49 protein-coding genes, 2 pseudogenes, 1 CRISPR repeat array and 1 riboswitch (1 of these 53 running past the window's edge) are annotated in these 57,671 nt (G+C 43.3%); of the genes and pseudogenes, 26 read left to right on the top strand and 25 right to left on the bottom strand.

Going from position 1 to position 57,671, the window contains the following annotated elements:
* The 7 genes from sat to AT864_RS03785 form a co-directional block, all read left to right on the top strand.
* Positions 1-1,098: the 3' portion of a sulfate adenylyltransferase gene (gene sat, locus AT864_RS03815; protein WP_066146672.1), read on the top strand. Its footprint begins 51 nt before the window's first position; only the last 1,098 of its 1,149 coding nucleotides appear in the window; its start codon lies off the left edge, out of view; it ends in the stop codon at positions 1,096-1,098.
* Positions 1,099-1,115: 17 nt separating this feature from the next.
* Positions 1,116-1,721 (top strand): adenylyl-sulfate kinase, encoded by a 606-nt coding sequence (gene cysC, locus AT864_RS03810; RefSeq protein WP_066146670.1) that lies wholly within the window; start codon positions 1,116-1,118, stop codon positions 1,719-1,721.
* Between the two features lie 2 nt (positions 1,722-1,723).
* On the top strand, positions 1,724-3,349 hold the full coding sequence (locus AT864_RS03805; RefSeq protein WP_066146667.1) for a nitrite/sulfite reductase: 1,626 nt from the start codon (positions 1,724-1,726) through the stop codon (positions 3,347-3,349).
* An 11-nt stretch (positions 3,350-3,360) separates the two neighbouring features.
* A complete protein-coding gene (locus tag AT864_RS03800) occupies positions 3,361-3,579 on the top strand; it encodes a DUF3906 family protein (protein WP_066146664.1) in 219 nt (72 codons plus the stop codon).
* Positions 3,580-3,822: 243 nt separating this feature from the next.
* Entirely contained in the window at positions 3,823-4,602 is a 780-nt protein-coding gene (gene cobA / locus AT864_RS03795) for a uroporphyrinogen-III C-methyltransferase (protein WP_066146820.1), read from the top strand.
* A gap of 10 nt (positions 4,603-4,612) precedes the next feature.
* Entirely contained in the window at positions 4,613-5,359 is a 747-nt protein-coding gene (locus AT864_RS03790; RefSeq protein WP_066146661.1) for a sirohydrochlorin chelatase, read from the top strand.
* A gap of 251 nt (positions 5,360-5,610) precedes the next feature.
* A complete protein-coding gene (locus AT864_RS03785; protein ID WP_044743864.1) occupies positions 5,611-5,883 on the top strand; it encodes an acylphosphatase in 273 nt (90 codons plus the stop codon).
* A 46-nt stretch (positions 5,884-5,929) separates the two neighbouring features.
* Here the strand turns inward: AT864_RS03785 and AT864_RS03780 are convergent, their stop codons facing one another.
* Entirely contained in the window at positions 5,930-6,694 is a 765-nt protein-coding gene (locus AT864_RS03780; RefSeq protein WP_066146658.1) for an arginase family protein, read from the bottom strand.
* Between the two features lie 413 nt (positions 6,695-7,107).
* Between AT864_RS03780 and AT864_RS03775 the strand changes: the two genes are divergently transcribed.
* Both AT864_RS03775 and bshB2 read left to right on the top strand, forming a co-directional pair.
* On the top strand, positions 7,108-7,452 hold the full coding sequence (locus tag AT864_RS03775; protein ID WP_044743866.1) for a YojF family protein: 345 nt from the start codon (positions 7,108-7,110) through the stop codon (positions 7,450-7,452).
* A gap of 12 nt (positions 7,453-7,464) precedes the next feature.
* Complete coding sequence (gene bshB2 / locus AT864_RS03770; protein WP_044743867.1) at positions 7,465-8,118, top strand: bacillithiol biosynthesis deacetylase BshB2; 654 nt, start codon at positions 7,465-7,467, stop codon at positions 8,116-8,118.
* A gap of 696 nt (positions 8,119-8,814) precedes the next feature.
* On the opposite strand, the gene AT864_RS03765 is transcribed toward bshB2, so the two are convergent.
* The 4 genes from AT864_RS03765 to AT864_RS03750 all read right to left on the bottom strand — a co-directional run bounded on the left by AT864_RS03765 (position 8,815) and on the right by AT864_RS03750 (position 13,338).
* Positions 8,815-9,426: an NAD(P)-binding protein gene (locus AT864_RS03765; RefSeq protein ID WP_066146656.1), complete on the bottom strand. Its 612-nt coding sequence runs from the start codon at positions 9,424-9,426 to the stop codon at positions 8,815-8,817.
* A 348-nt stretch (positions 9,427-9,774) separates the two neighbouring features.
* A complete protein-coding gene (locus AT864_RS03760) occupies positions 9,775-10,347 on the bottom strand; it encodes a hypothetical protein (protein WP_066146817.1) in 573 nt (190 codons plus the stop codon).
* Between the two features lie 141 nt (positions 10,348-10,488).
* Entirely contained in the window at positions 10,489-10,860 is a 372-nt protein-coding gene (locus tag AT864_RS03755) for a DnaJ family domain-containing protein (protein ID WP_066146652.1), read from the bottom strand.
* An 18-nt stretch (positions 10,861-10,878) separates the two neighbouring features.
* Complete coding sequence (locus tag AT864_RS03750) at positions 10,879-13,338, bottom strand: bifunctional diguanylate cyclase/phosphodiesterase (RefSeq protein WP_066146649.1); 2,460 nt, start codon at positions 13,336-13,338, stop codon at positions 10,879-10,881.
* A 400-nt stretch (positions 13,339-13,738) separates the two neighbouring features.
* Between AT864_RS03750 and AT864_RS03745 the strand changes: the two genes are divergently transcribed.
* Positions 13,739-14,188 (top strand): C40 family peptidase, encoded by a 450-nt coding sequence (locus tag AT864_RS03745; RefSeq protein ID WP_044743871.1) that lies wholly within the window; start codon positions 13,739-13,741, stop codon positions 14,186-14,188.
* A 143-nt stretch (positions 14,189-14,331) separates the two neighbouring features.
* On the opposite strand, the gene AT864_RS03740 is transcribed toward AT864_RS03745, so the two are convergent.
* The 3 genes from AT864_RS03740 to AT864_RS03730 form a co-directional block, all read right to left on the bottom strand.
* Positions 14,332-15,684 (bottom strand): (Fe-S)-binding protein, encoded by a 1,353-nt coding sequence (locus AT864_RS03740; RefSeq protein WP_066146643.1) that lies wholly within the window; start codon positions 15,682-15,684, stop codon positions 14,332-14,334.
* Positions 15,681-17,093, bottom strand: coding sequence for a glycolate oxidase subunit GlcD (gene glcD / locus AT864_RS03735; protein ID WP_066146641.1), 1,413 nt, complete (start codon positions 17,091-17,093; stop codon positions 15,681-15,683). Before glcD ends, AT864_RS03740 begins: the two co-directional genes overlap by 4 nt.
* Before the next feature lie 327 nt (positions 17,094-17,420).
* Entirely contained in the window at positions 17,421-19,094 is a 1,674-nt protein-coding gene (locus tag AT864_RS03730; protein ID WP_066146638.1) for an L-lactate permease, read from the bottom strand.
* Between the two features lie 225 nt (positions 19,095-19,319).
* Here AT864_RS03730 and AT864_RS03725 point away from each other — a divergent pair, with 225 nt between their 5' ends.
* The 4 genes from AT864_RS03725 to AT864_RS03710 all read left to right on the top strand — a co-directional run bounded on the left by AT864_RS03725 (position 19,320) and on the right by AT864_RS03710 (position 23,177).
* Positions 19,320-20,045: a FadR/GntR family transcriptional regulator gene (locus tag AT864_RS03725; RefSeq protein ID WP_066146636.1), complete on the top strand. Its 726-nt coding sequence runs from the start codon at positions 19,320-19,322 to the stop codon at positions 20,043-20,045.
* 248 nt (positions 20,046-20,293) lie between these two features.
* Positions 20,294-21,013: a (Fe-S)-binding protein gene (locus tag AT864_RS03720; protein ID WP_066146632.1), complete on the top strand. Its 720-nt coding sequence runs from the start codon at positions 20,294-20,296 to the stop codon at positions 21,011-21,013.
* A gap of 14 nt (positions 21,014-21,027) precedes the next feature.
* Positions 21,028-22,458 (top strand): LutB/LldF family L-lactate oxidation iron-sulfur protein, encoded by a 1,431-nt coding sequence (locus AT864_RS03715; RefSeq protein ID WP_066146630.1) that lies wholly within the window; start codon positions 21,028-21,030, stop codon positions 22,456-22,458.
* On the top strand, positions 22,455-23,177 hold the full coding sequence (locus AT864_RS03710) for a lactate utilization protein C (RefSeq protein WP_066146627.1): 723 nt from the start codon (positions 22,455-22,457) through the stop codon (positions 23,175-23,177). Before AT864_RS03715 ends, AT864_RS03710 begins: the two co-directional genes overlap by 4 nt.
* A gap of 365 nt (positions 23,178-23,542) precedes the next feature.
* Here AT864_RS03710 and AT864_RS03705 read toward each other — a convergent pair whose 3' ends face one another.
* The 6 genes from AT864_RS03705 to AT864_RS03680 form a co-directional block, all read right to left on the bottom strand.
* Positions 23,543-24,241, bottom strand: coding sequence for a TerC family protein (locus AT864_RS03705; RefSeq protein ID WP_044743879.1), 699 nt, complete (start codon positions 24,239-24,241; stop codon positions 23,543-23,545).
* A 425-nt stretch (positions 24,242-24,666) separates the two neighbouring features.
* Positions 24,667-25,956, bottom strand: coding sequence for an imidazolonepropionase (hutI, locus tag AT864_RS03700; protein ID WP_066146624.1), 1,290 nt, complete (start codon positions 25,954-25,956; stop codon positions 24,667-24,669).
* Entirely contained in the window at positions 25,953-27,617 is a 1,665-nt protein-coding gene (gene hutU / locus AT864_RS03695; protein ID WP_197430993.1) for a urocanate hydratase, read from the bottom strand. Before hutU ends, hutI begins: the two co-directional genes overlap by 4 nt.
* Positions 27,618-27,641: 24 nt before the next feature.
* Entirely contained in the window at positions 27,642-29,168 is a 1,527-nt protein-coding gene (gene hutH, locus AT864_RS03690) for a histidine ammonia-lyase (RefSeq protein WP_066146619.1), read from the bottom strand.
* 258 nt (positions 29,169-29,426) lie between these two features.
* Entirely contained in the window at positions 29,427-29,876 is a 450-nt protein-coding gene (hutP, locus tag AT864_RS03685) for a hut operon transcriptional regulator HutP (protein WP_044743883.1), read from the bottom strand.
* Between the two features lie 545 nt (positions 29,877-30,421).
* Positions 30,422-31,780, bottom strand: coding sequence for a D-serine ammonia-lyase (locus tag AT864_RS03680; protein ID WP_066146814.1), 1,359 nt, complete (start codon positions 31,778-31,780; stop codon positions 30,422-30,424).
* Positions 31,781-31,928: 148 nt separating this feature from the next.
* On the opposite strand from AT864_RS03680, the gene AT864_RS03675 reads away from it, so the two are divergent.
* From AT864_RS03675 to AT864_RS03640, 7 genes are all read left to right on the top strand, one after another.
* Positions 31,929-32,771, top strand: a complete 843-nt coding sequence (locus AT864_RS03675) for an SPFH domain-containing protein (RefSeq protein WP_044743885.1) — start codon at positions 31,929-31,931, stop codon at positions 32,769-32,771.
* 14 nt (positions 32,772-32,785) lie between these two features.
* On the top strand, positions 32,786-32,959 hold the full coding sequence (locus AT864_RS03670) for a hypothetical protein (protein WP_044743904.1): 174 nt from the start codon (positions 32,786-32,788) through the stop codon (positions 32,957-32,959).
* A 636-nt stretch (positions 32,960-33,595) separates the two neighbouring features.
* Positions 33,596-34,639: an XdhC family protein gene (locus AT864_RS03660; protein ID WP_066146811.1), complete on the top strand. Its 1,044-nt coding sequence runs from the start codon at positions 33,596-33,598 to the stop codon at positions 34,637-34,639.
* Positions 34,636-35,304: an NTP transferase domain-containing protein gene (locus AT864_RS03655; protein ID WP_066146616.1), complete on the top strand. Its 669-nt coding sequence runs from the start codon at positions 34,636-34,638 to the stop codon at positions 35,302-35,304. The genes AT864_RS03660 and AT864_RS03655 overlap by 4 nt, the downstream gene beginning before the upstream one ends.
* Positions 35,261-37,573 carry a xanthine dehydrogenase family protein molybdopterin-binding subunit gene (locus tag AT864_RS03650; RefSeq protein WP_066146809.1) on the top strand — a complete coding sequence of 771 codons (2,313 nt, stop codon included), beginning with the start codon at positions 35,261-35,263 and terminating at the stop codon, positions 37,571-37,573. Before AT864_RS03655 ends, AT864_RS03650 begins: the two co-directional genes overlap by 44 nt.
* A 1-nt stretch (position 37,574) precedes the next feature.
* Positions 37,575-38,414, top strand: coding sequence for a xanthine dehydrogenase family protein subunit M (locus AT864_RS03645; protein ID WP_044743888.1), 840 nt, complete (start codon positions 37,575-37,577; stop codon positions 38,412-38,414).
* Positions 38,411-38,890, top strand: coding sequence for a (2Fe-2S)-binding protein (locus AT864_RS03640; RefSeq protein WP_044743889.1), 480 nt, complete (start codon positions 38,411-38,413; stop codon positions 38,888-38,890). The genes AT864_RS03645 and AT864_RS03640 overlap by 4 nt, the downstream gene beginning before the upstream one ends.
* 124 nt (positions 38,891-39,014) lie before the next feature.
* Here AT864_RS03640 and thiC read toward each other — a convergent pair whose 3' ends face one another.
* Positions 39,015-40,736 carry a phosphomethylpyrimidine synthase ThiC gene (thiC, locus tag AT864_RS03635; protein WP_066146614.1) on the bottom strand — a complete coding sequence of 574 codons (1,722 nt, stop codon included), beginning with the start codon at positions 40,734-40,736 and terminating at the stop codon, positions 39,015-39,017.
* A 149-nt stretch (positions 40,737-40,885) separates the two neighbouring features.
* A riboswitch (TPP riboswitch) is annotated at positions 40,886-41,000 on the bottom strand.
* Between the two features lie 65 nt (positions 41,001-41,065).
* Positions 41,066-42,319: a methyl-accepting chemotaxis protein gene (locus AT864_RS03630; RefSeq protein ID WP_066146611.1), complete on the bottom strand. Its 1,254-nt coding sequence runs from the start codon at positions 42,317-42,319 to the stop codon at positions 41,066-41,068.
* Positions 42,320-42,910: 591 nt separating this feature from the next.
* Between AT864_RS03630 and AT864_RS03625 the strand changes: the two genes are divergently transcribed.
* Entirely contained in the window at positions 42,911-43,792 is an 882-nt protein-coding gene (locus AT864_RS03625) for an NAD(P)-dependent oxidoreductase (RefSeq protein ID WP_066146606.1), read from the top strand.
* A 41-nt stretch (positions 43,793-43,833) separates the two neighbouring features.
* Here the strand turns inward: AT864_RS03625 and AT864_RS03620 are convergent, their stop codons facing one another.
* From AT864_RS03620 to AT864_RS03600, 5 genes are all read right to left on the bottom strand, one after another.
* Positions 43,834-44,949: a nitric oxide synthase oxygenase gene (locus AT864_RS03620; protein ID WP_066146806.1), complete on the bottom strand. Its 1,116-nt coding sequence runs from the start codon at positions 44,947-44,949 to the stop codon at positions 43,834-43,836.
* Positions 44,950-45,011: 62 nt separating this feature from the next.
* The gene (locus AT864_RS03615) at positions 45,012-46,424 is read right to left on the bottom strand and encodes an amino acid permease (protein WP_066146602.1); all 1,413 of its coding nucleotides are present in this window, start codon (positions 46,422-46,424) and stop codon (positions 45,012-45,014) included.
* A 658-nt stretch (positions 46,425-47,082) separates the two neighbouring features.
* Entirely contained in the window at positions 47,083-48,288 is a 1,206-nt protein-coding gene (locus AT864_RS03610) for a S1C family serine protease (RefSeq protein ID WP_066146600.1), read from the bottom strand.
* A gap of 502 nt (positions 48,289-48,790) precedes the next feature.
* Positions 48,791-49,486, bottom strand: coding sequence for a hypothetical protein (locus AT864_RS03605; protein ID WP_066146598.1), 696 nt, complete (start codon positions 49,484-49,486; stop codon positions 48,791-48,793).
* 255 nt (positions 49,487-49,741) lie between these two features.
* Positions 49,742-49,993, bottom strand: a complete 252-nt coding sequence (locus tag AT864_RS03600; RefSeq protein WP_156450491.1) for a hypothetical protein — start codon at positions 49,991-49,993, stop codon at positions 49,742-49,744.
* Between the two features lie 362 nt (positions 49,994-50,355).
* On the opposite strand from AT864_RS03600, the gene AT864_RS03595 reads away from it, so the two are divergent.
* Together AT864_RS03595 and AT864_RS03590 are read left to right on the top strand one after the other, a co-directional pair.
* Positions 50,356-50,724 carry a VOC family protein gene (locus AT864_RS03595; RefSeq protein WP_066146803.1) on the top strand — a complete coding sequence of 123 codons (369 nt, stop codon included), beginning with the start codon at positions 50,356-50,358 and terminating at the stop codon, positions 50,722-50,724.
* An 87-nt stretch (positions 50,725-50,811) separates the two neighbouring features.
* Positions 50,812-51,689 (top strand): annotated as a pseudogene (locus AT864_RS03590) (acetyl-CoA hydrolase/transferase C-terminal domain-containing protein); the annotation flags it as partial.
* 421 nt (positions 51,690-52,110) lie between these two features.
* Here the strand turns inward: AT864_RS03590 and AT864_RS03585 are convergent.
* The 4 genes from AT864_RS03585 to AT864_RS03570 form a co-directional block, all read right to left on the bottom strand.
* Entirely contained in the window at positions 52,111-52,560 is a 450-nt protein-coding gene (locus tag AT864_RS03585) for a hypothetical protein (RefSeq protein ID WP_066146593.1), read from the bottom strand.
* Positions 52,557-53,165, bottom strand: coding sequence for an ATP-binding cassette domain-containing protein (locus AT864_RS03580; protein WP_044743899.1), 609 nt, complete (start codon positions 53,163-53,165; stop codon positions 52,557-52,559). The genes AT864_RS03585 and AT864_RS03580 overlap by 4 nt, the downstream gene beginning before the upstream one ends.
* Positions 53,162-55,135, bottom strand: coding sequence for a hypothetical protein (locus AT864_RS03575; protein ID WP_066146590.1), 1,974 nt, complete (start codon positions 55,133-55,135; stop codon positions 53,162-53,164). The genes AT864_RS03580 and AT864_RS03575 overlap by 4 nt, the downstream gene beginning before the upstream one ends.
* 624 nt (positions 55,136-55,759) lie before the next feature.
* Positions 55,760-56,095, bottom strand: coding sequence for a hypothetical protein (locus AT864_RS03570; protein WP_066146588.1), 336 nt, complete (start codon positions 56,093-56,095; stop codon positions 55,760-55,762).
* Positions 56,096-56,333: 238 nt separating this feature from the next.
* Between AT864_RS03570 and AT864_RS18625 the strand changes: the two are divergent.
* Together AT864_RS18625 and AT864_RS03560 are read left to right on the top strand one after the other, a co-directional pair.
* Positions 56,334-56,627: pseudogene (locus AT864_RS18625) on the top strand (transposase); the annotation flags it as partial.
* A 24-nt stretch (positions 56,628-56,651) separates the two neighbouring features.
* A CRISPR array of direct repeats spans positions 56,652-57,480; the repeat unit is 30 nt; unit sequence GTTTCAATCCCTCATAGTTAAGATAAAAAC.
* An 85-nt stretch (positions 57,481-57,565) separates the two neighbouring features.
* Positions 57,566-57,671 (top strand): transposase (locus AT864_RS03560; RefSeq protein WP_156450490.1); only part of this gene is annotated, 106 nt, incomplete at its 3' end.

Raw genomic sequence — 57,671 nt, 5'->3', positions numbered from 1 at the left:
GAATATCCATTCCACTCTGTGACGAAAAAAATTGAGCTGTCCAATGCAGAATTAAGCGATCTTGAACTTATCGGTACCGGCGCATACAGCCCGCTAACAGGATTTTTAGGAAAGGAAGACTACGAATCTGTTGTGAAAACGATGCGCCTTGCTAATGGCATCGTTTGGAGCATTCCGATTACGCTTGCTGTGAGTGAACAAAAAGCAGCTGAGCTTTCCGTCGGCGAAACGGTAAAGCTTGTCCACAACGGCCACGTATACGGCGTGATGGAAGTTCAAGAGCTATACGTGCCCGATAAACAAAAGGAAGCCCTTCTTGTCTATCAAACAGAGGACTGGGATCATCCCGGAGTCAAAAAATTATTCGAAAGACCAAATGTCTACGTCGGGGGACCGATCACCCTTGTTAATCGAACAAACAAAGGACGATTTGCTTCCTTTTATTTCGATCCAGCCGAGACACGCCAACGCTTTGCTGAATTGGGTTGGAACACCGTTGTTGGCTTTCAGACGCGAAATCCTGTGCATCGCGCTCACGAATATATTCAAAAATGCGCACTTGAAATCGTCGATGGACTATTTTTAAATCCGCTTGTCGGCGAAACAAAGGACGACGATATTCCAGCTGATATTCGCATGGAAAGCTATCAAGTACTTTTGGAAAACTACTATCCGAAGGATCGAGTGTTCCTTGGCGTCTTTCAAGCAGCCATGCGCTATGCAGGGCCACGGGAAGCCATTTTCCATGCGATGGTGCGCAAAAACTTCGGCTGCACGCACTTTATTGTCGGACGCGATCACGCTGGCGTTGGAAATTATTATGGCACATATGATGCCCAAAAGATTTTCTTAAACTTTTCTCCAGAAGATCTCGGCATTACCCCATTATTTTTTGAACATAGCTTTTATTGTACAAAATGCGAGGGAATGGCCTCAACGAAAACATGTCCGCATAGCAGCGAACATCACGTGGTATTATCGGGAACAAAAGTACGAGAAATGTTGAGAAGCGGCCAAGTACCGCCCAGCACATTCAGCCGTCCAGAAGTGGTGCAAGTGCTTATTAAGGGTTTGGCAGTCCCTCATTCCGCTCGCTAACAAAGGAGGAAATCGCATTGAACACTAACGTTGTTTGGCATCAGGCGGCCGTGACAAAGGAGGAACGCCGCCAGCGCAACGGCCATCATAGCTGTATTTTATGGTTCACTGGGCTGTCTGGCTCCGGAAAATCGACAGTGGCTAACTCCGTTTCTAAAAAGCTATTTGATCTCGGCATTCAAAATTATGTGCTTGATGGAGATAACGTTCGCCATGGATTAAACAAGGACTTGGGATTCTCTGCTGAAGACCGTACTGAAAACATCCGCCGCATTGGCGAAGTGGCCAAATTGTTTGTCGACAGCGGGCAATTTGTGTTAACAGCGTTTATCTCCCCTTTCGCTCAAGACCGTACGCTAGTGCGTGAGCTGGTGGAAAGCGATGAATTTATCGAAATCTACGTAAAATGCCCGCTTGAGGAATGCGAAAAACGCGATCCAAAAGGGCTATATCAAAAAGCTAGAAACGGAGAAATTCGCAACTTTACCGGCATTGATTCGCCATACGAAGCTCCGGAAGCACCAGAACTCATCATTGACACCCACCTTCATTCCATTCATCAATGTGCCGATCAAGTGATTGCTTATTTACGCGATCGACACTTTATTAAGGAGGATTTATAAAGATGGCGTACGAAAAAACATGGGCTGCTAATCCAAAACTGAACAAAACCGAATTAAAAAAGCTAGAAAAAGACGGTTTAAAAATTTTTGATGAGATCCCGCGTTATGCAAAAGAAGGGTTTGCCGCGATTCCTCAAGAAGACTGGGATTATTTTAAATGGGCTGGATTATATTTACAACGTCCCAAAGAAGCCGGCTATTTTATGATGCGCGTCTGCGTTCCTTCCGGCATTTTAAATAATGAACAGCTTGAAGCATTAGCAGGGATTGCCCGCGATTACGGGCGTGGCCTATTTGATATCACGACACGGCAGGCCGTTCAATTCCATTGGCTGCAAATCGAACAAATTCCCGATATTTTCGAACGATTAAAGCGTGTCGGACTATCGACAGCCGGCGCATGCGGTGACATCACTCGCAACATTGTCGGCAATCCCCTAGCTGGCATCGACCCAGACGAGTTATTTGACACAACGCATATTGTTCGCGAAATCTATGAATTTTTCCAGCACAATGAAGATTTTTCTAATTTACCACGCAAATATAAAATGTCGATAAGTGCCAACGTATACAATGCAGCCAATGCTGAAATTCACTGTGTTTCCTTTATACCGGCCAAAAAAGTCATCGACGGTCAAGAAGTATTAGGTTTCCATGTAAAAGTCGGAGGCGGGTTGTCGTCGGCTCCGCATCTTGCCCAATTGCTTGATATATTTGTAGAACAAGAACGCGTAAAAGAGGTCGCCATTGCTATTACAACTATTTTCCGTGATTATGGCTATCGCGAAAAACGTCATCGTTCGCGTCTTAAATTCCTTGTCGCTGATTGGGGAGTGGAAAAATTTAAAGAAAAGCTTTTAGAATATACAGGTCTGCTGCCATCCAAAGGCGAAACGGTGCAAAAAGGCTGGAATGCCGGCTATTTTTACGGTGTACACCGCCAAAAGCAGGAAGGGCTGAACTATATCGGCTTTAACGTACCGGTTGGGCGTCTCAGCGCCGATGAAGTATTTGAGATTGCCAGAATAGCTCGCCAATATGGAAATGGCGAGGTTCGTTTTTGCAACTCACAAAATCTTGTCATTCCCAACATTCCAGATTCATATGTAGAGTCGGTACTTCAAGAAAAAATATTTGAGCGGATTACCGTGCGGCCAAAAACGTTCATTGGATACTCCGTTTCCTGCACAGGCATAGAGTTTTGCAATCTCGCATTGGTTGAAACAAAAGAGCGGATGCGTCATGTCGCAGAATACTTAGATAGCCGTTTACAACTTGACGTTCCCGTGCGCATCCATATGGTCGGCTGTCCAAACTCTTGCGGTCAAAGACAAATTGGCGATATCGGGCTTCAAGGGATCAAAATGAAAACAAAAGACAAAGGCATGGTTGAGGCGTTTGAAATTTATGTAGGCGGTACGCTGCAAAACGACGGAAAATTTAACGAAAAATTAAAAGGCAAGATCCCGGCAGAACAAATCGAAGAAGTGCTTGTATTGCTGTTCTCCTATTTTCAAGAAACAAAGCTGCCTGGCGAGACATTTCTTGATTACTTTAATCGCGTCGGCATTGAAGCGTTGCAGGCAGAATTGGATCGCATTTTAACGAATTTCAGCACAGTTGCATGAAGGTGGCGCCGATGTATTTATATCGCTTTGAAGTAACAACGCAAACAAACACCATCTATCTCGTCATTGCTGCCAGCAGTGACGAGCAAGCGTTTCGTCTTGTCGAAGTAGAGCTTGAAAAACATTTTCTGAAGGTTCCTGATTTTATCGATATTTCGCTGCATGAGAAAAAACTCATTCGCCGAGGCGGGGGGTTCGTTGTTTACAATGAACCTCGCCACCCAAGCTAGCCGTACGACGAGTGATACAAAATCACTCACTAACACACCTGTGTTAGAAAGATCAGATGAAGCAAGTTTAACGCTCATCTTTATCATGCCAATACTTTAAAACTTGGCGCTAACTTGTCCATTCATTCAATAATAGACAAATGAAGCAGCCAATATGTTTGCAGGCGTTTTGGCCAATTGACAAAGACGAAATTCATGTGCAGCAATAGAAGAATGCTTAAACAGAAAGGGCTGAACGGAAGGATGGGAAAAGTGTATTTGGTCGGAGCAGGTCCCGGCGATCCAGAACTAATTACCGTCAAAGGATTAATGTGCATCCAAAAAGCAGATGTGATTTTATATGATCGCCTTATTAATGAAGAACTGCTGACATATGCCAAAAAAGAAGCAGAATTGATTTTTTGTGGAAAACTCCCCGGCTATCATACTATGCAGCAGGAAACCATCAATCATTTCCTTGTGCGCCATGCGAAGAAAGGAAAAATCGTTGTACGATTAAAAGGTGGAGATCCATTCGTATTCGGCCGCGGCGGCGAAGAAGCCGAGATGCTGGCCAAGCATGGCATTGACTTTGAAATCGTTCCTGGTATTACGTCCGGTATCGCTGCAGCCGCTTATGCCGGCATTCCTGTGACCCATCGCGACTTCAGCTCAAGCGTCGCCTTTATTACAGGCCATCAGCGTGCCGATAGCCAAGAAGAAATCAAATGGGAAAGTCTTGCCAAAGGAATTGACACGATCGCTATTTATATGGGCATCAGCAATCTTCCATATATTCGCGATCAGTTAATCAAATACGGAAAAGCGCCATCCACTCCTGCAGCCGTGATCCAATGGGGCACGCTGTACGAACAAAAAACCGTGACAGCCACTCTTGAAACAATTGTCGAAGCTGTTCAACAAAAACAAATCGAAAATCCAAGCATGATTATCATAGGCGAGGTTGTCGCCCTGCGAGAAAAAATTCAATGGTTCGAGCAATTAAGATTCCAAGCATCATCGTTTGCTAACGAAGCATTTTAAGGAGGCGCTTATGCAGGCTGTTTTATATGTTTGTCATGGAAGCCGTCTAGCGAAAGCTTGCGAAGAAGCGATCGCTTTTGTTGAACAGTGCAAAATGTCGACCGATTTCCCGATTCAAGAAATTTGTTTTATTGAATTGGCAGACCCTGATATCGCAACAGGAATCGAAATTTGCGTAAAAAAAGGGGCAACAAGCATCATTGTCATTCCTATTTTGCTACTTGCCGCTGGACATGTGAAGCAAGATATTCCAGAGGCCATCCAAAAAGCAAGACAGCGCTACCCTTTTTTGCAAATTTTATTAGATGAACCGTTCGGCATCCATGAAAAAATGGTTTCCATCATCATCGAACGAATGATGGAGAGCGCTGTTTCGCTTCATGAGCGTGCCATGATTCTTCTTGTTGCCCGTGGAAGCAGCGATCCCGACACAAAAAGTGCGATGAAAACAATCGCCGGCATGTTGCAGCAAAAAACAAACGTCTCCCGTGTTGACGTATGCTTTCTTGCTGCAGCCGCACCATCGCTGGAGGATGCCTTACAAGCAGCTAAGCAATCCTCTTATCAAACGATTTTCGTCGTCCCTTATTTACTGTTTACCGGAGTGTTAATGAAAAAAATCGAACAGCGGCTGCGCTCTCTTACTTCTTCCGACCAGCAATGGGTCTTATGCGGCTATTTAGGGTATCATCCTTTTCTTAAGGAGCTTATTAAAGAAAAGCTACAAAAATATTCTCGGTTAACGATCGGAGTTTGAAAAGTTCCTTTCCAATCCGATTGATATATAAACGAAGGTCCTATCAAAAAAGGACGGTCGTAAACAAGTCGAACAGCAGCAAGTTTCATCGATGTGGAAAATGCTTCATTCCTCCATATCAATAAAGGCGTATTTTTCTTCTTTCAATTAAAGAAAAATTTTTTGGTCTGGACATTTATATGAGTATGGAAAATCCCTCTTCTCGTGTATGATGATAGATAGGGGACATACAAGGAGGGGGAGCAATAGGAATGAAGCGATTGCATGTGATCGTTCATGGCCGCGTCCAAGGCGTCGGCTTTCGCTATTATGCACAACATGAAGCATTAAAATGGGATTTAACCGGATGGGTAAAAAATAATGAGGATGGAACGGTAGAACTGGAAGCGCAAGGACATGAAGAGCGAATTCATCTATTTATTGATAAAATTCGCCAGGGCTCTCCGTTTTCGAAAGTGACCCATTTAGATATTCAATCCATCGATCCTATTCCAAACGAAAAAACATTTCGCATTATTTATTAAAAACAGCCCGGTTGTTTCCCAGCACCGGGCGCTATTGTATTACCATTTATTGGATAATAAAAGTTGTAGGCTGCGGATCGTACAAACAGTTATGAGCAATGCACATGTTCGCATGCTCATTTTTGCGAACCGCCTCCCGACTCACTGGATCGAATGGATAAATGGAAGCTTGCGGATACTCGCCGCATATATCGATCCCTACCACATTTTTATGAACAAACAACTCTTGCAGACAGCCAATCAAAGCGGAAAGCGGCATCGTTCCGTGATCCCAATTGGTCATGGCATCCTCCTCGCGAAGAACATCTTTATCAATGCTAATGTATACATTCTCTGTTTGAATATGGGATAAAAGAAGATTCGGAGAAACGATATTGTTTGACAAGACAATGGTCTCAGAAGAAAAAAGAGAAGACTGCCACCGTGTAGGTCCGACAATCACGGCTCTTTGCAGTAAAGGAAGCTCCAGAGCATAAGAAACCCACGAACCGCAGGAGATGATTTGTTCATGATCCGTCCCATTCCCTATATCGGTATGATTGTCAAACAAAATGAGCGTAAACGGTTCTTGGATTCTTTTCATCAGTAAATATGAGATATAGTGGTAATTACCGCTGCCAATAAACACAAGGTTTCTGCATGTTTGGATGCGCCTTTCCAACTCGCATAAAGAGGCTTGCTCACAATATAGGTTGGTATGTGCCACGTCCATTAAATCAATCCATTCGTGCGGCAGCCGACGAAGGCATGGCTGCGAAACATATGCACCATCAATGTTTAAAAACGTTACACCATTTCCTTGAAAACTCATCCAAATCACCTCTCCTATCACTCAATTGGTGCAAGTTTCTAAACCTATGAAGCCATATTTTTCGCATTTTCTCTATTTTTAGATATTATACAACAAAAAACCCAAACAAGCACGTAAATGGAACGACACCTTCTCTCGCTGCAGCCTCAAAATTACAAATTGATCCCTAGTCTTTCCTCATAGGTTTGCTGGAATCAAAGCATCCATCAATCATCATCTATGAATCTCTCTCACCTATACACTTCGTTTAGAAGTGGGAGGCTTCTCGGTGGATGATATGAAATGGGCACGCTCTTTATCGATATGGTCTATTTTTTCACCGCTTCCTTGCAAACGTCTTGCGGACGAAATATTTTCTTTTATGTCTAGCTTTCATGTACAATAATAAAAACGATGTTCGAGGAGGGATTTTTTTGCAGCCGATTCGTATTGAAGAGGTACAAACCGTCTTGAATCAGTTCAAAGGTCAAGACGTGTACTTGCATTTAGAAACAACAAACGGGGCATACGCTGCCCATCATAACGAAGGATTTTTCTCAGCAGGTGCATACATCCGCAACGGACGAATCCGTTTCAGCCATGGAAAAATCGTTGGCAAAGGACCTTACCGTATCGGATTAAAGCTGGAGTTGGGCTGGATATATGCAGAAGGGTTAACAGATTGGGAGATGACTGACAAAGGGCAGCTTTTGCTTGCCGGCCATGATTATGAAGGGAAGCTCGCAGTTGCTCTACAATTGAGCCATGAACCTTTTTAAGGAGGGATGAAAATGGAAAGACATGTACTTGTTGTATTTCCCCATCCAGATGATGAAGCATTTGGTGTTTCCGGCACACTGGCCATGCATGCAGAAAAAGGCACTCCGATCACATATGCTTGCCTTACTCTTGGAGAAATGGGACGCAACATGGGAACTCCTCCCTTTGCTAACCGTGAGACGTTGCCGCTCATTCGCAAACAAGAGTTAAAAGCGGCATGCGAAGCGATTGGCATTGACGATTTGCGCTTGCTCGGCTTCCGTGACAAAACGATTGAATTTGAAGATGAAGAACTGATCGCTGATCGCATTAGCGCTATTATAGCAGAAACGAATCCATCTTTAATCATCACGTTTTACCCTGGCTATAGCGTTCATCCTGACCATGACGCATGCGGGGCAGCTGTCATTCACGCCGTCCAGCGAATTCCAAAAGAAGAGCGGCCAATTGTCCATTGTGTCGCATTTGCTAAAAATTGCGAACAAGACTTGGGAAAACCTGATATCGTCCGTGATGTCAGCGCAGTCATTGATAAAAAAATCGCCGCCATTCAAGCACACCGTTCCCAAACAGAAGGATTGATGAGCGCTGCTTCTAAACGCGGCGGTGACGCGTTAGAATGGCTGAAAACGGAGCGGTTTTGGACGTACAAATGGGAAAATTAGAAAAGAAAAGCAGGTCCGCCTTTCTGAAAGACGGCCTGCGTGAACTTACCCACCACCTACGCTTCGCTTAGAAGAGGGAGTTTCAAGCGACTTGCGCGTGTCCGCTGAACGGTAAGCCACACACAATCCCCCCCTACGCTTTCCTTCGTTCCGAAGGGGTCCGTTTGAACGATAGAGGATCCTATCGATTGGCGATCACCGACATTCATCTCCCCTGCTCACTGGGCTGTCGCCCTTCCCGCTCCTTGAAGATAGGAGACTTGGGAAAGCTGGTGAACTACTCACCACTTAGCTAAAGCTTGAAGTGGGAGCTTCTCAGTTCCACGACGAAAGCCGCCTTTCGTCTCCCTGAGCGTGACTTCGGGTCGTTCCAACCCTAGATGTCCGACAATTCGGAGTTCTTTTGTACCTTGGATATTTTACGCATGGAAGGATCCGCTTGGTTTTCGCATTTTATTTTCTCCATGCAACCTCCTATATCCAGTTATGAAAGAACGACATAGGTTTATTTTACCACAGGGTCAGACAATTGAACAGGCAAAAGCCTGTCCTTGTCCGAAGTCGATTCATCTCCCACTTTCATCAAGCTTCGCAAGATTTAGAAGTGGGAGATGAATCGACTGAAGAATGTTAAAAAACTTATCCCTCTTTCACTTTTTTCGAAGATTTATTCATTCAAACAGGTTTTCTTCTCATTTATAAGGTCATTTCTAAAAGTCGGTGGAACTCTTCTTCCCAATTTCCCTTCTTGCGGAACGATTCCTGGGCAATCGCCTTAAACAATTTTTTTCGTATTCGCTCATCGCTTACATTCCGCAAAATAAATTGGCGGCACTCGTAAAGAAACTCGATATACCGTCCACAATCTTCATCATATTGTTCCGCAAGCTGACGGCGGATTTGCTGGGCGACAGTCGGGCTCGCTCCTCCTGTTGAAACAGCGATCGTCAATCGGCCACGCCTTACCACCGCCGGAACATGAAAATTAGACCGCTCTGGATCATCGGCAATGTTAATCAGTTGATAAGGCTCCGCTGCGGCGGCCACCGCTTCATTTACTTCTCGATTATTCGTGGCCGCAATCACCATCCACGCTTCTTTAATATCGTCAGGAGAAAATGTTTTTCGGCGCCAAACGAGTGCTCCGGCTGCCGCTAACTGTTGAATCCCCCCTGTAGCAGAAGGAGCGACAACCGTAATTTTTGCTTCCGCCTCCAGCAAACCTTTTATTTTCCGTTCGGCCACCCTCCCCCCACCAATGACAACAACGTGTTGATTGGCGATATGCAGCATCACCGGATATCCCATACGAATTTCTCCTTTGCCAAAAACGGCCGCATAGAAACTCTTGGCCTTTTTTCTCCATTATAGTATCTATATCGGTGTCGAGACCAGCCCAACAATACCAAACAAATCGAGTAAACACGAATTTCTTTTTTATTAAGAAGCGAAAAGACCGTTTCAATTATTTCTTCATTTGCATCCTAGTTATTTTTTCCGTATTTTTGATATTTACAACCGCTGTTTTGCTTGTCTCCTTGCCAAATAAAAATGCTCTTGCGCAGGAATCCTCCTTATGAAAGGCGCAGGCGCGCTTTTATTGAGGAAGATTTTCCTTGCAAGAGCTAGCTTAGATGTCACTACAAATGGCCTATATTATTTTTGTGTCGCTTCTTGAATCCATTTAGCCAAACGCTCATTTTCTTTCTTCATATGCTCCAACCATTGTGGAAGCAAGGAAGAAAGGGCCTGTTGATCATTTTTCTTCATTGCCTCATGCGTTTGATGATGAAGCTTATACAATTTTTGCCTTTCTGCTTTTGTCATCCATCTCTTATGTTTATGTAACTTCTTCCATTCTTTTTTGAACTGCTGTTTGGTTATTTCTTTATTGGCAAGACGGTCAATTAATTGGTCAAACTCCGCTTCTCTTTTCTTTTTCATCTCTGCATGTTTTGCTTGCAGGGCCTTTTGCACTTCTTCGCTTTGCAGTTGCTTTCTTAGTTCTTTTCGTTCATTAAGAATCTTTTGCCATTCTGCAGCTTGATTCGGTGTATATTTTTTTACAATTTCCAGCCATTTTTGTTCATCCAGTTCTCCATGTTTGAACATATGCCCTGCAAATGCTCGGGCTCCTGCCGCCATGCCAGGCTCTCTTTGTTCCGCTAACGCTCCTGTTGGAAGCATAAGCATGAGCGCTAACACCCAAAAAATCCATCTCATTTTCATCATGTTTCACTCTCCTTTGAAATTCAAAATAATGGAGTCAAACAAAATAGCAAACCTAATGATATCTTCCCCACTTTGCAAGAAACTTTGCATGCAAAATAAAAAAGCTTGCCGATAAACCGCAGCAAGCTTTTCTATTGATTATCGAAACTTTTCATCAATCCGTTGCTGATAGTCGCGCAAGGCTTGAGAGTTCGTTTTATTGCGCTTTTTCATCAGCGAATTCCAACGGAGGAGTTTTTCATTCAGTTTTTTCCTGAGTTTCTCTTTTTCTGTTTCATCATCACAACAACGCAATAGGTCTTCGATGGTCATTACATCCTTTTTTAATTCGACTTCCTCAGAGACATATCCGGCATTTTTCAACAGCAGATAGCCGATTCGCAAGTCTTCAGGAATATGCGACAAATCTTCCAACTCCAGCGGTTTGCCCAATCCAGGAAGATGATCAAATTCCCCATTTTTCAAGGCTTCCCGAATTCTTTCCTCCGCAATTTTTGAAATAATATCCATTTGATCTCACATCCATCTTTAGCTTATGATGGCACTTGCTTGCTGTTTATGCTGATCAAGAAATTGTACCAATTCGCCGTACGGAAGCGGCCTTGTATAATAATAGCCTTGCACTTCGTCGCATTGTTTTTCTTTTAAATAGGCAGCCTCCAGCTCTGTCTCTACCCCTTCCGCAAGCACCTTTACACCTATATTATGCCCTAAAGTGATAATCGCTGGCAAAATAGCTTCTTCTTCTTTTTGGACATTTTGCACAAATGAACGGTCAATTTTCAAGCGATCAATCGGCAGTTTTTTCAAATAGCTTAACGAGCTGTACCCTGTCCCAAAGTCATCAATACTGACATTGACACCTACATTTTTCAGCTCTTTTAAAATCGGAATGGCTTTTTCCGTATCCATCGTCATGCGTTCAGTAATTTCGATATCTAGGCAATGGGGCGGAAAATCGGTTTTTTCAAGGATTTTCGCAAGCTTATAAATAAGCTTTCTGCTTTCAAACTCACAAGGCGACAAATTAATAGAAACGGATAAGGAAGGATATTGATGAAGCAACAGCTTTGTTTGCCGGCATGCTGTTTCCATAACCCATTCGTTAATCGAAATGATGAAACCCGTCTCTTCGGCAATCGGAATAAATGCGTTTGGCGAGATCATTCCTTTTTCCCTATGCTTCCATCTGATAAGTGCTTCGATTCCGATCACTTTTCCTGTTTGCAGTTGAATTTGCGGCTGATAGTGAAGCTCAAATTCCTCCGCTTCCAGCGCCTTGCGCAATTCTCTTTCCATATGAATTTTTTCATAAATGGTTCGATTCATTTGTTTCTCAAAAAAGCGAAATTGGCCAATGGCCTGTTTTGACAATTCATGTCTAGCTATATCAGCTCTGCGAATTAATGTGTGACCATTATCTCCATCTTTCGGATAACAACTAATGCCGATTTTTAGCGTCAAGCGAAATTCCTGTTTGTTCACGATCAACGGCTCTTCCATTGCTTCGATTAAACGCTGGCATAATTCGCTTACTTGTTCGTCTCTGTCCACTTGCGGCAAAATGACGATGAATTCGTTCCCGCCCCATCTGCCAAAAATGTCGGTTTCACCGACTAGATTTTTTATCTTCGCCACGGATGCTAGAAGCACTTGATCCCCAACCGTATAGCCATACAAATCATTTACCGCTTTTATTCCCTTCACTTCCATAAACATAACTGCTGTTTTTCTTTTGAGATTTTGTGCATCCGTTAGCTTTTCGCTTAACATCTGATAGAGCATTTCTTTATTAGGCAAACCTGTTAAATCGTCATAAAACGCAATATAGTTCATTCGATCTTCATGTTTTTTTCGTTCTGTAATATCTCGGACGGCTACTACATCGACCATTCGGGATCGGGAATAATCATCATATTTGCGCTTCAAAACCTCTGCAGGGAAAGTCGTGCCGTCTTTTTTACGCAAATGCACTTCATATGTCGTATCTTCAACCAAAGATTGCGTCCAATCTGGCAATGGAGGGGAAGCGACAAGCGCTTCCATCGGTGTCCGCATCAGCTCGTTCTCTGTATAACCGAATAACCGGCATGCAGCATGATTCACTTCCAAAATCGTTTGCCCCGAATAAATAATAATTCCTTCCATAGATATTTCAGAAAGACGTTTAAGACGATGCTGAATCCTTTGCACTTCTTCGCTATATTTTTTAAAAGATAGTTTGTCTAAGCGGACATAGAGCAGCAATAAATAAAAAATATAAGAAATAAAAAATAGTAAAAAGATCCTTCCCATTCCTTTGTGTAGTTGATGGTGCATTTTCTTCATATAGTGTGCTCCATCATAGCGAATGATTAAAACGGCATCCACCTTGCCTTGCTGTGTTAGGATTGGACAAAATATAACAAAGTTTTTTGGCAAATCCCCCTCATTTTTAATGCTGATCTTTCCTTGAAATGCTTGCGCCAGCTCTGACATATGCGCCTGATAGGCCGCCCCGCTCGGCAAATCCTGAACCTGTTGTCCATCATGCTTTCCATCATCTGCTTTGACGGAAAGCATGACATAATTCTGACCATCTGCTCGTTGTTTTAATGTATAAATTTGGCGTATATTGGGATGATCATGCTGCCAGCGATTCAACGTACGCAAAAGACCGAGGTAGGTTTTATCATTTGCATTGGTTGTGTCTGTTACCTGCTGGTGATTCATTTGCGAGAGTTCAGCGGCGAAACTTGCCGCCAAACGTGACAAATTTCGTTCATATTTTTGGCGTTCCTGATGTTCAAGCCCGTTCACATACCAAATGCCAGTGGCTAGCAGTAAAAAAACAAAAACATAAAAAAGCATTGTCGATCGTTGCGCTATATAAAAAATAGACACCTTGAGCTTTCTATGAATCAATCGATTCATTTGTTGCTGTCCGAATAAAATCACGATTAAAATGCCAACAGTAAATAACATATATTCACTCATTTTCGATAGCATAAACGCTCACCATGCACTTTTATTTATTATTATAAATGGAAAATATAGAGGTTTCTCCCTTCATCCTTCCTATTTTTTCGACATTTTCTGACATTCTCTAGTTATATATGTATATCCTTTAAATACGCTCTATCGGTAAACAAAAGCAGCCGATTGATCGGCGAATGTGAAGACATGAAGCCGAACGCTTTCTGTTCCTCGCATAAACAAAGCGCAAACGCTGAAAGTGTAGTCACATAAAGCTTTATATATAGTACCAGGTCTTAAATCTTCGTCATCAAATTTTGTAATTTGTCTGTAATATTATTTAATTTAAATGTAACAACATTTCGACAATATTTTTGCTATACTGAAACCTGTGAGAAAGAAACGGAAACTCGTTGTCGGAGGTTTAAGGAAAATGAATAGAACGTTTACAGTCACTCTACTATCATTCATGATTGTATTTAGTTCTCTTTTTGGTAACGCTTTCAAAGCGGAAGCGGCTGTAAATACACAAAAAGTCGTCACAGAAGCAAAAAAAATGATCGGCACTCCTTACAAATTCGGCGGTACAACTCCAAAAGGCTTTGATTGTTCCGGCTTTGTCTACTATACATATAAAAAGGTCGGTAAAACATTACCGCGATCCGCAGCATCTATGTACCAAAAAGGAACAAGCGTACATACATCAAAATTAAAGCCTGGTGATCTCGTATTTTTCAGTACATATAAAAAAGGTGCTTCCCACGTTGCGATTTACATTGGCAACAACTCCATCATTCATGCTACATCAAGCGGTGTAAAAATCGATCGTTTAAATAACTCTTACTGGAAACCAAAATTTATCGGCGCTAAAAGAGTAGCATAACTCAAAAAAAGGTCCCTCCATAAAAATGAAGGGACTTTTATATATTCACAGGGGATCGGGGGAATACTTGGAAAACTCTACACCCCTATTATGTCCAGCTAGCAAGTCACTTATACGTAGATCCCCTAAAATTTTTATCCTGCTTACCCGTCTTTACTTTCTTCAAACAAGCCGCTTTCCTTAACCGCTTCAAATAATACTTCCACAATATGCACAGCACGAACTTTTTCTCCCAGCCCTTTCCTCTCAATTCCTAGTTTCATTTGCAGCAAACAGCCAGGATTAGCCGTCACAATGGTAGTCGCTCCCGTTTGTTCTGCATACACCATTTTATGATCTAAAATTTGCATGGCCATTTCCGGTTCAACAATATTGTAGATCCCTGCAGAACCGCAGCAGCGATCAGACTCTCTCATTTCGCGAAATTCTACACCAGCAATCGATTGAAGCAGTTGCCGCGGCGCAGATGATGTTCTCATGACATTTCGCAAATGGCACGAATCCTGATAAGTAACAATTTGCGGCGGCAGCTTCAGTCCTTTATGCTGAAACCCTAATTCTATTAAAATAGCAGAAATGTCACGAATTTTCTCCACAAAAGCTTTAGCGCGGTCAACCCAATCAGGATCATCTTTCAACAAATGATCATACTCCATTAAAAACGCTCCACAACCGCCTGCATTTGTAATAACGGCATCTGCCTGACATTGCTCAAACGCCTCAATGTTTCGCTTGGCTAACCATTTAGCCTGCTCTTTTTCTCCGCTGTGTCCATGCAAAGCGCCGCAGCATGTTTGCAAAGATGGAATGACAATTTCACATCCAGCTAGCTGCAATAGCTTCATCGTTGCATCATTCGTTTCGATAAACAGCGTATCCATTAAGCAGCCGGAGAAAAAAGCGACTCTTCGTTTCGCCTCTCCTTGTGCCGGCAAATGCTTTGGCCGCTTTTTCATTTTTTTTAGCGTTGGAGCACTTGGCAAAACCTTTTCCATTTCCCTTAAATGGGCAGGCAAAACATGAGACAATCTCGTTCTCTGTAAAAACGTTTGCAGTCCTGAGCGCTGATAAAATCCAAGGGAGGCTGTTGCTACGCGCACACGATTAGGATAAGGAAACAATTCTTTAAACACCAGCTTACGCAGCACGCGAACAGGCCATGAATGTTTTTTATTTTGCTGAATAATATCGCGCGCTTCTTCCAATAAATGTCCATAACGGACGCCTGAAGGACAAACCGGCTCACAAGCTCGGCATCCCAAACACATATTCAGTGTACGTTCAACGTCCTCATCCGGTTCAATCAAACCATCGACTACCGCCTTCATGATGGCAATGCGTCCTCTTGGCGAATGCAGCTCCTGTGATCCCGATTCTATATACGTGGGACATGACGGCAAGCAAAAACCGCAACGCATACAGTTCATAAGCTCATCTTCGTTCATCCGTTCACGAAACTGATCTTGGATCGCTTTTTGCTCCTTTGACGAAGTCATTTTGTTACCACCACACGTTTCCTCGTACTTTTCGCAAACACTTTTCCTGGATTCATAATATTGTAGGGATCAAGCGCACGCTTGATCGCTTGCATCACCTCTACCCCTTCCTTGCCAAGCTTCCATTCTAAATATGGCGCCTTCATGGCTCCCACTCCATGTTCCCCGGTAATCGTACCCCCAAGCTCAATCGCCTTGGCAAAAATTTCGGCAAACGCTGCTTCCACTCGCTCCATCTCTTCATCATCACGTGCATCCGTCGGACATGTTGGATGCAAATTGCCATCGCCGGCATGCCCAAATGTACAAATCATGACGCGATATTTCTCGGCAATTTCATTGATGGCTGTTACCATTTTTGCTATCTCTGAACGCGGTACAGTGGCATCCTCCAAAATCGTTGTCGGCCGTAGGCGAGCAAGGGCGGATAATGCCGAACGCCGCGCTGTGCGCAAAGCATCGGCTTCTTGTTCAGAACGGGCCAATTGTACAGACACCGCCTGTTCCTCTTTACAAATTCTTTCTATTTGCCGCATCTCTCTTTCCACCACTTCACGTGCACCGTCTTGCTCGATAAGAAGAACGGCCTTTACATCTGTCGGCAAGCCAATTTGTGCATAATCTTCTACAACTCTAAGCGTTGGCTGATCTAAAAATTCCAATGTCGCAGGGATGATTTTGCTTGCAATAATTTTGGACACAGATCGGGCAGCCGCCTCTAAATCTTGATAAAGAGCTAGCATCGTTTTCTTTGCCTCCGGCATCGGCACAAGCTTCAGCGTAGCCTCTGTGATAATTCCAAGCGTTCCTTCCGATCCAACCAATAATCTTGTTAAATCATAACCAGCCACATCTTTGGCCAATTTTCCTCCTGTGCGAATAACGTCTCCATTGGCCAACACCGCCTCAAGCCCAAGGACATAATCACGAGTGACTCCATATTTCAGCCCGCGCAGACCACCGGAATTTTCATTAATATTTCCTCCAATCGTTGAAATTTTCATCGAGCTTGGATCAGGTGGATAAAACAACCCTTTTTCTTCTACTGATTTAATCAAATCGAGCGTAATCACCCCCGGTTGAACCGTTGCTGTTAAGTTGTCTTCATCAATTTCAAGAATGCGATTCATATGCTTAAAAAGCAGGACAATTCCACCTTCTATCGGACATGTTCCGGCACACAGATTCGTACCGGAACCGCGTGGAACAATCGGAATGCGGTACTCGGCGCAAACTTTCACAATCTCGGAAACTTCCTTCGTATTTCGCGGCGCCATCACCGCCTCAGGAATCGCTTGAAATTGCGGAGTGGCATCATAGGAATAAACAAGCCTCCCCGCTTTGGAATCGTCATAGTTTTCCCGGCCAACGATTTGAATAAATAATTGTTTAGCTGCTTCAGAAATCAATGATTCTCACCCTCTCTAAAAACGTGATATACAGGCAGCTTGAAGATAGAGCGCATGATGCCGATTTTGGCATCGCCTTCTTATCTATAAGAAGAAGCCATGGCTTTCATCATTTTTTAGTCGACTTCAATGCTTGTTTATGACTTGATAAACTAAGGCAACGAGCCTTTAGACAATCGAAGGCAAGTCAATGGAATTGATAGAATTCGCACCGCTAAATATAGAAAAATGAAAGGGAAGCCCCGTTCTATATAACTTAAGAAAAAAGGAGCCTTTTCACAGAGAAGGTGGTCTCCCCCTGTGCTGGCTTCCTTTTTTCAGCAAGCACTATGGAATCATCCATGAAAAAATAGTAGACTGTAAAAATGTCATAATCCCAATTAAAATAATGAAAAAGATGCTATGCTTGACTGTAAAGCGGAATAAATCGGATTCTTTGCCGGCTAAACCTACCGCAGCACAGGCAACCGCAATCGACTGCGGTGAAATCATTTTCCCTGTCACACCTCCTGATGAGTTAGCGGCCAGTGCAAGAACAGGATCCATTCCGATCGAAGCAGCGGTAATCTTCTGTAAATTTCCAAAAAGTAAATTAGATGATGTATCTGAGCCTGTGATAAACACCCCTAACCATCCGAGAAACGGAGAGAAGAAGGAGAACAGTGAACCTGTTTTAGCCATCGCCATTCCCAATGTCGTACTCATTCCAGACGCATTGGTCACATAGGCGAAACCAACTACGGCTGTGATCGTAATAATCGGAAACTTTAATTCTTGCAACGTCTCGGCAAAAGTCTCGGCCCATTGCTTCCAAGAAATGCGGACAATAAACTTGGTCACAATAGCCGCTAAGAAGATGGCTGTTCCTGCTGCTCCTAGCAGTTCTAATTTATAGACAGCTGCAATCGGCTCACCATTGGCATCAATAATTTTATTGCTTAATCCGGGAACCTCCGGCATCCATGTCAAATAATGCCCTATTGTATTAAGCGCTTTCAACATCACATTTGTTCCTTCATAATGCCCCGTGAGCGCTGCCTTCATCTGTGGAATTCCCCAGATCGAAATAAACAAGGTTAATACTAAAAACGGGGACCATGCTTTGAATACTTCACCGCTTGTATAGCGCTTTTGTGTTTGAATGGTCGCTGCCGCTTCCAACTCCGAATCAAAACGATAAATGGTTTTCGGTTTCCAAAATCTCAAAAAAACCGTCAAAGTAACAAGCGACACTAACGCTGATAAAATATCTGGCAATTCCGGCCCCAAGAAGTTTGAGCTAACATATTGAGTAACGGCAAATGAAATTCCTGATATCAAAATCGGCGGCAGCACTTCGATCGTTTTTCTCCATCCAGCCATAATGAGTACAAGGTAAAACGGAATAAAGAAGGATAAAAATGGAAGTTGCCGACCCACCATTTTTGAAATTTCCATTGCCGGAATGCCTGTCGGCCCTTCTAACGCAGTAATAGGAATACCGATGGCCCCAAAAGCGACAGGGGCTGTATTAGCAATTAAACAAATGCCGGCCGCATATAATGGATGAAATCCAAGTCCTACGAGCAAAGCAGCAGAAATCGCCACCGGCGCTCCAAATCCGGCCGCCCCTTCTAAAAAGGCTCCAAATGAAAATGCGATAAGCAGCGCTTGCAACCGTCTATCTTCTGTAATAGACAATACCGAATTGCGAATAATATCGAACTTTCCTGTTTTTACTGTTAATTTATACAAAAATACCGAAGTGATAATAATCCATCCGATGGGCAAAAGACCGTAAACAGCCCCCTGTGTGGCGGACATGGCAGCAATTGACACAGGCACCCTGTAAGCGATTACAGCTATGACCAATGAAACGATCAAAGTCGTAACGCCTGCTACATATCCTTTCATTCTTTTAATCGCCAGCGCCCAAAAAAAATAAAGAATCGGCACAAGAGCCACAACGGCCGATAAGGCTAAATTATCAGCAATCGGTGTAAAATCTTGCTTCCACTGCATAGCAAATCCCCTCCCAATTTAATATCTCCCCTGAAAAAGATGATAATTAGGTCATCTGATGACCATGTGTTTATACTGACAAAAATTATATGCTCTCTTTAGAAAAAACTCAATATGAAATTATGAAATTTTGTGAAATTTCTTTCGCTGATTCTTTGCGAAAATTTTTGTATAATATAAATTATGTGACAAGCTGTTACACTTCTCAGTATGAGGTGACTATTTTTGGAATATAAACAAATTAAACCGAAAAAAATTTACGAAGAAGTAGCGGAAACCATTTTTGATATGATTAAAAACGGGGTGTTGAAGCCCGGAGACAAGCTCGATTCTGTTCAGCAGCTAGCAGAGAATTTTCAAGTGGGGCGTGCAGCGATTCGCGAAGCACTGACCGCTTTAAAAGCCATGGGCTTAATTGAACTAAAGCAAGGAGAAGGAACCTACATCCGTGAATTTGATCCGACGATGCTTTCTTTTCCTATTTCCATTGCCGCTCTTATGAAAAAGGAAGATATCGCCTATTTATTGGAGGTCCGCAAACTATTAGAGGTGGGCGCTGCCGGCGTAGCTGCCCGGAAGCGAACAGAAAGGGACTTGAAAGCGATGGAGGAGGCACTCGAACAAATGCGGCAAGGAATCGGCAATGAAGAAATTGGGGAAAAAGCTGATTTCCTCTTCCATATTGCTATTGCAGCAGCATCACAAAATCCCATTTTGGTTAGTCTGATGAACAATATATCAGAAATGATGATAGAAACCATGCGAGAAACAAGACGAATTTGGCTTTTTTCTAAACAAGCAACAAGCGAACAGCTGCTTGAAGAGCATATGAATATTTTTGAAGCGATTCAGCGCCAAGATGTCAATGCTGCACAAGCTCGCATGCTAGAGCATCTATCAAACGTAGAGCAAGTACTAAAAAAATATATTTCTCCTCATAGCGCCAACTAAAGAAAGATGGCGCTTTATTTTTTTCAAAATTGTTATATAATTATTCATATAGTCATCTGATGACCTGTTTATCTTGCTTCCATATGTGCAGCAAAACAAAAGGGAGCTTCGGTGGATGGCCGGTTGAAATCATTGATTTTCCCGTAAACATCGATGATCCCATACCCACGATTATGTTTTCTTTCAATTCAAGATACACTTCCATACCGAGAAACTCCATCATTTAATACCAAGGAGGGAAACGCACGATGAAAGTCACGCTGTTTATTACTTGTTTAGTAGATTTATTTCATACCAATGTCGGCAAATCAACCGTCGAGCTGCTGGAACGATTAGGATGCGAAGTCGAGTTCCCGGACGCCCAAACCTGCTGTGGACAGCCCGCCTACAATAGCGGATACGTCAAAGAAGCAAAAGAAACGATGAAGCATATGATTCGTACATTCGAGCATGCAGAATATATTGTTGCTCCCTCTGGCTCATGTGCCACCATGTTTAAAGAATATCCGCAAATTTTCCGCGGAGACAGGGAATGGGAAGCAAAGGCAAAAGCTCTCGCAGCCAAAACATACGAATTGACTCAATTTCTTGTGGAGGTGTTAAAAGTAGAAAATGTGGGGGCTAAGCTTCAAGGAAAAGCAACCTATCATACGTCATGCCATATGACGCGGTTGCTTGGTGTGAAAGAAGCCCCTTTTAAACTATTAAAACATGTGGAAGGCTTGGAAATGGTTCCGCTTCCGAATGCCCATACCTGTTGTGGCTTTGGCGGTACGTTTTCCGTCAAAATGGGGGACATCTCTGAGCAAATGGTGGATGAAAAAATCCAGCATATTGAAGAAACAGAAGCGGATTATTTAATCGCTGCGGACTGCGGCTGTTTAATGAATATAAAGGGGCGCATCGAACGAGCGCAGAAACCAATTCAAGTGATGCATATTGCAGAAGTGCTTAATAGCCATGAATGAGGGAGGGAAAAAATATGTCGATGAAAATCGGAGAAGAGCCATTTCATGCACGCGTAAAATCAGGAATTGATAATTCATTTATGCGCGGCGCTGTCGCTGGAGCCCAAGAACGATTGCATGCCAGACGGTTAAAGGCCGCTGCGGAGCTCGGCAATTGGGAAGAATGGCGGGCGCTCGGGGAAGAAATTCGCCAACATACACTAGCCAATCTTGATTTTTACTTGTTTCAATTAAGCGAAAACGTTGCCAAGCGCGGAGGACACGTTTTTTTCGCCCAAACTGCCGAAGAAGCTTCACAATACATTCTTGACGTCGCCATGGAAAAGCAAGCCAAAAAAATTGTCAAATCCAAATCGATGGTTACAGAAGAGATCCATCTGAATGCTGTGCTGGAAAAAGCGGGCTGCGAAGTCATTGAAACGGATCTCGGAGAATACATTTTGCAAATGGATGACCATGATCCCCCTTCCCACATTGTCGCACCCGCCTTGCATAAAAATAAAGAACAAATTCGCGATGTTTTTCGCCAGAAGCTGGCCTATGACAAAACCGAAAAGCCAGAAGAACTGGCCCTTCATGCCCGCCAAACACTGCGCCAGGAGTATTTAAGCGCCGATATCGGCATTACCGGCTGCAATTTCGCCATTGCCGAGTCCGGTTCGATCACGCTTGTTACAAATGAAGGAAATGCCGATTTAGTAACAGCCCTTTCTAAAACACAGATTACCGTTATGGGCATGGAACGAATTGTGCCGACTTTCGCAGAAATGGAAGTGCTTGTAAGCTTACTCACACGCAGCGCTGTCGGGCAAAAATTAACAAGCTATATTACGGTACTAACCGGCCCTCGCCATCTTGAAGAGATAGACGGCCCAGAAGAGTTTCACCTTGTCATTGTCGATAATGGCCGATCCAATATTTTAGGGACAGAATTTCAACCCGTGCTGCAATGCATTCGCTGCGCGGCCTGTGTCAATGTTTGCCCGGTGTACCGTCATATTGGCGGTCATTCATATGGATCCATTTATTCCGGGCCGATCGGTGCCGTCCTTTCCCCACTGCTTGGAGGCTATGATGATTATAAAGAACTGCCGTACGCTTCAACATTATGTGCAGCCTGTACGGAAGCATGTCCTGTCAAAATACCGCTTCACGAACTGCTGCATAAGCATCGGCAAGTCATCGTGGAACAAGAAGGAAGAGCCCCTATTTCAGAAAAATTAGCCATGAAAGCATTTGGCTTAGGTGCAGCATCAACGACATTTTACAAACTGGGCTCGAAAATGGCACCAAGCGTCTTGAATCCATTTACAACCAATGAACGCATTTCAAAAGGACCCGGACCGTTAAAAGCGTGGACAGCGATTCGCGAATTCCCAGCGCCCGAAAAAGAAAGGTTTCGCGATTGGTTTCATCATCGAAAGAAAGCAGGGGATCAGCCATGAAAAGAGGACGTATCCATCGCCGAGAAGCGTTTTTAAATCAAGTTGCCGAGCGGCTTGAACGGAAAGCGTACGCGACAAACGTGCAGGCTCCTCAGTGGCGGCATCAGCCGCAATGGACTGTATTTCAAGGGTATAGTGAGGACGATTTGCTAGAAGTATTGAAGACGCAGTGTGCAGCCATCCATACCGATGTATTTGAGACAAACAAAGAACAGCTTCCTCTTACCTTGCAAAAAGTCGTATCCCGTTATGGGGGCGGTCCTGTCGTGACATGGAATGATCCGCGTTTTGCGGAATATGGATTATCCCATCTTTTGTACCATCATTGGCGAAACAGCGGCATTCACGTTCATATATGGGACCCGTCTCTTGGAGCGGTCAATATCACAGAGGCTGAGCAGGCGAATATTGGGATCACTTTTAGCGATATCACATTGGCAGAATCGGGGACCGTCGTCTTATTCAGCGATCGCGGAAAAGGACGCACTGTCAGCTTCTTACCGCAAAACTATATTTGCATCATTCCGAAAAGCACCATCGTTCCCCGAATGACGCAAGCCGCTTTTTATATCCATCAGCAAGTCAAAGCGGGAAAAGAAGTCGCATCATGTATCAATTTCATTACCGGTCCAAGCAATTCAGCCGACATTGAGATGAACTTAGTAGTGGGGGTCCACGGCCCTGTGAAAGCTGCTTATGTGGTCGTAGCAGACGGCTAAGGCTCGAATGGAACTCTAGTACAGAGCCAAACCAACAAAAATTAAAGAACCGAACAGCTTCACTAAAGACTAAGCTTTCGTCCGTTAAGCAAGCTGTTCGGTCATTTTTCTTTTAAGCAAGATATCATGTTGCAGCCTGAAGATTTAACAATAGATCAGAACAAATCCACAGCCTTGGATCATCTATTCATGTAGCAAAGGTACAAGCAACGCCGCTTTCAGGCCTATGAATCGATTGCTAAGAAACAACATCATATAAATCCCCAAATGTGAAAAAATTCATTTTCATCTATAATCCAATGAACCTCTTTGATTTATACTCCGTTGAGAGATAGGAGACCCCGACGGATACGCTAACAATCCTTTTATATCATTCTGCCTTTTTCTCTTTGCGCTTCCGCCTTTTTATTTGTCAGATAAGCGAGGGCCAGTACAAAAATCGTCAAACCCGCAGCAATCGCATAAGAAAGCGGACCTTTTGGCAAATGGAGGAAACTTGTAAACCCCTCATCCTCCATCATCATTTTTCCTCCTGTCCAAGCTAAAATGCCGGACCCAATATACGTAATCCACACATGTTTTTCCATAATGGCCACGATCGCCTTCGAGCCAAAAATCATAATCGGAATGCTGATAGCTACGCCAAATGCAATCATACCAACGTGCCCTTCCGATGCCCCCGCCACAGCGACCACATTATCTAAGCTCATTACTGCATCTGCTACGATAATCGTCCAAATGGCTTTTAAAAGACGATCAGATGATTGAATATTCGCTGTCTCTTCATGCTCAACCAACACTTTATACGCAATCCAAAGCAATAAAAGTCCGCCAGCTAAATGTACGAATGGGATTTTCAGCAAAAAGACAATGATGGCGGCAAACAAGATCCGCAAAATAACCGCTCCGCCCGTTCCCCAAAAAATTGCCTTATTTTGCTGCTCTTTCGGAAGCTTCCTTGTCGCCATTGCGATCACAATCGCATTATCGCCAGACAAAATAATATCAATAGCAATAATTTTGATTAGTGCTATCCACGCATCATAAGACCATATGGCATCCATATAAAGTTCTCCTTTAAAAAAACTAATATACCTTCCCTCTCATCTTATACGAAACCATCTATCTGGGCAACCTTTCTGTACTATATCCTCCTTCTCTCTATTCCTAAGTTTATCATGCTTACTGTTTTTTCTGAATGTGTCTGTCATATGATGAAAACCGCACATTCATATTTTCATTTTCTCTCGATCAGCACCGGCAAGCCCAGAAGCCATTCAGCTGTTTTCAAGAGAAGGTTGGCACGATTTCTCCTCCAGAACAATGCCCATTCCATAAACAAAGAAAAAATAAAACGACAAGCTTACTTACGAACGCTTGTCGTTTTTGGTTTCGATTTTTCCTCACTTATTTAAGAAAATTCAAACATAATCGTTTAGCCACCTTTTAACGGAATATAAGTAGGAGGAAGTTCATCCGTTTGTTGTTATCAATCGGCGTAGGTTGTTGCTATCACATCACCCCTGCTTCTTTCTGCCACTACCCTTCCTGCTTTCCATACCATATGAACGTGATTGACTCCATAATGGTATGGCACATACGCGTAATTTGGCGCATCCCAAATAACCAGATCCGCTTTTCTTCCAATTGCAATCCTCCCTGCTTCTTCTCCGCGATGAATCGCATAAGCCGCGTTTACCGTTACTGCGTGCCAAATTTCCTCCGGCGTCATTTTCAGCTTCAATGCCGCAATCGACATAATGAGCTGCAAATTTTCTGTCGGCGAGCTTCCCGGATTAAAATCGGTTGAAAGAGCGACCGCCGCCCCTGCATCAATCATCGACCGCGCTTTCGCATAAGCTTCCTTTCCTAAATAAAAGGACGTCCCTGGCAGGAGGACAGCAATGGTGTTTGACTGAGCCAATTTCCGAATTCCAGCTTCTGATGCTCCCACTAAGTGGTCACCGCTTGCGGCTCCCAATTCAACTGCTAATTCCGTGCCGCCAAGGGGATCAATTTCATCCGCGTGAATTTTCACAGCAAATCCTTTTGCCTGGGCAGCCTGCAAAAAGGCACGGGACTGCTCTACCGTAAAAACACCTGTTTCACAAAAAATATCGACAAATTCAGCAAGCTGTTCCGCTTTCACGACATCGAGCAATTCAAGCATCTCCGCCAAAAATTGTTCAGGGTCGTGCTGATATTCAGGAGGAATGGCATGAGCTCCAAGAAAGGTAGAGACCAAATCAATCGGATGCTCTTCCTTCAATCGCTTCACAACACGAAGCTGCTTAAGTTCTGTCTGCCGATCCAGCCCGTACCCGCTTTTCGCTTCAACTGTAGTCATACCATAGGAAAGCATTCGGTCAAGATGAAGCTTTGCTTTTTGAACAAGCTCTTCTTCGCTTGCGTTTCTTGTCGCCGCTACCGTCGATAAAATTCCTCCTCCTCTTTTCAAAATTTCTAAATAAGGGACACCTTGCTGCTTTAGGGTCATTTCCTGTTCGCGTGATCCGCCAAATACTAAATGAGTGTGCGGATCTACAAGCCCTGGAGTCACCAGTCTTCCATCTGCATCTATGACCCGCTCTGCTTGCAGCTGTTCCGCCTGTTTCGCACTGCCGACAAAGGCGATTTTTCCATCTTTAACGCCCACGGCTGCATGGTTTAAAACCGAGAGCTTTTTCATCTGTTCCCCTTTTGCCGGCCCCTTCCCTTCCATTGTTAACAGCTGTCCGATATTGGTAATCAGAGTATCCAATAGTTGTCTGGTTGTCATTCATTTTCCTCCTTAAGCATTGGGATTCGAATCTGCTGTTCCTTTGCCATTTCAATAGCTCGTTCGTACCCAGCATCGGCATGACGGATAATCCCCATCCCCGGATCAGTCGTCAAGACCCGTTCAAGACGTTCTTTAGCCAAATCAGTGCCATCTGCGACGACTACCATACCGGCATGGAGAGAGTATCCCATCCCCACTCCACCCCCATGGTGGAAGGAAATCCATGAACCTCCCGCAGCCGTATTGATTAAAGCGTTAAGTACTGCCCAATCGCCTACGGCATCGCTTCCGTCCTTCATCGCCTCCGTTTCGCGGTTTGGCGAGGCGACAGACCCGCAGTCTAAATGATCGCGACCAATGACAATCGGAGCTTTCAGCTCCCCTTTGCGCACAAGCTCATTTATCGCAAGCCCCATCTTGACACGCTCTCCGTATCCTAACCAGCAAATGCGCGCTGGAAGCCCTTGAAATGCCACTCTCTTTTGCGCCATGTCAATCCAACGGATAAGCGACTCATTTTCCGGAAACAGCTCTTTAATGAGTTCATCTGTACGATAAATATCGGCCGGATCACCAGATAACGCTGCCCAACGGAACGGGCCTTTTCCTTCGCAAAACAGCGGGCGAATATAAGCTGGAACAAAGCCCGGAAACGCAAAAGCCTTTTCGACCCCCTCGTCTTTGGCCACTTGGCGGATATTATTTCCATAATCAAACACAATGGCACCGCGTGTTTGAAACTCAAGCATCGCTTCAACATGTTTCGCCATGCTTTGTTTCGAACGGCGGACATATTCTTCGGGATCATTTTTTCGCAACTCGCGCGCTTCGTCTAACGACAGGCCAGTCGGAACATAGCCGTTCAACGGATCATGTGCCGAAGTTTGATCTGTCACAATATCCACCTTCACTCCACGCTTTAACAGCTCATGATGCACTTCCGCCGCATTGCCGATTAATCCAATGGAAAGTGGTTCTCCTTTTTCCTTTGCTTCATACGCCCAAAGCAGCGCCTCATCAAGCGAGGCCGTCATCCGATCACAATATTTAGTATCCAATCGTTTTTGAATGCGTTGAGGATCCACCTCCACTGCAATCACGATGCCGCCATTCATCGTCACAGCCAAAGGCTGAGCCCCGCCCATGCCGCCAAGTCCGGCTGTCAGCGTCAACGTTCCTTTTAATGTGCCGCCGAAATGCTTTTTCGCCACTGCGGCAAATGTTTCGTACGTGCCTTGTAAAATTCCTTGCGTGCCGATGTAAATCCAGCTTCCCGCGGTCATTTGTCCATACATGATGAGTCCTTTTTTATCTAACTCATTAAAATGTTCCCAATTCGCCCATTTTGGCACAAGCACGGAATTCGACAGCAGTACTCGCGGGGCACGCTCATGAGTTTTAAAAACACCAACAGGTTTTCCTGATTGAATTAAAAGCGTTTCATCCTTTTCTAGCTCTCTTAACGCTTTCACAATCGCGTCAAATGCCTCCCAATTTCGCGCTGCTTTCCCAATTCCTCCGTATACAATGAGATCTTCCGGCTTCTCTGCCACCTCCGGATCCAAATTATTATACAGCATGCGAAGCACTGCTTCTTGCTCCCATCCCTTGCATTCCAGCTGCAAACCTTTTTTCGCTCGAATATTGCGCGAGATCATTTGACTCATCGTTTTCCTTCCTCCTCATGAATATTGATTAACAGGTGCGGGGTGAACGAGAAAAAAAGACTGATCCACTTCCTTCAGCCACTTTGCGGCCGCTTCTATATCTTTAGAAAACACGCGGTCTTTTGTAATCGATGGTACAATTTGACGCGTCGCTTCATAAAACGCTCTTGTCTTCGCAGCCATTTTGTCTACTCCGCGATGTTCAACCGCCTGCATCGCACAAATCAACTCAATCGCGAGTACCCTGCGCACATTTTGCAAAATGGCATAAGCGTGCCGGGAAGCAATGGTTCCCATGCTGACATGGTCCTCTTGATTAGCTGATGATGGAATAGAGTCCACGCTGGCTGGATGAGCGAGCGTTTTATTTTCTGAGACAAGCGCCGCCGCCGCATATTGCATAATCATGGCACCTGATTGCAAGCCAGGAGCTGGGCTCAAAAACGGCGGCAGATCACTCAGTTGCGGGTTGACGAGCCGTTCGATCCTCCGCTCGGAAATATTGGCCAGCTCGGCGAGCGCAATTTTCATAAAATCCAGCGCTAATGCAATCGGTTGACCATGGAAATTTCCACCAGAGATCACAGACGCTCCATCATCAAAAATTAATGGGTTGTCAGTGGCGGCGTTCATTTCAATTTCCAATTTTTCTTTTACATAATCAAGCGCCTGCCATGAAGCGCCATGTACTTGCGGAATACAACGAAGCGAATAAGCATCTTGTACGCGCAGTTGCCCTTGTTTGGTCACGAGACGGCTGTCAGCTAAATAGGTGCGAATCCTTGCGGCTACTTCCGTCTGTTGATGATAGCCGCGAGCAAGATGGACTCGTTCATCAAATGCATCCATAATTCCCTGTAGCCCTTCCAGAGTCATGGCTGCAATGAGTTCGCTTTCATATGCCAGCTGTTCAGCTTCTAAATACCCGACAACTCCCATCGCTGTCATCGCCTGCGTGCCATTGATCAGCGCTAATCCTTCTTTCGCCTTTAAGGTAATGGGAGTGAGTCCTTCTTCTGCAAGAGCTTCCATAGCAGGCACTTGCTGTCCGCGATAAAATACTTCTCCTTCACCAAGCAGCGCCAATACTAAGTGAGACAGCGGCGCCAAATCTCCGCTCGCGCCTAACGAACCTTGCTGCGGAATGACGGGATGAATTTTGGCATTTAACAAATCCAACAGCCGTTCAATGACAACCGGGCGAACACCTGAATATCCTTTCAAGAGAGCGTTAGCCCGCAATAGCAGCATAGCGCGCGAAACAGACTCCGGAAATGGTTCACCCACTCCGCATGCATGAGAATGGATTAAATTCCACTGCAGCTCCTCCACATCGTTTGCTTCAATTAATACGTCGCTGAACTTCCCAAATCCTGTATTGATTCCATATACCACCTTTTTCTTGCTAACAATCTCCTCGACTGCTTTCCGGCTCCGTTCGACCGCCTCCATACTATCTGTGGAGGCGATGACCACTTCCCCGTCGTATAGCACGCGCTTCACTTCGTTTAATGTCAACGTATGGCCGGTTAAAATCACCATTCGCTCCATCCCCCTTTGCTTTAGCAAAATAAAGGAGGAGGCCCTACCCACATCATTTATCGTTGTGGTACAGCCTCCTCCTGAACTTATCACTTTAGGCTATCCTATATATGACATGCTCCCACCACCTACGCTGACGTTAAGAGATGGGAACTTCTCGGATAATCCCTTCCTTAATGAAGAGAAGTGAACCGAGCAATTTCCATGTGTCCCACGGTTCTGTGCTGCTTTAACACTTCCTAACCATTGATAAAATGGTTAAATATGGTTTACCCCAAGACCAATCGTTTCATGCTCAAGCCCGCGAATGGGCGCTCCGATCGTTCCGTATAAAGCCACAGCGATCCATTCTCCTTCTGCCTCATTTTCATAAGGAGTCCCTCGCATCACGGCAAAACGAAGGCCGACCGTTCTCATGAGCCCACCCAATTCCACTTGGCCCCTTGTTACTCCTTGCATCGCTTCTAGCACAGCATGATACAGCGCATGCATTTCCCGATACAAGTCTCCATTTACAATGCCGTTTCGCTTCGCTGCCGTTTCAACGGCTGAAACAATTTTTTGCAGGTCCATAGAGCCGACTTTCCCTTTGCAATAACGCCAATTAAGCGCATTCAAATGGGCAATGAGCCCATGTTCTTCCTCATCCTCCAGCATGGCCAGCAAAATAGCATTGCGGCCTACTCGATTTTTGGCTTGCTTAAGCACGAAAATCAACACCTATTGCTTAAATTTTCTAAATAAACTAATAGCTTATTGATATTGTAACGGCTTTGCTTGTAAATTGTCAATGAAAAAATACCATATTTTAACAAATTAACAAACTACCATATTACTTGGCTAAAGTCGATATTCGCTGTGCTTTAAGAAATGGTCTTCTACCAAACCTTGGTATCCGATCTAGAATCACGAGATGCTTGCTAATCCAGCATAATGATCCTAGAGTGAATTTTCTAGAATTGAACAACAGTTCGCCTATATTATGGGAAAACCTCAGCTTCAACAATATAGGGATTGCGTTTCCTGAAGATGGATTCATCCTTCTTTTCATTTTATGAAGGTCAATCCCACATGTTTGCATAACAAAACGAGCCAAAGGATGTCCTTCGGTTTCCTTCTCCTTTCTAAATTAGATGCTGCAGTCGTATTTACAGAATAAAAATGCCCATTCCTTTCTGCATATGCAACTAAAAAATCAGTAGCTCTGTTCATTCGCAAAACATGCTAATATGACAAGCACCTTTACTCTTGTTTTATTGCTTCGCGATTTCTTTATACAAGGTCCTTCCTTTTTCAACATATTGTTTCATCTCGGGTTCCGGTACAAGGTTTCCTCCAGTAGCCCAGCATAAATGGGTCGCCTGTTTTATGCTTTTGTACAATTGACGCTGTTCTATATACGATGTTCCTTTCATAAACAAAGAAACAGGGCCATAGACTCCCGCCAGTGCAGACGGCTCCAGTGCAATGTCTTCTTGATCTTTCATAAGTGCTAGGAGCATCAATAAATGCCGATCTGCTACCGTATAAATGCCACTGATCAGCTTTTCTACCGCTTTGCCGACAAATCGAGATGGGCGGCCGACCGCAAGTCCATCCGCTTCTGTTCGGCCGTCAATCCCAAAATCTTGAACACATACTTGATCATGCATCCCTGTCATCATTCCTAATAACATGCATGGCGAATGCGTCGGCTCAGCAAAAAAACAATGAACCGCATCGCCAAACATGAGTTTCAATCCAAACGCAATACCGCCCGGCGCCCCTCCGACCCCACATGGGAGATAAACAAACAGAGGATGTTCGTGATCCACGACAATCCCTTTTTCCGCGAATTGCTGTTTAAGGCGCAAAGCCGCAACTGCATAGCCAAGAAATAAATCGGCTGAATTTTCATCATCAATAAAATAGTTATTCGGATCGCTTTCTGCCTCTCTTCTTCCTTGTTCCACTGCCGTGCTGTAATCGGCTGAATGCTCAATCACGTGCGCGCCATTTTTTCGCAGCAAATCTTTTTTCCATTGTTTTGCTTCCGCCGACATGTGTACATTGACGCGAAAACCGAGCTTGGTTCCCATGATGCCGATGCTCAAACCAAGATTTCCTGTCGATCCAACCGTAATCGTGTACTGTGAAAAGAACGATCGGAACGCATCGCCCGCTAACACCGAATAGTCCTCTTCGCGCGACAAAAGCCCATGCTGTAATGCAAGCGCTTCGGCATGCTTCAATACTTCGTAAATTCCTCCTCTTGCTTTAATCGATCCAGCAATCGGCAAATGGCTGTCGCATTTTAGCAGCATTTTGCCCGGTACATGCTGGCCAAATACCTTACCTAATAGCTGCTGCATCCCGCTTATTTCCAACAGCGATGATTCGATGATTCCGTTTGCCTGCCTGGTTTCTGGAAAAACAGTGGCAATGAATGGAGCAAAACGCTTCAGTCTCTCTTCAGCTTCCTGTACGTCATGCAAATGAAAAGATCGTTCGCTTATTGCCGCATGAAACGGCTGATAGGCTGGATTGAACCAGAACGCTTCCTCCAATGATATTAGTTGCTCCAGCAATGGATAATCCTTCAACCAATCCTTAAGCTCTTTTCCATGAATCATCTGTGTCATCCTATCCACCTTCCCTTCTATATATCACTATACCGGATTACCATTCATTTTTCTGTAATGTAAAAAACAATCTTTTGTTTACATATTTTTCAAATTATGATATCATAATGATATAATCCATAATAAGGAGATGATTTTTATGAGAGAAAGCAAGGCTTGGTACGTAAACGGATTTTTAGGCATTTTGTTTATTCTCCTTTTCCTCATTGTCGCCGCTATCTCACTTTTACAACAAATGCTAATGCCTGCCATTGTACTTGCTGTATTGGCTGTTTTATTAGCAACAGGGATCACGATTGTTGAACCGAATCAAGCAAAAGTCGTCACTTTTTTTGGTCGCTACTTGGGAAGTATTCGCGATAGCGGCTTGTTTCTCACCATTCCGTTGACACGTCGCCAAACCGTGTCTCTCCGCGTCCGCAACTTTAACAGCAGTACATTGAAAGTTAACGATATTGAAGGGAATCCAATTGAAATTGCTGCCGTCATCGTCTTTAAAGTGATTGATTCTGCTAAAGCTGTTTTCGATGTCGACAATTATGAAAAGTTCGTTGCTGTGCAAAGCGAAACAGCGATCCGCCACGTAGCGACGAAATACCCATACGACACTTTTGAGCATGAAGAGATTACGTTAAGAGGAAATGCCGATATCATCTCTGATGTTCTCGCTACCGAATTGCAAGAACGTCTCAAAGTCGCTGGCGTTCAAGTAGTGGAAGCTCGCCTCAGCCATCTCGCCTACTCTCCAGAGATTGCTAGTGCGATGCTGCAACGGCAACAAGCAGCCGCTATTTTAGCCGCGCGCAAGAAGATTGTTGAAGGGGCTGTGTCTATGGCGCAAATGGCGATTGAACAGCTTGAGAAAGAGGGAGTTTTAGAATTAGACGATGAAAGAAAAGCAAACATGGTTAATAATCTAATGGTGGCGATCGTCTCTGAGCGAGCTGCACAGCCGGTTATTAATACTGGTAGTTTATATTGATGGTTGTGAGTCTTATGGCCAAAAAGAAAAATTTCCCATTAAGAATCGATCCGCACTTATACGAGGTGCTTGAACGTTGGGCACAAGACGAATTCCGCAGCGTCAACGCTCACATCGAGTTTTTATTGCGAGAAGCGGCCCGTAAAGAAGGCCGTTTAAAAAAAGAGGGAAAAAAAGAACAGGAATAAACCGCCATTTCTCTCTTTTTATTAAAACTTCAAGCTGCAAAGTGAAGAGGTCATCTCCCGACGGTCAGTCACGCTTTGACATGATCAAAACTCTTCCAACCCTTGATTTTTGCAGATATTGTTCGTTTCATCTGTATGTAAACGCCTGAACAGCGAACCGCTTCCTCGATCAAAGAATAGTCCTCGAAGCGATGCTGTTCAGGTTTTTTCTTGTATTCGAATGACAGCAGCAAACCACAGCCCTCTCCAGTCATCAACCTCGCCAAGGTCATTCAAAAATTCCCTAACATATAGGCCCCAATAGAAAACTCGATCTTCATCAGACATTTCAAGGCTAGATGATTTTTTCAGTCATGACGAATTTCCAAAAGAATACAATAGTAATAGCAGTGGATGATAAGCCCAAGATGCGAGTCACTATTCTATCCTTTATCATCCTTCTCCGCAACCAGCGGAATCGATGCAGCCACTTCATCAGGTTCCTCACCGATTATGCGACTCTCCTCCTTCTCCCTGTCATTTCATCTCAAACATCTCTCCTTCATTCGATTACAGAAACAGCAGCTGATGAGGTGGTTGATCATCATCAAACACCGATACTTGGCAAAATTTTTTTGCGGTGGTGAGAAACGAAAAATGGAAAACTACCATACTGTCCTAGAGGCTATCACTTCCTCACAAAAACAAGGAATACTGGCGATCATTGTCCATGTCGAGGGGTCGGCATACCAAAAGGAAGGAGCGTGCATGTGGATAGATGAAGAAGGTTACATAACAGGACTCATTAGCGGCGGATGTCTCGAAGAAACCCTTTCCATCCAAGCACAAGAAATATGGCAAAGCCAACGGCCAACCATTGTTACGTTTGATCTTAAACAGGAAGATGATTTGTCATGGGGGCAAGGTGTCGGATGCAACGGAACGATTCATCTTTTATTGCAGCCTATCACGGAACAGCTGAAAGCCGATTTGTTAACAGTAAAAAGACATTTAGAACAAAACCAATACGTTTTAATGGCAAAAAAATGGGGAGAAGCGGCAACTGACGAGAATAGCTGGCTATTTTTAGCTGAAAATGGACAGCGATGGGGAAATGTTGAATATGAAATTCCTGCCGACCTACTAAATCAACTGCATGCTGTCGGCACGTTTCAAACAAAGAATGGGATTTTCACTATTTCTGGGGCTTCTTTTTATTTTCAGCACTTTTGGCCCAAACCGCGCCTTATTATTTTTGGAGCGAACCATGATGTCAAACCGCTCGTGTCATTTGCCAAGCAGACGGGATTTTCTGTCACTGTCGTCGATTGGCGGCCTGCTCTTTGCTGCCCCGAGCAGATTCCAGATGCCGATCAGTGGATGGTTGGCTTTCCGAAAGAAGCAATCCCTCAGCTTCGTTTATGCGAACGAGATTTTGTCGTGATTATGACCCATCAGTTCCAGCGTGACCAAGAGCTTGTGTCTCTTCTTAGCCAACAGCCACTATTCTATTGTGGCATTTTAGGACCGAAAAGGCGCACCGCACGCCTCTTTCCCGATTTCTCCATTCCCGATGGTATCCATTCGCCAATTGGACTTTCCATCGGTGCGCGCGGCCCTGAAGAAATTGCGATCAGCATTTTAGCAGAAATGATTCATGTGCTGCGAAAACAACCATCTCCAGAAGGGGGAATAAGATGAAAGCTCCTCGAACCGTCGGGATTTACTTAGCCGCTGGAAAAAGTGCAAGAATGGGAACGGATAAACGATTGCTTCCATTTGCTGACTATTCTCTCGGATCCACTGCCTTACAAGCAGCCGTATTGTCTTCCCTTTCTCACATTCTTGTGATTGTGCCTATGGAGGATTCACTTGACTGGATGCTACATGAATTACGTCATCATGAAAAATGCAGCATCATTCGTTGCGCTTCTGATTGGGGATTCGCCCATTCATTGCGATGCGGACTCCATCTTGCTATCAAGCTTCATGCTGAAGCAGCCGTGGTGATGCTGGCCGATCAACCATTTATTACAGCTGCTATGATTAACGATCTTATCAACGCTTATTGCCAACATCGCACTGATTATGTCGCTTTTTCATCCAAATCGAGGCCTTCTCCGCCCATTCTCTTCAGCGCTTCTTTATTCTCTGAACTGCTCGACATTTATGGTGACAAGGGAGCACGCCAGCTGCTTCGCAAGAATAGCCACTGGAATGGAAGGTTACTAACAGCCAATGACATGGACTTGTTTTTCGATATTGATACATTCGTAGACTATGAAACAGCGATCAGGCGCTGGAATCAAAAAAGGAGGGTTTATCATGATTGGAAAGAGCGTCATTCGCAAAGAGGCTTGGGATAAAGTAACTGGGCGGGCCAAATATACCCATGATAAGTTGCAGCAAGGCATGCTGCACGCCCATCTTGTTACAAGCCCTTATGCTCACGCTCTTATTCACGAAATTCACTTCGAAAAAGCGCTCTCCGTTCCAGGAGTGCGCGCTGTCGTGACAGGAAAAGGACTTCCTCTGACAGGAGAGGATTTACGAGACCGGCCGCCAATCGCTTTTGATAAAGTGCGTTATCATGGTGAAGTAGTGGCGATCGTAGTCGCCGATACCCCTATACAAGCAGAGAAGGGCGCCAATCTGGTTCAAATCGTATACGAGCCGCTCCCAACGGTCGGTTCGCCACGTGCCGCATTACAAGCTGACGCCCCGTTGATTCATGAAAATCTAGGAAGTTATGAAAAAAATGATCACACGTATCCTGAACCGAATACAAATATCGCCCACCGCACCAAAATTCGCAAAGGCAATATGGAAAAAGGCTGGAGCGAAAGCGAAGTCGTGATTGAGACCAGCGTCGCATTTTCCCCCTCAGATCATTTAGCGATGGAGACAAGATGTGCAACAGCCGAAATTTTTCCGGACGGAAGGATTGAGATCACCGCCTCTACCCAATCGCCATTTATGATCAAAAAACTAATCAGTACTTATTTTGGCGAAGATGTCGGAAAAGTGGTTGTGCATACGCCTTTGGTCGGCGGGGGTTACGGAGGAAAGGCACCTGTTCAATTAGAACTGCTCGCTTATTTAGCCTCTAAAGCAGTGAGGGGCCGTAAAGTCAGCGTTTGGAATACAAGGGAACAGGACATGATTACATCGCCCGTGCACATCGGAATGGAGGCGACTGTCAAGCTCGGTTGCACAAAGGATGGAATGATAAAGGCGGCTGAAATATTGTTTTTATTTGACGGAGGAGCCTACTCTGATAAAGCGATTGATGTCACTCGTGCTGCCGCAGTAGATTGCACAGGGCCCTATCGCATTGAAAATGTATGGTGCGATTCGCTCTGTATCTATACGAACCATCCATACGCCTCGCCCTTTCGTAGCTTTGGCCATTGTGAACAAGCCTTTGCCATTGAACGGGCCATGGATATATTAGCTGAAAAGCTGGGCATGGATAAGCTCGAGCTGCGGCTGAAAAATGCGATTTTGCCCGGCCATACGACTCCGACCCGCGTCCTTCTTAATCGAAGCAATGTCGGCAATTTGCCCGCTTGCATCAAACGGCTGCGCGAGCTCATTCAGTGGGATCAATGGCAGCGAATCGAACTAAATGCCCGCACTGTTCGCGCCAAGGGTGTGAGCTGCTCTTGGAAAACATCCACGATTGACACCGAGGCCAGCTCCGGTGCGATTGTAACTTTCAACCCTGATGGAAGCGTTAATCTCATGTCCGGCGTTGTCGAAATCGGCACAGGCTCTAAAACGGTTCTCGCCCAAATTCTTGCTGAAAAGCTAAAAATGGACATGGATGATATTCACGTAAAAATGGATATCGACACGCAAAGCACACCAGAGCATTGGAAAACAGTCGCCAGTCGCGGCACATTTATGGGGGGGCGAGCTGTGTTAAATGCAGCCGAAGATGCCATTCGGCAGTTAAAAGCGATCGCTGCTTGTGTGCTCCGCTCCCCCATCGAAGATTTAGAAGTCGGCTACGGCAAAGTATTTGTACGCGATGATCCTGCTATTTTTATTCCGATCAAAGATATTGCTTATGGCTATAAATATCCGAACGGAAACGCGATTGGCGGACAAATTATTGGACGCGGCAATTACACGTTGCGTCATTTAACTCCTCTTGATAAGGAAACAGGAGCAGGGAAGCCCGGCCCAGAGTGGACGGTATGTGCCCATGCAGTAGAAATTGAATTCGATAAACGCGATTGCACCTATCAAATTCTTAAAGCCGTATCGGTCGTTGATGTCGGGGAGGTGCTCAATTGGAAAGCAGCGATCGGACAGATCATCGGAGCAATGAGCATGGGGCTGAGCTTTGCCAGCCGCGAAACCTTTTTATTTGACCGATATGAGCGCGTATTAAATCCACAGATACGGACCTATCAGCCAATCCGCTTTGGCGAGCATCCAGAATATATAGCCGATTTTATCAAAACACCTCAAATAGATGCGCCTTATGGAGCACGAGGTGCTGGAGAGCACGGTCTCATCGGCATTCCTGCAGCACTGGCCAATGCCTTATCAATCGCTGCTGGCGTTCCTCTTAACAAATTGCCGCTGTTCCCTGAACAAATTTGGCGAGCGCAAAAGGGGAAATAATATGGTTTCATTTGATTTCACATACCATCGTCCATCATCAATCGAAGAGGCCGTTCAGTTATTTGCATCGCTTCAGCGTCAAGGAAAAACGCCCATCTATTATAGCGGAGGAACAGAAATCATTACCCTCTCGCGCCTAAATCTTGTATTTGCAGATGCCGTTATTGATATCAAGCACATTCCAGAATGCCAGTCATTTGACATTTCACAAAATCAATTAGTACTCGGCACCGCTCTTACTCTTACCGCTATTGAGGAAACAAACGCATTTCCGCTATTAGCCAAGGCGGCAAGTGAAATTGCAGATCGCACGGCGCGCAATCAGATTACGCTTGGAGGCAACATTTGCGGCCAAATTTTTTACCGTGAAACCGTACTGCCTCTTTTACTTGTAGACAGTGATATTGTGATTGCTGGAAAATCGGGGGTTCAGCAAAGACCGATTCATGAAGTCTTCCAGCAAAGCATCCAACTGCAGCCTGGGGAGTTTCTTGTGCAAGTCAAAATGAATGCGGCATATTTAACGATGCCCCATGTCCATATGAAACGCCGAAAACAGGGCAAGGTTGGCTACCCGCTCGTCACCGTTTCCGCTTTAAAAAAAGGAAATGAACTCCGCACTGCTTTTAGCGGCGTCTGTCCATTTCCATTTCGTTCGCCAAAAGTAGAAGAGATGTTAAATGCCCGCCATCTTCCGATCGACGCACGAATCGACTATGCGTTACAGCAATTGCCCGAACCGATTTTGGATGATATCGAAGGTTCAGCGGAATATCGTTTATTTGTGTTAAAAAATACGCTTTGGGACATTCTTACTGAACTGGAGGAGGCCGAAAGATGAGTTCATCATCCAAATGTGAAATACCGCTTACTGTCAATGGAGAGAAATACTCCGTGATAGCCAGACAAGCGGATACGCTTCTTTTTGTTCTTCGCAATCACCTTGGTTTGACAGGCGCCAAGCCGGGTTGTTTAAACGGCGATTGCGGTGCATGCACCGTATTGATGGATAAAACGCCGATTAAATCGTGTATGATACTAGCCATTGAAGCCATTGGAAAATCCGTTACAACCATTGAGGGATTGCGCGATGCCCCCATCCAACGAGCATTTGTCGAGCATTTCGCCTTTCAATGCGGATATTGCACGCCCGGGTTTATTATGAACGCCCATGCTCTTGTTGAAAGCACGCCGAACGCCTCGGAACCAATCATTGAAAAGTGGCTTGAATCCAATGTTTGTCGTTGCACCAGCTACTTTGAAATTGAGCAGGCGGTCAAATCTGTGCTCGCAGAAAAGCAAGCAAGCAAAGACTGATTACTTTTTAGCCTTTCCCGCCATATTGGCCGGGAAAGGCTTTTCTGTGAATGAACCAGATGCTCCTCTTCATACGCACCGCGTGATCCGTCAGCAAGACAAATCCATGTCCTTATTGAGCTTATCATTGATAAAGTCTCGAACCGGTTTCAACAAACTCCTTCGCTTTTTGCTTCATCCCGTCCTCTTTTATGCTTTTTTGCAAATCATGGGAAATTTTCATCGAACAAAATTTGGGGCCGCACATGGAACAAAAATGAGCCACCTTCGCCCCTTCCGCCGGGAGTGTCTCATCGTGATATTCCCTAGCCCGTTCCGGGTCCAGCGAGAGATGGAATTGGTCGTTCCAACGAAACTCAAAGCGCGCTTTCGACAGCGCATCATCCCGCATTTGCGCTCCTGGATGCCCTTTCGCTAAGTCAGCAGCATGCGCCGCAATTTTATAAGCAATCACTCCTTGGCGCACATCCTCCTTATTCGGCAATCCTAAATGCTCTTTCGGCGTCACATAACAAAGCATCGCGGTTCCATACCAGCCGATCATTGCCGCACCGATCGCTGATGTAATATGGTCATATCCCGGGGCGATATCCGTCGTCAGCGGACCAAGCGTATAAAATGGCGCACCATGGCAAATCTCCATCTGCCTGTCGACATTTTCTTTGATTTTATCCATCGGCACATGCCCAGGCCCTTCAATCATCACTTGGACATCATGCTTCCATGCTATTTGAGTGAGCTCGCCAAGCGTCTCTAATTCTGCAAATTGCGCTTCATCATTCGCATCGGCAATCGATCCAGGCCGCAAACCGTCTCCTAACGATATGGCGATATCATAGGACTTTAAAATTTCGCAAATTTCCTCAAAATGAGTGTATAAGAAATTTTCCTGATGATGGGCCAAACACCATTGCGCCATAATCGAGCCACCGCGCGACACAATTCCTGTTGTTCTTCCAATGGTCAACGGTATATAACGAAGCAATACCCCAGCGTGAATCGTAAAATAGTCAACTCCTTGTTCAGCCTGCTCAATCAGTGTATCGCGATAAACTTCCCACGATAAATCTTCAACTATTCCATTCACCTTTTCCAACGCTTGATAGATCGGAACCGTCCCAACTGGAACAGGGGAATTACGAATAATAAACTCTCTCGTCGTATGAATCTGCTTTCCTGTTGATAAATCCATGATCGTATCTGCTCCCCAGCGGACAGCCCAGAGCATTTTCTCCACTTCCTCGTCAATTGATGAAGTGACGGCTGAATTGCCGATATTAGCGTTAATTTTGACATGAAAACGTCTCCCAATAATCATTGGTTCACTTTCCGGATGGTTGATATTGGCTGGTATAATCGCCCGCCCGGCCGCGATCTCTTGACGGACCAGCTCTGGATCCATCTGCTCCCGAATAGCGACAAATTCCATCTCCGGAGTAATGATCCCGCGTTTCGCATAATGCATTTGTGTGACTGCCTTGCCATTTTTGGCACGTAGCGGCGTCCGCTTAAAGGGAAGATAGATGTTCGATTCCTTTCCTTTGGAGAGGCCGTTGTCCTCTGGACGCACTGGCCGTCCTTCGTATTCCTCGACATCGTCTCTTTCTAAAATCCAACGTTTGCGCAGTTCAGGAAGCCCGCGGTAAATGTCCGCTTGAAATTCCGTGTCGGTATACGGCCCGCTCGTGTCATATACACAGATCGGATCGTTTTTAGACTCTCCGGCTTCCGTCTTGGTTGGGCTTAGCGTAATTTCACGCATAGGAACGCGAATATCAGAACGCGATCCTTCTACATACATTTTTTTACTGGCTGGAAACGGCATAGAAGATAAAACGTTTTGCATGCAACCCTTCCTCCTTTTTGTTTCATTCGATCTAAGGGCTACACCAAAACGTACGAAAAAAAGACGGTGGGGAAAAAGCAAAAATCGGGTTCTCCAAAAAGAGAACCCGATGGAATCAACAAATAGCGCAAAGTATATGCAACAATCCATACTCCCACTATCTACTTCCCTACGCTGGCATAACCCAGATCAGGTTCAAAGGGTCAAAGAACTTTCGCGCGTTCTTCTCTCAGTCCAAGCTATTGGACTCCCCTAGTAGATCCATTATTTACTTTTAGGGAAAGTTTAGCATATTTATTCATTTATGTAAACATTTTTCTTATGTTTTCCTATACCCGAAATTTCCCTAATAGATTCTGCATTTCTCCAGCCATTTCATTCAGCGCAGAAGCAGAAGAAGCGATTTCTTCCATAGAAGCCATCTGTTCTTGGGTCGCTGCTGAAATATGGCTAGAGCCCGCTGACGATTGTTCCACGATTTCTGCCATATGTTCAATGGCTGAAGCAACGTTCTGGGCGCTTTGCGTCATTTGGCGAATTACGACTGAAACTCCTTCAATTTGTTCATTGACCCCGTTAATAGATCGCCGGATTTGTTCAAAGGAAAGTCCGGCTGTTTGAACGACATGAAGCCCTTGAGAAACTTCATCGGCAACAACATCCATTGACCCAATGGCTTTATCGGTTTCTTGTTGAATGTCATCAATTAATTTTGTAATTTGCTGGGCGGATTGTGCCGATTGCTCCGCCAGCTTTCTCACTTCATCAGCGACAACGGCAAATCCCTTCCCTTGCTCTCCCGCCCGCGCTGCCTCGATTGCCGCATTTAATGCGAGCAAGTTGGTTTGTGAAGAAATCCCTGTGATGACTTGCGTGATTTGGCCGATTTCAGTAGAACGTTCTCCTAATCCTTTAATGATTTGACCGAGCAATTGGACATGCTCATGAATAAAACGCATTTGCTCTTCCATTTTTTCAATCGATTGTTTTCCTGATGCCGCTTTCATCAACATTTCGCCTGCATTCGTAGTCACCTGTTCTGTATTCGCAGCGACTTGCAGTAAAGAACTGGAAATTTCATTCATGGAATAAGACGTTTCTTTTGTCATCTTGGCTTGTTGGTCTGAGTGAGATACGATGTTTTCCATGGTTGTTGCAATTTGTTCCGTCGCTTTTGTTGTTTGCTCCGTATTATGGGAAAGCTGCTCGGCAAATAACGTCATCTCATCTGAATGGCGCTTCATATGCGCCATGACCTCACCCCATGTTTTGGCCATTTCGTTCATGCAAAGAGCGATCGGCCTCAGTTCTTTGACACTCTCCACAGGAACTCGCACAGATAAATCGCCTTCCGTCATTTTTTCTAAATAGTCATTAATGATCGCAATCGGTGCAACAAAACGACGATAATTCAAAGTAGCTGACAAAATACCTAGAACAATGCCAAATAATGCCGTCCCTGCTATAGTCCATCCAAAAGCGGAACCGCTGATCCCGTTTCCTAAGCATACCGCTAGAGCAATTAGCACCACTCCAGGAATAACAACCATCAGAGTGCGAATAATATAGCTTGATAGTGACACCTTTGTTCCCTCCGAATTTTCAGTCAATTCATAAATATTATATCATTCCTTTTCTACAAAACGGAAGATAATTTTTATTATAGTATACTTTTAAAAACCGACATATTAAGACATATAAATTATATATTCGCTCTTATTATTTTATAAATATAACGAACAACGACTATTTGATTTTTCACTTATTCCATTTCGTCTCATGAAGCATTGGGCATTTCTCTAGGACTATCGCATGCTGAATATTTTCCTCGTAGCGGATCTGCTTGCTCCATGTGACAGAAATCGGCAAGAGCCTGCTTTTCAGTGCGCAAAAATGGAGGCAGCCCTCCCCTAGCTATCTATTTTTCCCTCTTTGCAAAATCACAGCGATTGATTGCTCCTGTCATCAACTCTGACTTCGCATTCCACTTCAGCGCTGGCGTTTCCCTTGAATCACACGAAACAAAAGTGGTAAAATCACGAAAAAAAAGAGCCAATATTATCCCATGAAACAGAGGAAAACGCCCCCCTCCTTTTCCATGGGCGGGAATACCTAACCCCTCTTCTCAGCAAAGTGTAGGTGGGAAGCGTTCAAAAAAGGAAAGGGGATTAACGATGATCGGATTCATTGGTCTAGGACTTATGGGAAGCCGTATGGCAAGAAATTTACTTGAAAGCGGGCATGAGCTTATCGTCCATAACCGCACAAAAGAAAAAGCCGCTCCGCTGTTAGAAGCAGGAGCAAAGTGGGCTAATTCACCGAAAGAAGCCGCTGAACAAGCCGATGTACTCTTTACGATGCTTGCCCATCCAAAAGTGGTTGAAGCCGCTGCTTTTGGGGAAAACGGCTTTTTGCATCATTTATCGCCAGAAAAGCTGTGGGTGGACTGCAGCACGGTGGATCCGTCCTTTACGCGCCAAATGGCAGAAGAGGCCAGAAAGCGAGGCATTCGCTTTTTAGATGCTCCTGTCTCCGGCTCGGTGATTCCAGCCGAAAAAGGAGAGTTAGTCTTTTTTGTAGGCGGGGATCCGAAAGATCTTAAGAAAGTGGAACCGATGTTGAATGTCATGGGGAAAGCGATCCATTATCAAGGAGAAAATGGCAAAGGAACAGCCATGAAGCTTGTCGTGAATCTAATGCTCGCTCATTCAATGGCAGCTTTCGCGGAGGCTGTCGCGCTTGGCGAAGCGCTTGGATTAGAGACAGAAACGGTTGTCAACACGCTTCTGAACGGCCCGACCGCTGCCCCCTTTTTAAACGGGAAACGCGAAAAAATTCTTCAGCGCCAGTTCGCAACAGAATTCCCGCTTGCATATATGCAAAAGGATTTACAGCTGATCGCCCAAGCCGCTTATGAGCATCACATTTCTTTGCCGCTTACGAATGTCGCCAAAGAAATCTATGGCCTCGCCAGCCAGAATGGATGGGCTCAGGAAGATTTTTCAGCGATTTATTCGTTTTTATCAACCAAAAAAAATAACCGCCTGTCTCCATAAACAGCGCAGCGACAGGCAGCGGATATTCCTTTATTCATCGTTTATGATTCATACGGGCGGCTTTGATAAAAGAAATTCGGCAAAACGACCGTATTGTCATAGTTTTTATGAAAAATGTGCGTTGTCGCTGGTGAAACAGGAGGAATCAGCCACGTCCAATCCCCTGTGACATGGCGGCACGCTTCTCGTTCTTTCTGCTCAAACAATTTAAATTGCTGGGCGGCTGTATGGTGGTCGACCATACTGACACCCGCTTTTTTATAAGAATAAAGCACAGCCATGTTTAATTCAATTAATGCTTTATCCTTCCAAAGTGTTGCATTTGTACTCATATCAAGCCCCATGCAAGAAGCGATCTTTGGAAGCATATTGTAACGGTAATCGTCAGCCAAATTGCGAGCCCCGATTTCCGTTTCCATATACCATCCGTTAAATGGCGCAGCCATGTAGCGAATGCCGCCAATTTCCAGACACATATCAGAAATAATCGGCACCGCATACCATTTTAACTGCAGATCCCGAAACCATGAAAAGCTCGGATGTTCCAGTGGCACTTCTAATACAAGCTCTTTTGGAATTTCGAACCATTTCGGCTGTTTTCCTGAAACTTGAATAACAAGCGGCAATATATCAAAATGGGTGCGTTCCCCTTCCCAGCCGAGCTGTTGGCACGCCTTTGTCAACGTAAGCGAGGCAGAATCGCCAATGATTCCGTCCCTTGTCTCATAGCCGGCATAACGGATTAATTGATGGTTCCAAATACGAACGGTCCCATCCGGTTTAAAGACGGTAATCGTCGGCCGGATCTTTCCATTGTTTGTCGCAAACTCAATATGGTGCAATAAATGGGCAGCCACATCCTCTTCTGTTTCAGCATGCCTAGCATCGATGACCTGCAACGTCTGCCAAAACAAGCGACCGATGCAGCGGTTGCTGTTGCGCCACGCCATTTTGGCACCATGCTCCAGTTCTTCATACGTATGGCTATAAGTGCCCGTTTGCTCCATTTCATCGCGGATTTGCTGCAAACGCTGGCTGATTGTTTCTTCACTTTTTCCCAATTCCTGATAGCACAACCGAATAAACTGCACTGCTTCATTCCATAACCGTTCTTGATTGCGCAATATACGTCCCTCAATTTCCTTGTGTTTTTTCATCTGTTCGTCCAAAGTCATTGTATCAAAAAATAGGGCCCATGTCCGGAGCCCTATTTCACTTTTCACATTTTCTCCATATTCATCTGAAATGATGATTGCAGCTTAGCTGTGCGGTGTTTAGCGACAAGATGATAGTAAATATAGCACGCCACCATAAATGGAATCCCGCAATAAAGCGCCAGCCGCTGATCCGGAATAAAAGCAAGGCTAATAATCACGACTACATTTAACGAAAACGCCAAAAGAGGAACAATCGGATAAAGCGGTGTCCGATATTTTAAATCAGCCACATTGCCTCCCTGCTTTAAAAATGCTCTTCTTGCTAAATAGTTTGATAGAGCGATAGAGGCCCATACGGTAACAGCGCCAAATCCGGCAATTGAAAGCAACCATACATAAACGGTATCCTCAGCAAAAATACCACATAGCAAAGATAGGCAACCAATTAACATACTTGCGATCAGTGCATTAATCGGGACGCCATTTTTGGAGAGCTTACTGAAAATCGGACTTACCATTCCTTGGCGAGACATGGACCAAAGCACACGCGAAGTAGCATAAAGGCCAGAGTTAGCTACAGATAAAACAGCCGTAATAATGACAAAATTAACAATATCCGCAGCATACGGAATTCCGATATTGTCAAATACGACCACAAACGGGCTCTCCACTAATCCTGCTTTTTCCCATGGGAACAACCCCGCCAAAACAAAAATGGCCAACACAAAGAAAAGCAAAATTCGCCAAACCGTGTTATTGATTGCCCTTGGCACGGTTTTTTCCGGGTTTTCGCTTTCCCCAGCTGCAACACCCACAAGCTCTGTTCCTTGGAAAGAGAAGTTAACGCCAATCATCGTGACCAAAATCGCAGCAAGACCGTTTGGAAATAATCCGCCATGATCTGTGAAGTTGGAAAACAGCGGAGCCGCCTGACCGCCTTTCATTTCAAGCAGGCCGAACATAGCGGCTCCACCTAATAAAATGAAAGCAATAATGGTAAGGACTTTAATGCTGGAAAACCAAAATTCGACCTCGGCAAAGCTTCTTGATGATAACGCATTAATGGAAAATAAAACAACGGCAAAAATGACGCACCAAATCCAAGAAGGGACATCTGGAAACCATCGTTTCATTAAAATGCTGACGGTTAAAAGTTCTAAACCGACCGTTACCGACCAATTCAACCAAGAAAGCCAGCCGATCACATAACCGGCAGAAGGAGATATAAACTTTGTGGCGTAGGTTTGATATGAGCCCGCATCAGGTAAAGACACGGCCAATTCTCCAAGACAAAGCATCGTTAAATACATCACAAATCCGCCAAATAAATAAGCCACAATGGCTCCGCCCGGACCTGCTTCATGAATCGTATATCCCGAACCTAAAAACAAGCCTGTTCCGATCACTCCACCGAGCGCGATCATGAACAAATGCCTGCTTTTCAGTTCGCGCTTCAAACCATGTGTTGTTTGCATTTATCCGTTCCCCCTTTTGAAAACATGATCATGTAAGCGCTTTATATTTTCGTGACAATAAGTATTGTTCACTCCTTTCGACCATCTTAAGAATATTTTAGTTATTCTAATATTATCATTACTTAAAATAAAAACGCAAAATTTTTTTATTGGAATATTTATTTATAAAGTTATTTATTTATAAATCAATATTTTTAATATTTCGAAAAAATTTATTTAAGATTGAATATATTTTCTTTTTATTGCATTTTTATAATGACCCTATAACTCAAAAATAGCCTGAATCGCTCTTAAATCAAGAATAAAATGCTTTTTCAATACGGAAAGACATTCCTATGTATCTTCAATATCCTCCATCCTTCCATAGAGCTTGGATGAACTAAAATAAAAGAGGAGGTTTCATCCTTTTGTGGTGGAAAAATCGTGTCATCCATACAAGTTATACCGATGCATCCAGAAGAGGGAATGTATAGTCCATTCAAAGGCGTCATTCCATTTTTTTACGGTCGAAGGCAAGTCAAAGCACTCTTTCGATTGTTCAATTTTCACCTTAATGAAAAACCCCTCTCTGTTTTGAGAAACAGAAGAGGGGTTGGTTTTTTTATGTCCATTGTGCATATTAATTGCCGCAATTGACCATTCTTTTGTTTCAACGCTCTTATTGCTGTTCTTGTCGCTCTTTTAGCTGAAGCGGAATCGTTTTGCTTTTGCCATCGCGTAAAATTTGCAATTGAATTTTTTCGCCAACTTTCGTTTTTGTATATAAATATTTTCGCAACTCACTTACATTATTGACTTTTGTTCCGTTAATTGCCACAATCACATCCTTCGCCTGAATTCCCGCTTCAGCGGCAGGAGAAGACGGCAACACCGCAGTAACCACCACTCCGTTTGTTTCATTTTCTGGAAGCCCTAACTGTTCAAAGCGAGTTTCTGCTGGTATCTCGCTCAAATCCCGCAAATTCACGCCCAGATACGGACGTTTCACTTTTCCGTACTCCATTAATTGTTCAATCACCGGTTGAACATATTGGCTTGGAAGCGCAAATCCAAGTCCTTCGATTCCTTCCTGGGCGATTTTTAAACTATTAATGCCTACTACCTGTCCCGCGCTGTTAATAAGCGCTCCTCCGCTATTTCCTGGATTGATCGCCGCATCCGTTTGAATAACATTCAGTTCCCATTCCCCTTCTGATGTCGAAACAGAAATGGTTCGCTTTCCGCTGACAATTCCTTCAGTGACCGTTCTTGATAAATCCAAGCCAAGCGGGTTCCCAATCGCCGCCACCTGCTCTCCGACACGAAGCGTCGAAGAATCACCGAAACTAGCGACCTTCTTAACGTTCTTTCCATTAATTTTTAATACCGCCAAATCGCTTAATGGATCTGTCCCGACAATTGTCGCCTTCACCCTTTCTCCGCTTGGAAGCGATACTTCCACTTTGTTTGCTCCTTCAACCACATGATTATTGGTCACAATATAGGCGACATCTCCAGCTTTTTTAAAAATAACGCCAGAACCTGTTCCTGTATCTTGTTCTGCAGAAGCGCCCGAGAAAATATCCGCTTGCTGCTGAATGTTGATGACTCCGACAACCGCATCCGCTACATTTTCAATCGCCTGCACCATATTGCTATTCGACGTGCTTGCGGTTGGCTCCAGCGGTAAAGCGCTGGATTTTACCGCTTCTTGCTGCGACGTTGTTTCTTTCTTTTCTGCATGCTGCTGAATCCCGAGTGTCGGGGCCATATAGAGCGTCACGCCGCTTCCAATCACCGCTCCAATAATCGAAGCAGCCAGAAAAGGAAAAAAGCTTCTTTTTTTCGCCGGGCGGCTCGCATATTCATATTCCGTCATATTCATGCTATCACTCCCCTTCTATTACTGTTATTTCCCGTTTTCTGACTTTATAGTAAAAAAGAAAGGTGAAAATATGGTGAAAATATCAGGATTTTTACATCATTTTGAACAGTATTGGCCAAACAACTTAGCATACTGATTAGGGGATATAAAGGAAATATGATGGCCTCTGAATTCAATGATGATGAACTTGCGGATTCGAAAGTAAAAAAGTAATCATTTACTATGCACAGCGGGATCTTAATTTTATAAAAAATCATTGTTGGCGGCGCAGCAAAGGTTTGGGAAGCGCGATTCTTGACAAACCTTCTAGCCAAGCGTATCTTATCGTGACGCCACAACATATTCACCCACAAACAAAAATCCCGCTTTCCACAACACCCTAGTTGAAAGCGGGATTCGTCCCTTTTCAAGAGAACAGGCCTATAAAACGAAGAGAACGAAAAACAATGAACCTTACTCGCCCACACTCCGTTGAAAGACGGAAGACTTCTCGATGGTGAGGTTAAGCGGTCCATTGGTCGTGCACGATTCCGACTAAACACCATACTCCGCTTCGCTGTTCAAATACTAAGCGCAAGCTGCGCCAGTCCATTCCATCATATTGCTGATCAAATCCAGTAAAATGAAACTCGACAAAGGCGCTGTTCGGATATGCCTCTTGAATATTTTGCAGCGTATTTCCTTTACCGACAATTACATTGTTGCCAATCAGCTGCGGATTGGCAAAATCAACATCATATACAAAGCGGTCAAAATATTGGCCAAAGGTCATTTTAATCGGCTCTCCCGACCCGTCAAACTCACCGAATTGGTACGTTTGGCCACTTTCCATTAAAGATGGCAGCTGTTTTGGCGTAAAAACTAAATCTGTCTTCACGTTCACATGGCCATACGGACTGAATCGAACCCCTTTCTCTGAATCCACATACAAAGATAGCTGCTCCATATTCTTTTCTTTTAACGCCTGAGCAACTGCCAACGCGATCTGCAACAAATTTCCTTCCACTCGATCATCAGAAGCAGCCGCTTTTTTGGTTAATTCCTCATTTTGTTGCTTCAGATCGTCGATTGTTTGCGTTTGTTTTTGAATTTGCTGCTTTAAGTCGCGAATTTGCCCTTCATAGTCGGTATGGCTGCTTGTGCATCCAGAAAAGAGAAAAGCCAACGCGGCCGTTAAAAGCATGGTGATCCGCTTCATTTGGATCCCCCCTTTCATTGAATGTGCCAAACGAAACGGACGGCATAACACTTCGCCGACAATCAACAAGCAAGGAGATCGCGCCTAATATTCTTGATGATGCGCTAATGATATCCCCTTATGCTAAAGATACCAGTCAATCGCAAAAATAGCACTGTTTTTTTTACAATGATGTTGATAAAAAAATACCGCTTTCACTTTACGCAAAAGACGGTAAGCAGTCATGTTCTCTAAGCAAAGGTTGTCTCCCCAGATTCATTTTTTCATCCGTCCCATTCTTGTGACCAGCCATTTTGTACACCAAGCAGCAATCCCGCATGAAATGAGACTAATCGCCATCGAGAAAAGCGGATTGGGACCGACCAGTTCAACGTGAGACGGCAGTGTAGCGGCTTTCTCCCACGATATTTTAGGAGTATATAATAGCGTCAAAAAAAGTCCTGAAACCAGCTGCAGCATGGTAAATACAGCGATAAAGACAACGGAAAATATAAGGTATTTTTGCACATCCATCCCCCTTCTACGCTAAATGCAACCCTCTTTGAGAACATTGATGACTGGAGACAAGTTCGTGAGCGTGCCGTTGTTACATATTTGCGTGACAAAAGCGCGGACGGCGCCATTTTTATCTTCCTCTATAGATCTACAACCTATCCACGCAAATAGGCTGTGATCTCTATACAGGTTATTACGGAAAAAATAAAGGAAAAGTTTCCAAACAAATGAAATTTACTAGATGTTCTAATGTATATGTGCCAATCAGCGATGAAGGATTCAGTCAAGTATATTTGGATGAAAATGTTTTTTTGAATATTCATATTTTATTAATTATAATAAGTTTGAAACTGATCATGGAAGGAATGAGAAATATGCAGTTCACTTTTTTGGAAATTGACCATGTTCAAGTGGCCGCTCCAAAAGGCTGTGAAGAAAAAGCGCGTGAATTTTACGGAGAGTTTTTAGGAATGCAGGAAATTCCCAAACCAAAAAACTTGCAAAAGCGCGGCGGAGTCTGGTTTCAATGCGGAAATCATCAGCTGCATATTGGGGTGCAAGAAACTTTTCAGCCAGCTGTAAAAGCACATCCTGCCTTTCATGTCAAAAATCTCGCCAAACTGCGCGAACACTTAATGGTCAAGGGAATTGAAATCAAGGAGGAGGAGCCGCTAGAAGGAGCCGATCGTTTTTATGTCAGTGATCCGTTTGGCAACAGACTTGAATTTTTAGAATGGTTCTAAGCATGAAACAGCCGCCTGAGCCTTTGTTCATTCGTTCTGAACCACCGTATTCCATCAAGATTGTTGATACATCCACAGGCTAAAGTAGGAATCGTTTTCACCAATCAACCGGATTCACCATCTACCATCGTTCCTCCAGACGCAGAAACAGCGGCGATGGCGAATCATTTCATCCGTTTTCTTCGAAAAGAAGTAGCCGCAGGCCGGCTGAATGAACATTTAGCTCCTTTGCAGGCATTGGTTCGATTGCCAACGCGGTTCTATACGGTTTGTTAGATTCTGAATTTCCCAATTTGAAAGTTTATTCAGAAGTGCTTCAGGACGCTATGTTTGATCTGATCGATGCGGGAAAAGTCCGGTTTGCTTCCGGCTGTTCCATTACGCTATCACAAGCCAAAATGAAACAAGTATATTCCAATATGGAGGCTTACCGAGACAAACTGATCCTTCGTCCCCAAGAAATTTCCAATCATCCGGAAATCATTCGCCGTCTCGGACTCATTTCCATTAACACCGCCTTGGAAGCAGACATATACGGAAATATTAATTCGACCCACGTCCGCGGCACCAATATGATGAACGGCATCGGCGGTTCTGGCGACTTCGCTCGCAATGCCCGATTAACGATCTTCGTAACAAAATCCATTGCCAAAAACGGAGCCATTTCAAGCATCGTTCCATTCGTATCACACGTGGATCATACCGAACACGACGTGGATGTTCTTATCACAGAATATGGCTATGCTGATCTTCGCGGATTGGCGCCAATCGAACGCGCACCCCTAATTATTGAAAACTGCGCACATCCAAGTTACCGTCCGCATTTGCGTGAATACTTCCAAGAAGCGCTTAAACGCGGAGGACAAACACCTCATCTCCTTGAAAAAGCACTCTCATGGCATGTCCATTATGAAAAATACGGGACCATGCTGGAAGCAAAACGGCCATTGCAGACGCAAAGCTAAAATACAAAGCGGGGACATCCTTGCAAGGAAGGCGTCCCCAGCTCACTTTGTCCCTCATCTGATTCCCCTGCATCGCATGCTCCCGCCTGTTTTCCTCTCAAGTACTTGTTTGCAACCCTTTCAATATAGCTAACACAAAAGCAACAAAAGCGTTAGATCTTACTCACTGATTTTAAGCTTTTATTCCACATAGTGAAGATAAAAACCCAAAAACCATGATAAAATCAGCAGTTGGAAAATGGATACAATTTTATTATAAACTTATCTTAAAATTCGAGCCATTGTTAAGTAACCAAAAAGTTGTATACTGAAAAATAAGCTCCGAATAATCCCCTTCTGAAAACAGATAGGGTTTATTTGGAGCTTACCATCTTGAGTAATGGGTATACGTTGTATATACCCTGACGAAATGATTGGTATACTATTCTTCCAACTCCCACATTTCATTGGCTTTAGAAAATAATTCTTCTAATTCAACTTTATATTCTTCAACTTTTTGGGCAGCAACCGTATCGTCCTTATTAATTGGTTCCATATTTTCATCAACGTAGATTTCATATGCTGCCCCATCCTTCTGTAGTCTGAAACCGTACTCATATCCACCAAATATTAGTGGCCATATAATTAAAGTTTCTCCTTTTTCATTATTAGCAACTACTAAATTTCCTGTGAAACGTAAATAATTTGGTTTTTTAACACTATAGATATAACCATCCTCTTTTTTAATAAAATGTAACCCCCATTCATTTTTGGGGATGTCTTTTACAAAGTTATTATATTTGATAGTTGTTATTAAAAACCAGCTTAAATTCCAAATAACAAATATTAATGTAATCAGTAGGAGGATTTTTTTTCCGGTTAATTTCGTCATAAATTTACCACCCTATTGCCTCGCTTTTTAATTTCTTCGTCGTGTGTCACAAGTATAATCGTTTTGCCCTGCTCATTAAATTGATTTAAAATGTCGAGTACAGCCTCGGCATTTTTCTTATCAAGAGAACCTGTTGGTTCATCAGCCAATATAATATCACACTTCTTCAGCATCAATCGAGCCAAGGCTACTCGTTGCTGCTCTCCCCCGGATAAAGTATATACCTTTTTATTTATCTTCTCTTCTAGACCAACCTTCCTCAAAACTTCTTCTATAGATAAATCCGTCCGGCAATCTTTACGAATCATCTTCAAATTTTCTTTAACAGTCTTATTATCAACTAACGCGAAATTTTGAAACAAAAAACCGATTTTCGTTCTAAAATAATGCAAATGGTTTCGTTTATTTTTAATGTCAATCCCGTCAACAATAATGTCACCATGGTCGATTTTTTCTATAGCGCCAATCATGTTAAGCAAAGTCGTTTTGCCACAGCCGCTCGATCCAGAAATTATGACAAACTCGCCATCTTCAATCTTTAAATTAAAATTTGAAAATACGATTTTTTCGTCAAATTTTTTCGTTAAATTCCTTATTTCAATCATATATTTCCTCCTTTCAATATTTTGGAAATTTTGGCATTCTCAATTTTCCATATATAAAACACAATCACTAATAGCTCCAATACAATGATAACAACCCCTCCAACTACTAAATAATAGACATCGCTTAGTCCGAGTGCATACGCTACCCACACTGCTGAGATAATACTTAGTAAGGTAGTGACTGCTGTCATCAACACAATTTTTCTGTTTTTTTCGAATATGCTGTGCCCTAATACCTTCTTGATCGAAAGCTCAATTGCATTCACTTCATACTCCAATTTAATAATAGAACTAATGATGATCCATTCTAATAACAATACCAGCAAACTAAAGATAGAATTCATATACAACACTCTCTTGGCCATAACCCACTTATTTTTATAGTTTTCAAAAACGTTCGTTTTCGCCACAATCTGTCCCTTTAAATCATGCGCTTCAACAAATCGATTAAATTCCTGCTCTGATGGTATTTTATACATTATCTCATGTACATAAGTGATAGGGGATTGATTTTCTATCGGAAATTCAAGTGCGTCTGCCGCACGATTATCATAAATAATAATCGGATCTTTCACTAATTTACTTCCATATGTATAATTTTCATCAATAGAGATAATCTCTCTATTACCAGTGTAATAAATGAGATCGTAATCATCTGTAAATTGATCGCCTATATAAAATAAGATTGCACTATTTATTTCGTCAATAATCCTCGTATCTCCCTTCCATTTTTTAGGTAACAACACATAAATCTCCTTAGTTAAAGGCTGATTCCGCAACTCCTTAATTTCGCCTGACAAATAATCAAGCGCATTTTTATTAGCTAAAATGCCTTGCCCGTTGAACAATCCCGAAGTGCTCGCCAATAAAGTGGCATTATATTTATCAAAAAATTCCTTGTAAAATGTTACTTGCACCATCGTACTTTCATTTCCTCCAACATCAAAAGCACCATCACTATTTTCAACTGGTTTATACTCTAATCGAGTGTAATAATAATCCGCATAGTCTTTAAAAAAAGATTTCTGCTTATAAAGACGATATGATTCAGAAATTAACATGATATTGCTTGAGAGAACGAAAATTGTAATCACTGCTGTTACGAGCTTTAAGCCATAATTCAGAGAAAGAAGCTTTTTAGAGCCTTTGACATTCGAAAAAACTTCTTTCACATTGAAAAAATACAAATTGACGTACAGAAATGCGTTCAGTAAAAGCAAAAGTGAAAAGAAAATCAAAGAAATGTCCAGCCTAAAAAACACGTACGTATACTTGGATAGCACATAGACAACGATGACAAATAGCGAGATCAATACGAACGAATCTAATACAATATTACGCCAAACAATCTTACTGATTCTTTCTCCCAGCGAAATCCGAATCAGATTTTCTTTCTTTTGCAAAATTACATCATAATAGGAAAGCAATAAAATAATACTAGTAATCAGCAGCCAAATCGACATGATTGTATTTCTTGATTCCTTGCTGACATAGCCATCTTTAGGATGATTGCCTGCGTACTTATTAATCAAATCCATTTTAAATTCATAAACCTGCTTGTCACGTCCAATGACGTAAAAGTCGTGTACATTTTCCATTGTCGGTATGTCTTCCAGCTGATGAAAGGTAAAACGGAGGCTTCCTAAAAAAAGGCTCATATATTCCCGTTCTGATAGCTGTACCTGTTCGTTGAGATGTCTTTCCACACCTGATGTTCCATAAATATCAAACTCCGTCAGAAAGGTACTGCGGGGGGATCGGATGAAAGTAAAGACGTCCACTTTATGACGCTCTGCTGAACGAAGGATATCCTGAACCATTTCTTCATCAGTTGTGTCCGACTGCAAATACATAGTAGTATGGTCAAATCTTGTATAAAAATTATCTAAATAAAAGATATGGCTTTCTCCGATAATAAGCATGCCAACAAATATGATACAAAAACTAATAATATACTTAATGGCTTTCAAATAAACCCCTCCGCCACTTTTAATGATTGTCACTCAATATATTTTCTTCATAGACTTTCATGTGTATATTTGGTAATTTTAGAAAATTTCCTGAATTCATTTCCTTTATGATCGATAAAAACTTAAGAAAATAAGAAACAATTCTTCCATAGAACATTTTCATTTGAAGCAAAAATAATACCTATATTTAGAATTACTTTACCATGAACCTCTAATATTAACTCTCAAGATCACCTATGAAAATGTGTTCTGTTGTTTATAGATTGAGATATAAGGCTATGTATACTATACTCCATCATTTTCGTGCTGGGTGTTCATATAAAATAATGTTTCCAGAAAGAAATTCCTCAGTGTATTTAAGTAATATGTCAAGATGGTTAATCAATCTTTGAAATATACAGTTACGGCGGCTTCATATCATAGTTTTTTATTTTTTCCACGATTTAATTATGATCTGAAGCCGCCTCTTTTGTGTTATATTTCTTTTATTTCGATCGGATCCTTGCAAACATGATTGAAAATTTTAAAGCAACAAATAAGTAAATAGTTTATGGATTTTATACACTTGCTGTGCTTGAGCCAGTTGAACAATAGGATTCAACTAGTACCATGGACATTGTTAATTTAATAAGTTATTGAATAATAAACGGTTGAACCACTATGTGTAACCTCTATACCAGCCCAATTACCAGCGCTGTCCTGATCAGAGAAAGTGCCGTTAGCATTTCTTACTTTTGCGATATGACTTGTTGTACTATGTTTTGTATGGGTAAAATCCTCATTTATAAAGTCAGTGTTAAAACCATATTCAATTACCCAATTCGTACCACTATTGTATGCTGTCCAAGATTTGTCAAAGTTTCTCCCTTTGCTTGAATATTCATACGTTGCAGCAAATGCAGATGTCGATGAAGCTAATAGACCTAAAGCTAAAGAAGCAGAAATTAATGATTTTTTCATATGATCTCCCCCTAAAATATTGAAAAATTGTTAAGCGCTTAACTATGAATATTTTATCATAATATACATTTTTTATCTATTCTCAATATTCTTTTAATCATTCATTTAACATTATCTTTCTTAACTAATGAACGTGTTGCAAAGCGCATAACAAATGCATAAATACACATAAAAAATCCACCACCTTGGAAATCATATACAGTGACAAAAACTAACTCTCCAAGGGGTGGACACGATCATGATTTCCAATTGGAACAGCGAACATGCATGGTCTTATGAAATCAATCCTCATTTCGATATATTGACTCTCTGTCGTTGCCAGAAACACCGTATGTGACAGGAAGATCGCCAGTGTCGAAAAAAATCGTTGTTGAAATGTTTCTTTTTGAAAACCTATTTTGCTATTAATTCCTTGAGAAAATTCGTACGCATCCTGCAACGTTTTCACTGTTTTCAACGGGCCTGTGGGCTTGGCGAAGTCCCTTATCTGTCTATGTTTTCGCGTGCGGTGAGATGGTTTCAGAAACGCGGTGGAGATCATGAAAAATGCAAAGTTGTTTTAATCCCTTATAGTTAAGATAAAAACTTCTTTTGGAGATCACAATTAATTCATTTTGATACGTGTTTCAATCCCTCATAGTTAAGATAAAAACGAAGAGGAGGGAATTATCACTTCCAGAATGTCGGGGTTTCAATCCCTCATAGTTAAGATAAAAACCTTGGGAAGAAGTTTTGAAATGCTTGATGAAGGAGGTAGGTTTCAATCCCTCATAGTTAAGATAAAAACTACGCAACAGTAGAATACCCGGACGTATAAGCAGGAGTTTCAATCCCTCATAGTTAAGATAAAAACATTGGGGGTGTGCATGTGTATTTAAAGGTGATCGAGTTTCAATCCCTCATAGTTAAGATAAAAACAATTCATGCTCGTTTCTTGTGGGTTGTCATATGTGGGTTTCAATCCCTCATAGTTAAGATAAAAACACGGGCAGCTGATTATCTCTTTAAGTCTGAGGAGTAGTTTCAATCCCTCATAGTTAAGATAAAAACGACAGTAGAAATTGAAGCGGGGTCCTCGCTTCCAAGTTTCAATCCCTCATAGTTAAGATAAAAACAGGAGTAGCTACTGAACATGTTTACGAAGTATACACGTTTCAATCCCTCATAGTTAAGATAAAAACATAAAGAAATTGTACTTTTAACGGATACAAAAAACTTGTTTCAATCCCTCATAGTTAAGATAAAAACCAATGACCACGGACACATTGTAGGTGTCCGTCAACTGGGTTTCAATCCCTCATAGTTAAGATAAAAACGGTTCTTGTTGATGGTTATCTAAGTGGTATTTTTACGGTGTTTCAATCCCTCATAGTTAAGATAAAAACCAATGAGTTCTGATGCTAGACTAAATAGTGGACACCGAGAATCGAGAATGCGACAATAAACCTAGCAAAATCGAGGTGTCCGAAGATGAGTCAGAAATATGACAAAGAGTTCAAAATCCAAACCGTAAAAATGATTCAGGAACAGGGGAAGCCGGTGGCGCAGGTCGCCCGAGAATTGGGCGTATCCGACA

Source organism: Anoxybacillus sp. P3H1B (genome assembly GCF_001560855.1).
In the GTDB taxonomy this organism is placed as follows: Bacteria; Bacillota; Bacilli; order Bacillales; family Anoxybacillaceae; genus Anoxybacteroides; species Anoxybacteroides rupiense.
The sequence above is the reverse complement of the archived record's forward strand: the minus strand, read 5'-3'. Positions and strand labels throughout refer to the sequence as shown.

What these genes read in the sequence shown, in the direction of transcription:
- AT864_RS03595 (WP_066146803.1), top strand. Translation starts at nt 50,356, where the DNA reads ATGCAGTTCACTTTTTTGGAAATTGACCATGTTCAAGTGGCCGCTCCA.
- thiC (WP_066146614.1), bottom strand. Translation starts at nt 40,736, where the DNA reads ATGCAAAACGTTTTATCTTCTATGCCGTTTCCAGCCAGTAAAAAAATG.
- AT864_RS03790 (WP_066146661.1), top strand. Translation starts at nt 4,613, where the DNA reads ATGCAGGCTGTTTTATATGTTTGTCATGGAAGCCGTCTAGCGAAAGCT.
- AT864_RS03715 (WP_066146630.1), top strand. Translation starts at nt 21,028, where the DNA reads ATGTCGATGAAAATCGGAGAAGAGCCATTTCATGCACGCGTAAAATCA.
- AT864_RS03580 (WP_044743899.1), bottom strand. Translation starts at nt 53,165, where the DNA reads ATGATTGAAATAAGGAATTTAACGAAAAAATTTGACGAAAAAATCGTA.
- AT864_RS03610 (WP_066146600.1), bottom strand. Translation starts at nt 48,288, where the DNA reads ATGAATATGACGGAATATGAATATGCGAGCCGCCCGGCGAAAAAAAGA.
- AT864_RS03710 (WP_066146627.1), top strand. Translation starts at nt 22,455, where the DNA reads ATGAAAAGAGGACGTATCCATCGCCGAGAAGCGTTTTTAAATCAAGTT.
- AT864_RS03670 (WP_044743904.1), top strand. Translation starts at nt 32,786, where the DNA reads ATGGCCAAAAAGAAAAATTTCCCATTAAGAATCGATCCGCACTTATAC.
- AT864_RS03730 (WP_066146638.1), bottom strand. Translation starts at nt 19,094, where the DNA reads ATGCAGTGGAAGCAAGATTTTACACCGATTGCTGATAATTTAGCCTTA.
- bshB2 (WP_044743867.1), top strand. Translation starts at nt 7,465, where the DNA reads ATGGAAAGACATGTACTTGTTGTATTTCCCCATCCAGATGATGAAGCA.
- AT864_RS03615 (WP_066146602.1), bottom strand. Translation starts at nt 46,424, where the DNA reads ATGCAAACAACACATGGTTTGAAGCGCGAACTGAAAAGCAGGCATTTG.
- AT864_RS03720 (WP_066146632.1), top strand. Translation starts at nt 20,294, where the DNA reads ATGAAAGTCACGCTGTTTATTACTTGTTTAGTAGATTTATTTCATACC.
- AT864_RS03785 (WP_044743864.1), top strand. Translation starts at nt 5,611, where the DNA reads ATGAAGCGATTGCATGTGATCGTTCATGGCCGCGTCCAAGGCGTCGGC.
- AT864_RS03655 (WP_066146616.1), top strand. Translation starts at nt 34,636, where the DNA reads ATGAAAGCTCCTCGAACCGTCGGGATTTACTTAGCCGCTGGAAAAAGT.
- hutH (WP_066146619.1), bottom strand. Translation starts at nt 29,168, where the DNA reads ATGGTGATTTTAACCGGCCATACGTTGACATTAAACGAAGTGAAGCGC.
- AT864_RS03640 (WP_044743889.1), top strand. Translation starts at nt 38,411, where the DNA reads ATGAGTTCATCATCCAAATGTGAAATACCGCTTACTGTCAATGGAGAG.
- AT864_RS03755 (WP_066146652.1), bottom strand. Translation starts at nt 10,860, where the DNA reads ATGGATATTATTTCAAAAATTGCGGAGGAAAGAATTCGGGAAGCCTTG.
- AT864_RS03680 (WP_066146814.1), bottom strand. Translation starts at nt 31,780, where the DNA reads ATGATTCATGGAAAAGAGCTTAAGGATTGGTTGAAGGATTATCCATTG.
- AT864_RS03570 (WP_066146588.1), bottom strand. Translation starts at nt 56,095, where the DNA reads ATGAAAAAATCATTAATTTCTGCTTCTTTAGCTTTAGGTCTATTAGCT.
- AT864_RS03605 (WP_066146598.1), bottom strand. Translation starts at nt 49,486, where the DNA reads ATGAAGCGGATCACCATGCTTTTAACGGCCGCGTTGGCTTTTCTCTTT.
- AT864_RS03740 (WP_066146643.1), bottom strand. Translation starts at nt 15,684, where the DNA reads ATGACTTCGTCAAAGGAGCAAAAAGCGATCCAAGATCAGTTTCGTGAA.
- AT864_RS03660 (WP_066146811.1), top strand. Translation starts at nt 33,596, where the DNA reads ATGGAAAACTACCATACTGTCCTAGAGGCTATCACTTCCTCACAAAAA.
- AT864_RS03750 (WP_066146649.1), bottom strand. Translation starts at nt 13,338, where the DNA reads ATGCTATCGAAAATGAGTGAATATATGTTATTTACTGTTGGCATTTTA.
- AT864_RS03705 (WP_044743879.1), bottom strand. Translation starts at nt 24,241, where the DNA reads ATGGATGCCATATGGTCTTATGATGCGTGGATAGCACTAATCAAAATT.
- AT864_RS03800 (WP_066146664.1), top strand. Translation starts at nt 3,361, where the DNA reads ATGTATTTATATCGCTTTGAAGTAACAACGCAAACAAACACCATCTAT.
- hutI (WP_066146624.1), bottom strand. Translation starts at nt 25,956, where the DNA reads ATGACAACCAGACAACTATTGGATACTCTGATTACCAATATCGGACAG.
- AT864_RS03765 (WP_066146656.1), bottom strand. Translation starts at nt 9,426, where the DNA reads ATGGGATATCCGGTGATGCTGCATATCGCCAATCAACACGTTGTTGTC.
- AT864_RS03585 (WP_066146593.1), bottom strand. Translation starts at nt 52,560, where the DNA reads ATGACGAAATTAACCGGAAAAAAAATCCTCCTACTGATTACATTAATA.
- AT864_RS03745 (WP_044743871.1), top strand. Translation starts at nt 13,739, where the DNA reads ATGAATAGAACGTTTACAGTCACTCTACTATCATTCATGATTGTATTT.
- AT864_RS03675 (WP_044743885.1), top strand. Translation starts at nt 31,929, where the DNA reads ATGAGAGAAAGCAAGGCTTGGTACGTAAACGGATTTTTAGGCATTTTG.
- hutU (WP_197430993.1), bottom strand. Translation starts at nt 27,617, where the DNA reads ATGATCTCGCGCAATATTCGAGCGAAAAAAGGTTTGCAGCTGGAATGC.
- AT864_RS03760 (WP_066146817.1), bottom strand. Translation starts at nt 10,347, where the DNA reads ATGAAAATGAGATGGATTTTTTGGGTGTTAGCGCTCATGCTTATGCTT.
- AT864_RS03625 (WP_066146606.1), top strand. Translation starts at nt 42,911, where the DNA reads ATGATCGGATTCATTGGTCTAGGACTTATGGGAAGCCGTATGGCAAGA.
- cobA (WP_066146820.1), top strand. Translation starts at nt 3,823, where the DNA reads ATGGGAAAAGTGTATTTGGTCGGAGCAGGTCCCGGCGATCCAGAACTA.
- AT864_RS03645 (WP_044743888.1), top strand. Translation starts at nt 37,575, where the DNA reads ATGGTTTCATTTGATTTCACATACCATCGTCCATCATCAATCGAAGAG.
- AT864_RS03805 (WP_066146667.1), top strand. Translation starts at nt 1,724, where the DNA reads ATGGCGTACGAAAAAACATGGGCTGCTAATCCAAAACTGAACAAAACC.
- AT864_RS03780 (WP_066146658.1), bottom strand. Translation starts at nt 6,694, where the DNA reads ATGAGTTTTCAAGGAAATGGTGTAACGTTTTTAAACATTGATGGTGCA.
- AT864_RS03620 (WP_066146806.1), bottom strand. Translation starts at nt 44,949, where the DNA reads ATGAAAAAACACAAGGAAATTGAGGGACGTATATTGCGCAATCAAGAA.